Origin of the sequence: Aminivibrio sp. (assembly GCF_016756745.1) — a bacterium.
In the GTDB taxonomy this organism is placed as follows: Bacteria; Synergistota; Synergistia; order Synergistales; family Aminobacteriaceae; genus Aminivibrio.
Genome location: NZ_JAESIH010000039.1, coordinates 1 through 49530, shown reverse-complemented (window position 1 = coordinate 49530; position 49530 = coordinate 1). Strand labels below are relative to the sequence as shown.

The following is a 49530-nucleotide window of genomic DNA, read 5'->3' as shown; positions in this document are numbered from 1 at the left end:
TCGTCGAGCTTAGGGCAGCCCACGAGGCAGACCTTGTTCTCCCCGGCGAGGAAGGTCCGGTGGAAATCGGCGAAGGCAAAGGGGGTGCAGTCTGCGGCAATCACGAGTTCCGCCTTCCGGAGGTAGGGAGCCGTCTCCGGCACGAGCCGGATCTGGACGGGCCAGTTGGCGAGGGCGGACTTCAGCGCCGCGGAAGCGAAAGACGCCTGGGAAGCCGCGCAGGGCTCCGGTTCTTTTTTCCGGAGATCCCGGGCCATGGACCCGGGACAGCCGCAGGGCAGGGGATCGGCCGAAGCCTTCGTCTCCATGTGCTTCTTCACCGCTTCCTCGTCGTAGGGGGCAGCCTCTCTCTCCTCGAAGGTGATGGCCCCCCGGGGGCATCCGCCGATGCAGTCGCCGAGGCCGTCGCAGTAGGTTTCGCTGACCAGTTTCGCCTTGCCGCCGATGATCCGGATGGCCCCCTCGTGGCAGGCGTCGGCGCAGATGCCGCACCCGTCGCACTTGTCCTCGTCAATGGTGATGATTCTCCGCATTACCTTGGTCATCGGGTTTCTCCTCTCTCCAGATCCTTAAGGGTTGTATTTTTCAGGTACTCCACGAATTCATCCGTCATCTTTCCGAGAAGGGATCCGAAAATGCAGCTGCCGAAGGGGCATCTCTCGCTGTGAATCAGGCAGTAATCATGTTTCGGAACTCCTTCGATGGCGGTATAGATGCGGAAAAGGGAGATCTCTCCGGGATCACGGGCAAGCTGAAATCCGCCTCCCGGTCCCCGGACGGAAGTAACCAGCCCTTCCTTCGCCAGTTTCTGGAAGACCTTGGCCAGGTGGGACTCGGAAACGCTCACCGTCTCCGCCATTTCCTTCACGCTCATTCGCCTACCGGAAGCAAGGATGCCCATTCCGTGAAAGGCCAGGGATACCGCTTCCGACACAGCAACCACTCCGCTCATTTTCAGGCCCCTTTCTTAATTCATGAATTATGGTACCTTATTTCCTAAATATGTCAAGGGGGCAATGTTCCTCTAAATCCACAGTCAGAGGGAGTGTCGCCGGGCATACGGTAAATTTGCCCTCCCCGGGGGCAAAGAGATCTCGCTCCGCGCTCTTTGCGGATGAATCCCCTGGGAATGGCGCCTGAGGGGAGAGACACCGACACGAATATCGGTTTTACAGGCAGGCAACAGGCGGATGAAGGGAGCCGCGGGACTCGCCTGGGCAGTTGTCACGGACAACAATCTGCATCCCCCGGCCCAAGCGGTCCCCGGTGACACTCCCGCTGGGGTGCGGATTTAGGATGAGTTCGAAATTTTGTGACGGATCTTTTTTTATGATATATTTTGTCAAACCTTTTTTATGTGGCAAATATGGGGGTGAGAAAATGTGGCATGAATATATGGACAGGGGGGGAATGTGGATGTTTCCACTGTTCGGTATTTTGTTCGTTCTCCTCGTCATTTACCTGTTTTTCGGGCTGGGGGAATCCAAACGGCGGGTCTGCGGACTCAATCCCAGTTCCGAATCGGCGGTTGATATTCTGAACAAACGGTACGCCCGTGGAGAAATCACAAGAGAAGAGTTCGAAATGATGAAAAAAGATATTCTGGGATAAGGCGCTTCATTCGCCTGTCCTACCGTCAGTTTGCCGTTATCCTCATGCGGGGCTGCGGATTGTTTTGTATTGTTTTTTCCCGAACAGCTCCAGCGAACCTTTGCCGGATCCCGACCGCCAGTCGTCAATCTTCATGAGAGGCGTTTTGACCCATCACTGTTCCTGTTCGCCGGGGAAAATTTCCCCGGCGGAGTACAGGACGGCCCTGCCCGCAAGCAGGATTCTTTCGCCGCAGTCCCGGCAAAAGAGTGTTCCGCCCCTGTGTGATGCCTGCCTGGCGACCAGGTCCTGTTTCCCCAGTTTCCGGCTCCAGAGAGGGATAACATGACAGTGTCCCGATCCGCAGACAGGGTCCTCCTGCACGTTCAGTTTCGGGGCGAAGCTGCGGGTTACGCAGTCGTAGTCCTTACCCCGGGCGGTCAGGTGGAGAAGAAGACCGTCCAGTGCCGTAACCCTGGCCATATCCGGCGCTGCTTCCCGGACCTGCTGTTCGTCCTCCAGCACGCAGACCAGGTCTCTGGCCGCCCAAGCCTCCGTGGGGAGGAAGCCGACGGCTTCCTCCATGGCCCCCGTGACCGGTACCGGGGCCAGCGTATAGGCGGGAAAATCCAGTTCGAACAGGTCTCCCCTGCGGGTTACCGTCAGCCGGCCGCTCATGGTTTCAAAGAAGAATTTCCCGGCATCCGGTTCCTTGAACCTGGAGAGCGCGTAGGCCGTGGCCAGGGTCGCATGGCCGCACAGGTCGATTTCCCCTCCGGGGGTGAACCACCGCAGCCTGTAGGACTCCTCCTCTTTCACTGTAAAGGCGGTTTCGGACAGGTTGTTTTCCATGGCGATATTCTGCATCAGACCGTCCGGCGGCCAGCTGTCCATGACGCAGACCCCGGCCGGATTCCCTTCGAACACCTTTTCCGCAAACGCGTCTACCACGTAATATTTCATTTTTTTCTTCTCCTTTCTTCATTCGTCCAGGTCCACCAGTCCGTGACGCAGGGCGTAGCGGGTCAGGCAGGTGACGTTCTCGCAGCCCAGCTTGTCGAGGATGTTGCGGCGGTGGGTGTCCACGGTGCTCTTGCTGATGTTGAGCTTCCCGGCGATCTCCCGCGTTCCGGCGCCCTTCACAAGGAGGTGCAGTACCTCCCGCTCCCGTTCCGAGAGGGCAGGTTCGCTCGCTCCTTTCTGGTCTCCCTGCCGGACAAAGTCATTGGCCACGAGGGTGGCCACCTTGGGACTGAGCCATGTTTCCCCGCGGGCAATCACCCGCAGGGCAAAGAGAAATTCCTCAGGAGTGGCTTCTTTCAGGATGTATCCTGTCATGCCGCTTTTCAGGGCTTCGAAGACCATCTGCCTGTCGAGGTACATGGTGAGGGCCGCCATCCGAACGCCGGGCAGGGCCTCCGAAAAAATGCGGGCCGCCTCCACGCCGCTGGTTTCGGACATGGCGAGGTCGAGGACGATTACGTCGGGGCGCTTCTCGAGTGCCAGTGTCATGCCTTCCCGGCAGCTTCCGGCCACTCCCGCTACCTCGAAATCCTCTTCCCGGGAGAGAATGTCCTCCAGACCTGCAAGAAAGAGCCTGTGGTCGTCGATCATCAGCACCCGTATCTTCATCGCTCCGTTCCTCCTTCGAATGCCAGCGGTGCGACGATGGCCACGGTGGATCCCTTGCCCTTTTCGGAAAAAACCCGCACTTCACCGCCCACGGAGTGAAGCTTCTCCCGTATGCTGAAAAGCCCCATGCCGCCCCATTTTCCCCAGTGTTTCGGCGTGTTGGAGGAGAAGCCGACACCGTCGTCCTCAACGAGCAGGCGCACCCGCTTGTTGCCGCGCTGCACCCGGAGAATCACGTTCTTCGCTCCGGCGTGCTTGATTACGTTCAGCAGCAGCTCCTGGGCCATCTGGTACATGAGGATGCGGATTTCCATGGAAATGTTCGCTTGGGGACCGCATTCCCGGAAGTCGACGGAAATGCCGTGGGGTTTCAGCATTCGGTCGCCGAGAGAAGCGAGGGCCGCTTCCAGCCCGACTTCGTAGAGAAGCGGCGAGCTTATCTCCAGCGTCAGGGAACGGGTGTCGGAGAGGAGTCCTTCCACTTCCTCGATAGCCGGCGCGATGTCGTCGGGAGAATGCTTTTCGCTCAAGGCCCGCAGGCGGGAAAGCAGAGAGACGAGGGAATAGCCTACCCTGTCGTGGAGTTTTACGGCGATCTCCCGGCGGGTTCTTTCCTCCGCGAGAGAGAGTCCCGCCGCGAGGGTGCGCAGTTCCTGGCGGTACTCCGTGAGGAGGACTTCCTTTTCCAGCAGTGCCTCCTCCGCCCGCTTCCAGTCCGTCATGTCGAGGAAGATCACAGCGACGACAGAGCGGGTGGGGCTGAAGGCGATGGCGTGAAGGTACTTTCCCGTGTCGTAGCTCGGGCCTTCATAGCGGGCATAGATTCCTGTGGTGGCAACCTGGAGGATGATGTCCTGCCATTCCCGTTCCTTCTCCGACCATATCTCCCGGAAGGGGCGCCCGATCAGCTCCTCCCTGCGGATGTCCATCACCTGTTCGTATGCACTGTTGACATCGATGTACACCACATCCTGGAATTCCCCCCGCTCATCGTAGATTGCACGGTAGAGAGCCACGGGTTCCAGTATCTTTGCGAAAAGGGTGCCGAGGGCGTCGTAGGGTGTCTGGTCATGGTTCATCGGTTCCGCCTCCTTTGTCCTTTGCAGCGAAGGCTGCCTCCATGAGATTCTACACTTTGAGCCGGGAAAGAAACAACTTTGCCGAGAGGGTTCCCATGTCCCTCCCGGGCTCCGAAAGTCAGAAAAACCATACGGAGAGCGGAGAGGTCCGATGTCAGGGACAGAATCTCCTTCGTTTTTTTCATGAAATGTGCTAACGGACAATCATACTTTACACGATGCGGGCCGACCCTCCCTTCCCCTAGACTGACCAGTGGAGGAATACGTTATTCCATTCCGGGAGGGTGAGCCTATGAAACTGGAAATAGGAAAGTTTTTTGTGAAGGAGATGGTCTTCGGTTCGAAGACCGGCTACAGCAAGGGCGTGCTGACGATAAACAAGGAAGAGGCCCTTGCGGTGGTGAAGGAAGACAGCCACATCACCGAAGCTGATCTGTACATCGTCAATCCGGGTGACGAAGTCCGCATGGTACCGGTGAAGGAGGCTATCGAAATGCGCTGCAAGGTTTCCGGCGGCGTGATGTTCCCCGGCATGACCAATCCCGTGACGCCCGCAGGACAGGGGAGAACCCACGCCCTGAAGGACTGCTCCCTGATCGTGGTCGGGAAGCACTGGGGAAGCTTCCAGGACGGCCTGATCGACATGAGCGGCCCCTTCCGGAGGAACACGATCTATGGTTCTCTGAAGAACCTTGTTCTCGTGGGCGACACAGACGAAGAGTTCGAGCGGCATGAGCAGCAGAAGAAGAACCGCGCGCTCCGTTGGGCCGGACACCGCCTCGCCGAATACGTCGGCAAGTGTGTGGCCGCCCTCGAGCCGGAGGAGATCGAGACCTGGGAGCTCGAACCCGTCAACCGCAGGGAGAGTTCCGTGCAGGAACTTCCGTCGGTGGTCTATGTTCTCCAGCCCCAGACTCAGATGGAGGCCATGGGGTACAACACCCTGATCTATGGATGGGACGGCAACCACATGCTTCCCACTTTCATGCACCCCAACGAGCTGCTCGACGGGGCAGTGGTCTCCGGCAGCTTCATGCCCGCTTCGTCCAAGATGTCCACCTACGAGCACTGCAATAATCCTGTAGTGAAGCGCCTGATGAAGGAGCACGGCAAGACGCTGAACTTCCTCGGGATCGTCATGTCCAACCTCAATGTGGCCATGGACCAAAAGCAGCGTTCCGCCTATATGGTGGCCCAGATGGCGAAAAATCTCGGCGCCGACGGCGCGATCGTGGCTGAAGAAGGCTATGGCAATCCGGACGTGGACTACATCCAGACCATCGTCGAGCTGGAGAAAGCCGGCATCAAGACCGTAGGCATCTCCAACGAATGCACCGGGCGCGACGGCGCGTCCCAGCCCCTGGTGGCCCTCGACCCGGCGGCGAACGCCCTGGTTTCCACGGGGAACGTCTCCCAGTATTTCGAGCTGCCCCCTATGAAGACTGTCCTCGGCGACCTGGAATCCATGGCCCGCGACGGTCTCTCGGGCGGCTGGGAAGGGTGTGTACGCGCCGACGGCTCGCTTGTCATGGAGAACAACGGCATGTTCTGCTCGGACCACATCAGCGGCTTTTCCGTGAAGACCTGCATGGACTACTAAGAAGGGGGCGAAGGCATAATGCTCAAGGCGATTCACTACATCAACCAGTTCTTCGGGCAGGTGGGCGGCGAGGACATGGCCGACTACGAGCCTGAAATGCGCTCCGGAACCGTCGGGTGTACCCGGATTTTCAACAGCCTTGCGAAGAACGTGGAAGTGACCCACACCATCATCTGCGGCGACAACTTTATGGCGTCCCGCACGGACGAGGGCCTGGCCCGCATCCTGGCGATGCTCGAGGACAGGGAGTTCGATATCTTCATCGCCGGTCCCGCCTTTAACGCAGGCCGGTACGGGGCAGCCTGCGGCCAAGTCTGCAAGGCCGTGAAGGAGAAGTACGGTGTCCCCGTGCTCACCTCGATGAACGAGGAGAACCCCGGCGTCGAGATGTTCCACAAGGATATGTACATCTTCCGCGGCGGCAATCGGGCCACCTTTATGAAACAGGATATGGAGAAGCTCGCCGCCTTCGCCGACAAGATCGCCCGGGGGGAGAAGCTCCTTCCGGCGGCCCTGGAAGGCTACTTCCCCAGGGGAATCCGCCACGAGGTCTTCCTGGAGGACATCGGACAAGAGCCGGTCATGGCCGCCGACCGCGTGGTGAACATGATGATCGCCAAATTGAAGGGCGAGCCGTACCGGACCGAGCTGCCGATGCCCGCTCTTGACCGCGTTCCCGTCGCTCCGGCGGTGAAGGATCTGCGGAAGGTGCGCCTCGCGCTGGTTACCTCCGGCGGCATCGTCCCCCGCGAGAACCCCGACCGGATTCAGTCCTGCTCTGCCACCAAATGGGGCATGTACGACATTTCGGCTCTCGACAAGGGCTTCACCGCGCCCGAGTACAAAACTATCCACGCCGGGTATGACCCCGAACAGGCCGACAAGAACCCCAACGTCGTCGTTCCGCTCGACGCCATCCGAGCCTACCAGCGCGAGGGCAGGATCGGCGAAGTGGACGATTACTACTACACCACCGTAGGCACCGGCACCACTCAGGGCGAGGCCGCCCGCATGGGCCGGGAGATCGCCGCGACGCTCCGCGAACGGAACGTGGAAGCCGTTGTTCTCACCGCGACCTGAGGGACCTGCACTCGTTGCGGGTCAACGATCGCGAAAGAGATAGAGCGCAGCGGCATCCCCGTGGTTGTGATGTGCAACCTCACCAACATAGCGAAGACAGTCGGCGTCAACAGGATCGTTCCTACGGTCTCCGTCCCCTACCCCCTGGGCAATCCCCAGCTCCGCCCGGACGACGAATGGGCCCTCCGCTACCACAGGACGGGCGTGGCTCTTGACGCCCTCGAGACGGACGTCAGCGAGCAGACCATCTTTCCTGTGAAAATCTAGAACACCTCTCCGGGGGAGGATTCCCTCCCCCGGAGCCAAGTGAAGGAGGGACGAGTATGCAGTCTCAGAAGGATAATTCCGTGTTCTTCATCTCAATGGCAGTCACCGCAGCCACGGTTCTCTGGGGGATCTTCTCCCCTGCTGGTTTCGACGCTGCGGCCAAGGGGCTCTTCGGATTCCTCATCAAGTACTTCGGGTGGGGGTACATGCTCGCCATGAACATCTTCGTTCTCTTCCCGATCCTCCTCTGCATGAGCCGCTTCGGAAAGCTCCGCCTCGGCGAGCCGGGGTCAAAGCCGGAGTTCAGCAACATTTCCTGGTTCGCCATGCTCTTCTCGGCAGGCATGGGCGTCGGTCTCGTCTTCTACGGGGTAGGCGAGCCGGTCTTTCATTTCATGACGCCTCCATTCGGCGCAGCGGCAGGCAGCGCCAAGGCCGCCGAGGACGCCCTTCGGACTACTTTCTTCCACTGGGGGCTCCATCCATGGGCGGGATACGCCGTCATCGCCCTCTGCCTGGCCTATTTCCAGTATCGGAAGGGCGCTCCCGGACTGATGAGCAGCATGTTCCTGCCCGTCCTCGGGCAGAAGGGGAATTCAAGCGTGCTCGGCAAAACCATCGACATTCTCGCCATCTTCGCCACCATCGCCGGTCTCGCCACGTCCCTCGGCCTTGGGACTCTTCAGATCAACAGCGGCCTGAAGTATCTCTTCGGCATGCCCCAGAATGTCACCATCCAGCTTACGATCATCGCCGTCCTGGCCCTTGTCTATACCGGAACGGCGGTTACGGGCATCGAGCGGGGCATCAAGTTCATTTCCAACCTCAACCTCTTTCTCGCCTGCCTTCTGAGCGCGGCACTTTTCTTCATCGGGCCCACCATGGCCATTATCGAATCCCTGATGACGGGCGTAGGCGACTATCTCTCCAACGTGGTGAACCAGAGCTTCCACATGGCGCCTTACGGAGGGGAATACAAAGGGTGGCTCGGAGGATGGACCCTTTATTACTGGGCTTGGTGGATCGCCTGGGCGCCCTTTGTGGGCTCCTTCATCGCCCGCATCTCCCGGGGACGCACCATCAGGGAATTCGTTTCCGGCGTGCTGGTTGTCCCGGCCCTGGGCAGCTTTACGTGGTTCGCCATCTTCGGGACCTCCGGGTTGAACCTCGAACTCACCGGGGCGGCAAAAATCGCGGAGAAAGTGGCAGCGGACATTTCCGTGGGCGTTTTCGAGGTCTACAAATACTACCCCTTGGGCGGCATCATGTCCGTCATCATGGTGGTGCTGATCTCCACCTTCTTCATCACGTCCGCCAATTCGGGGACCTTCGTCCTCTCCATGTACTCCACCAAGGGCGAAATAAACCCGCCGAAGGTGCGCATGGGCATCTGGGGAGTCCTGATGGCGGCTCTGGCATTTGTGCTGCTGATGAGCGGCGGGCTGCAGTCTCTACAGATAGCCTCTATCGCCGCCGCCGCCCCCTTCGCGGTGATCATGGTGGTGGCATGCTGGTGCCTCTGGAAGGCCCTCGTGAAGGACGAAGCCACCTTTGCCGAACTTGCGGACTGACCACTGGAAGAAAACGTTCTTTGCGGCTGTCCTTCAGTAGGGCGCCCACGAGTGAATGGATATGGGCGATTATCCTGTAGAGACGGGCACCCCCGGAGCTTTGCCTGCCCGGGGGCGCCCGTCTACAGGAACCGGTCGTTTCAGGCGGGTACTGCCCGCTCTATGGGAGGAGGCCTTCCCGTGACTCCCTTTTTACATCATGCCGACTCAGACGACGGTACTTTTTTTCTTCCTGAATCCGCAGGTTCGTCCCCTCACGGAAGAAGAAAGACGCTCTAACGGGGAAGCGAACCGTTTTCTTTCCCCATCCGGGACCTATCTCTTCTCTTGTGGAACTAACCTGCGGATTCAGGGATACAAAAGCGTCGTTTTCAACGTCCACGGGTGCATTCCCGCCTTGAAGGGGCGTTTTCCTTCCTACGATCCTAAATCCGCAGGTTTTTCAGGCAGAGGGAGTGTCGCCGGGCACAGCGCCCGGGCCGAGAAACCGACACGGATGTCGGTTTCACAAGCAGGCAACCGGCGAACGCAGGGAGCCGTGTTGATCGCTTGGGCAGTTGTCAAGGACGACAATCTGCACCCCCCGCCCAAGCGAGCACTGGTGACACTCCCCGCTGAGGTGCGGATTTAGGACGATGTCCTCCGTTATGCGCATTTTCTTCAATGTATACGCCAGGCACGCCAATATCCCTTTACCCTTCGCTTTCTGCAGCCCGCAAAGGAGAAACCGTCCCAACTTCAACACTTCCTCGATGACCCCGAAGACCGGCTTCGGCCACGCTCTTCCGTTTCCCGTATTCCGCCCTTCCTTCGGGGTTACTTTGGAGTGGAGCCGCCAACCTCGGTATATTTCAATCCCGCCCTGGAGCAGGTCTGGTTTTACGCACTAATGGAGTCCCTCAACAACGTCGCAATACTGCCGATCATCCCGGCCGGCGCCGCGCGCTTCGCCATGGCGCTGAATCGCTTCCGTAAAACCCTCAGCCAAACGGTCTAACAGCGGCTACGTCAAGCCACCGGCCGCGAAAAAACAGATGGAGCAAAGGAGCATTTCCACCGCTTTTGTTCCGTCAGCCCAGCGCGACATCGAGAAACATCATCACCGCAAAACCCGCCATGGTCGCCATGGTTACCACATTGATATTCTCTTCCTTCCGCTGGGATTCTGGAATCAATTCTTCCACCACCACAAAAATCATTGCCCCGGCAGCGAAACAAAGGGCATAGGGCAGGATGTTCTGCATATGAAGAACAAAAAACGCCCCGAATACCCCGGCGGCGGGTTCAACAAAACCGGAAGCCTGCCCCATTAAAAAACTCTTTGTCCGTCCCATCCCTTCTCTCCGCAACGGCAATGAGACTGCGGCTCCTTCAGGAAAATTCTGAAGACCGATTCCAAGGGCCAACGCAATGGCGCCTCCGAGCGTAGCGGAAGAAATATTTGCCGCCACGGCCCCGAAAGCGACACCCACAGCAAGACCTTCCGGGATATTGTGCAACGTGATCGCAAGCACCAGCAGCGTGCTCCGCTGCCAGGAGGTCTTCAAACCTTCGCTCTGTTCAATCTTTAATCCCAGGTGAAGATGGGGCAGCAAACGGTCAACCAGCCTCATGAAAATTCCGCCGGCCATGAATCCGATCACGGCCGTCAGCCATGGGACGTGACCCATCTGTTCGGCCATTGCTATGCCGGGAGCAAGGAGAGACCAGAAACTTGCGGCGATCATGACGCCGGCGGCGAATCCAAGCATGGAATCCATGAGTTTAGGGTTGACCGTCTTCGTGAAGAAAACAAGCGCCGCCCCCGCCGCAGTTACGCCCCATGTGAAGAGAGTCGCCAGAAGAGCCTGCGGGACTGGACCATATTGCTGCAAGAAGTCGATCATATGTGCCTTTCACTCCCTTTCACCGATAATCCGATTGAGACGCATAATAAAAAATACGGATTTTCCGTATCCGTCTTTTTCCCGGAAGGCCTTTGAGAAAATCCGGATAATCCGATTTTATTTTACACCCCGCCCGGAGAAGAATCACCCTCGTTCCACAGGCCTAAGGAACCTCTGAATAATGTCGGGTAATGTGCTAAAAAAACAGATTCTATCGGGTCCCGTGAGGACAAAATATTCTTTTTTCAAAGCTTCCTTAGGTTGACAGGCCGGGAAGGGGTCTATATTATCCAATGGGTAGAAATACCCGATTGTTTTCACTCCTTTGAAGATGCAGATTACAATGCTGTTTACATCCCGGCGCTGAACAGGCCATGAAGGGAGCCACGAACAAAATGTCCTCTTCCGGTCCTCATTTCCGCCATCTCCGGTATTTCCTTCTATTGTTCCTCTGTCTTTGTGTCCTTGCGTTTTCAACCGCTCCGGCCCGGGCCGCAGTCTGGCATGTGAGGCCGTACGGCACTGGAGACGGGTCGGACTGGGAAAACGCGTCTCCCGATCTCGCGGCGGTTCTGAGGAACGCCCGGCCGGGAGACGAGATCCGGGCGGCGGAGGGAGTCTATGTCCCCGCTTTCGACAGGGACGGGGAAGCGGTAAACGGCGTGTCCCGGACCTTCGCCCTGAAGAATGGCGTGAAGCTCCTCGGCGGTTTTCCGGCTCAAGAAAGTCCATCGCTGCAGGACCGGGACCCCCGGGCATTCCCGACGGTCCTCACAGGGGACCTTTTCGGAGACGACCAGGCCGACACCGAAGGGAAAGCGGTCATCGTCGGGCTGAACGCCTACCACGTGGTGTATGCTTCCGGGGTGGACGAAACGGCGGTGCTCGACGGCTTTGTTATTTCGGGGGGCAGGGCGGACGGTCAGGGTGAAGATGCCATGGGGGGCGGGATGTACTGCACAAATGCCTCTCCGGTCATTGAAAACTGTGTTTTTCGGGGGAATGCCGCAAAGTCCGGCGGCGGGGGAATGTACAATTCCGCTTCCAGTCCGGAAGTTGAGAAATGTGCCTTTCTGGAAAATATCACTTCTTCGGGGAGCGGGGCGGGAATGTACAACGTTGCCTCCAGCCCGCAGGTGAGAGACTGTCTTTTCCGAAATAATTCCATCTCCGCCCCGTCCGGATCGGCAAACGGCGGAGGGATGGCAAACTTTGCGGCCTCCGAGCCGTCGGTGAAAAACTGTACCTTTATCGGAAACAGTGTCTACTCGGCGGACAGTTCCGGCTACGGCGGCGGTATGTACACAACGGCCTCCAGTAGCGTTGAGGCAGTCAACTGCACCTTCAGCGGCAATGAAGCGTCGGCGGCCGGGGTAGGAAAAGGCCACGGAGGGGCTCTCTACGTGAAGGGATCGGGTTCTTCTCTTGTGCTGCTGAACTCGACTCTTTCTGGAAACATCGCCAAGAATTCCGGAAGCGGGATGTATATTGACGACGGTTCCGTCACGGCGGCAAACTGCATTTTCTTCGGCAGCGATTCAGTGCAGGTCAGGAAACAGCCGGGAGGCTCCCTCGCACTCCTTTCCTGCCTTTACCGGGCCGGAAGCGTCACAGGGACGGGGATTGTCTCGGAGAATAGCCTTTTTGGCGATCCGCTCCTCGGGGAGCCTGCGGACAATGGCGGTTTCACCCCCACCATGGCTCCCGGGGAGGGGAGTCCCGCCCTTGATGGCGGAGTCGGACCCGGAGAGGTCAGCTTCAACGGAGGTGTCCTCGCCATTCCGGACAAGGACCAGCGTGGGATGGAACGACCAGGCGGAGAGGCTGTGGATATCGGGGCCTGCGAGATCCAGTGGTATTCCCTTTCGTCTTCCACCTCGGGAAACGGCGAAGGGAACGTTGCGGTTTCCCCCGAGGCTGCATCGTATTGTGAGGGAACGGAGGTCACTCTCTCAGCCCATCCGGCGGAAAGCTCCCTCTTCACCGGGTGGGGCGGGGATCTGGCGGGGACCGAAAGTCCGGCGACACTGGCCATGGTCGGCGACAGGACCGTGAGTGCCGCCTTTGCCCTCAAAAGCTTTACCATAACCACATCGGCGGGCCCGGGAGGACGTGTTTCTCCATCGACGGCAGTCCAATGGGGCGGTTCCGCCACGGTCACCGTCACCCCGGACAGCGGCTATGCCGTCTCCGGGCTGCTGGTGGACGGGGTGCCTGCAGAACCTGCTCTCTCCTTCACCTTTGAGGATGTAACGTCGGACCGGACCATTGCCGCATCCTTCGTGGCGCTGAACTCCGGCGGGCCTGGCGATCCCGAAGACCCCGGAGATCCCGGAGACCCCGGAGATCCCGGAGACCCCGGAGATCCCGAAGACCCTGGTGATCCCGGAGACCCCGGAAACCCTGGAAATCCCGAACAGCCGGGAGACCCTGATGAACCAGGGAAACCAAATGAACCGGAAGAGCCGAACGTACCTGAAGAACCCAATCCCGCCGGGAGAATCGTCATCCGAGACGAGAGTGCCGTTCTGGATGCCCTTCTATTCGGCATGATTGACGTTCCGCTGTCCGAAGGCACTGCCCCAGGCGATTTCTTCAGAGTTTCGTCGGCGGACATTTCGGCCGTCACCCTGCGCTCGTGCTCACCGGAAGAGTTAGGACCTGCCCGGCCCGGGGGGATGCTCTGCGCCGTTTCCTTTGAGATAGAGGCTTCGGTGCCTTCGGGGAAGACGGGGATTCTTCCCGCAGACCTGGAAATGGCGGTCCCGGAGGGAAGCCTCTCCGAAGAATGCCGCCTGGCCATTGCCGAGGGAGAGGAGACCATGAGCCTCGAGGAGGCGTTCCTGGAACATGTCTTCATGGTGAAGATCCTTCCTGAAGGAGGGTACGATTTCGGTCTCCTCGCGAAGGAAAACGGCTTCGGCGCCGATCCCCTGGATTTTTTCTCCGTGGTCCGGGACGATGGGATTTTCAGGGTGGTGGTGCGGCTTATTCTGGCCGACGGGTCTGCCGAGGGCGTGCCGTCCGTACAGGCCGTGTCGTGGGAAGGTGACAGCCGTTTCCTCATCTTCGACGGGCAACGGGACGGGAAATTCAGGGATCCTGTGGCGGCGGCTGAAAAGGAGGACGGCGGAGTGTCTTCGGCAGGCAGGCGAGGGTGTTCTGCCGAAGACGGCTCCGGTTGCGCCTTTCTTCTTCTCCTGCCCCTTCTGCTTCTGACCGGAGATAGATCCGGTTGTGCTCCTGTCCTGTACAATCGGAAGGAAGGCAGCAGGGTGATCCGCCGGGCCGGACCGTGAAGGGAGAGGGTCAGTCTTTGCCCTCTTCCCCCGTGTCAGGGGCGAGAGGTTCCCTCCCCAGGGGACGCAGGGCAAGAAGGCTTGCCGCCATGGCGCAGGCCACCACGGTGAACCCGGCGAAGTAGCCCGCTGAGGTGAACGTGCCCGGCGTTCCCCCCGGGAAATGGTCGATGATGATGCCCGTTCCCCACTGGAAGACAACCGCCGACAGCACCGCGGTCATGTTCATGGCGCCAAAGACGGCCCCCCGCTCTCCCGGGCGGGAAACGGCGGTAATGGCCGCCAGGGAGAACACCCCCCTCATCCCCGAGGTCATCCCCACGATGAAGGCCGCAAGGCCGCCCACCCACACCGCTCCTCCCCATCCCACCGCCGCGAGCAGCAGAAACCAGCTCAGCGCGTTAGCCGCGCTCACCTTCCGTATGATTCCCGGCAGTCCGGCGGGGGAGACCACCACGCCGCCGGTGGAGACGGGACCCAGCATCATCCCCACGCTGACCAGGGAACTCCAGAACCGGGCCGACCCAGGGGAGGCATTGAAGGCAGCGGCAAACCACGACACGCCCCACAGTCCCTGGAAGGTGAGCAGAGAGGCCGAGGAGATCGCCCAAAGGATCTGAATAGCCCGGATCCTGCGGTTTTTCATTATGAACAGAATGGCCTTCCCTATGCCGGGAAAGATAGAGAAAAGGCTCCTGGCTTCCTTTCCCGCAGCGGAAAGGCGGATGGGGTCGGCAGGGGCCTTGCGGACAAGGACCAGGGCCATGACGAGAGGGATGGCCGAGAGCAGGGCGAAGGTGCCCGTCATGCCGAAGGTGTCCACGGCAAAGCCCAGGGGAGCCACGGACACGATGGCCCCGAGGCTGGACAGTCCCATGTTGATGGCCGCGTAAAAGCAGTAGCGCTCGGGCGGGAAGGCGAAGGCCTGGAAGACGAGCACGGCGGAATACATGGGGGCGACACCGAATCCCGAGAGAAGCCGCCATGCCCCCAGGGTGAAGGGGGTCCTCACGAAGGTGAGCAGAAGGCATGAACCAGCCGTGAGGAGCAGCCCGGTGATAACCACCCTCACCGGGCCGTACCGGTCGTGGAGAATGCCCGAGACAGGCTGCAGAAAAGCGTAGGCGTAGAAGTGGAGGCTTGAGATGAAACCGATCATCGCCGCGCTCATGCCGAGCCGCTCGCCTTCCAGGGGCAGCACCACGGAGGCGGAAATGCGGAAGAAAATGGTCAGGAAGAACGAGCCCACCAGGAGGAGAAAGAGGGGGAAAGACGAATCGGAAACCAGGCCTCGGACGGTGCTTTTAGATAATGACACGGGAAATTTTCTCCTTTGCTCCAGTCAATTCAGTGAACAGCATAGCACAGGACGGGTCGGTTCAGAAGAGGGTGGAAAGGCCCTACATCCGCAGTTTTTCCAGGCAGAGGGTGTCACCCCATGCCCGGTGACGCTTCCCGCTGCCTGCGGATTTAGAAAGATCGGAAAAAAGACTATCCCCTCCGGGAGAGCGGAATGGTACTATTGATGCAAACCGAACCGAGGAGGAGAAAAATGAACACCCCGGCCTGGAAGACCTCTGCCTGCCCCTACGACTGCCCCGACGGATGCGCCATGCGCGGACGCTTCGACGGGAACGCCGTGACCCTGGAACCGAACCCCGCCCTTCCCTATTCCACCTTCCTCTGCGAGAAGGGGGTGCGGTGGGCGTCCCGGGCTACGAGTCCGGCCCGACTCTCTTCCCCCCTTGCCCGGAAGGGAGGAAATCTCGTTCCCGTCTCGTGGGAGGATGCCCTGGACCTCTGGGCGGGGAAGATCCGGGAGGGGGTGGAACGGCACGGCCCCCTGTCGGTGATGTACCTCTCCAGCGCCGGGTCCCTCTACTTCTCGAAAAAGCTGCTACCCCACGTCTTCGCCGCCCTCGGAGGATACACCGCGAAAAAGGGGAACCTCTGCTCGTCAGCGGGAAGCCTGGGCCTGAAGGAAACCTTCGGCGAAGTGCCCGTCGTCCGGCCCGAGGAGACGGCGGACCATTCCCGGGGGGTGCTGTTCTGGGGACGAAACGCCCTGGAAACCCACGCCCACGTGGCCCCAGTGCTGAAAGGGGTACGGGGCAGGGGCGGGGAAGTGGCGGTCCTCGAAATCCGGAGTACCCCCACTACCCGCTTCGCCGACCGGTGGTGGCGGCTTGATCCCGGCGGCGACTGGGCCCTGGCGGCCTGGATCTGCCGGAGGCTCATGGACGAGGGAAAATCGGCCCTCGGCCGGCAGGACCGCACCGCCAACTCTGCGGAGTTCACGGCGGCGGTAAAATCACTGGATTGCGGCGCCCTTCTCTCTGCGGCGGGATTGACCGCAGACGGGGCTGAGGATGTGTACTCCTGGCTTCTCCGTTATTCCCCCGTCACCCAGTACCCTGCTTTCGGAGCCCAGCGGTACCTCCACGGCGACGCCCAGTTCCGGTGGATCGGCGCCCTCGCTGTGCTCCTGGGGGCCTTCGCGGACAAGGGGGCGGGAGTCGCCTTCAGCAAGGATGAGATGATCCTTTTTCCGGAACGGCTCAAACCCGCTCCTTCCCGGACCAGGACCCTCTCCGTCTCGGGGTGGCCCCTGGAGCTTGACGGCCTCGAGCCGCCCGTGGAGGTTCTCGTGGTGTCCGCAGCCGACCCGCTGCGACAGAACCCAGCTTCGGACCTGGTCCGCAGGGCCTACGAAAAAATTCCCTTCACTGTCTGCGCCGATTTCATCCTCTCCGACACGGCGAAGGCCTCGGACCTGGTGCTGCCCATCACTATCTTCCTCGAGGAGGAGGGGGACTGGAAGGGCTCCTACTGGCACAGCTACCTCGTCCGCAGCGAACGGGTCCTTCCTCCCCGTCCCGGAACCCTGGACGAGACGGAAATCTATACCCGTCTTGCGGAAAAGCTCGGCCTTTCCTGCGACCTGGTTGCCATGAAGAAGGAAATGGACAGGGACCTCCTGGCATCGCCCCTGCTCGAATCCGTCGGCGATGGAGTATACCGCTGGAACGAGCCGCCCTATCGGCTGGACGGGGGACGAAAGGCCCTGCTGCCCACGGAGGTTCCCGTAATGTCCAGGGGACCGGAAGGATACCTCCGGCTGGTGACGGTCCACAGGAAGGAATACATCAATGGCCAGAGCTGGGATGCCCCCTGTGCGGGCGGTCTTCCCAGCCTCTCGCTGAACCCCGCCGACGCCCGGAGACAGGGAGTGAAGGACGGCGACAAAGTCCAGGCACGGAACGTCAGGGGAGGCAGCCTGGCCGTCCGGGTGGCGGAAGACCCTTCCCTGGGCGAGGGATACTGTATCCTTCCCCAGGGTACGAAGGGCGTGAACCTGCTCACCGATCCCCTGATCAGCCCGGGGTGGGGTGCGCCCTTCGCCGAGAGCTGGATCGAAATCGGGCAGGGGAAGGAGGAGCGCGCGGAAAAGGACATACCCCGGAAATGAAGAACAGGAAAGGAGCTGATCTCATGGGAAAACGAGCGATACCTCTCTATGCCCTTGTGGCTGTACTGGCCTTCTCGGCAGCTGCATGGGGAGCGGGTCCGGAGGACTTTTTCAAGGCCGGGATGAAGGCCGCCGGAGCGGGCGACTATGAACGGGCCGTCGTCGCGCTGCGCCGGGCGATTTCACTGAAGGAGGATTACCCGGAGGCCCATTTCAACCTTGGGGTTGCCCTGTCCGGCCTGAAGCGGTTCGGGGAGGCATACGTATCCTATAAGAGGACCACGGAGCTGAGACCGTCGTACGCCCCCGCCTGGAACGGCCTCGGCGTCGCCTGCAAGGAGCTGAAGCAGTTCGACGAAGCCGAGGCGGCCTTCCGGAAAGCCGCTGAAACAGACGGGAAATACTGGGTGCCCCACTACAACCTCGGAGATCTTTATGCCGTCCTCGGAAAAAACGACCGTGCAATCGAATCCCTGAAGCGGGCTGCGGATTTGTCCCCCCGTTCGGTGGAACCCTTGCTGAAGCTCGGTGTGGTCTACGCCTCGCTGAAGCAGTACGGGGACGCTCTCCCCCTGTTCGAGCGGGCCCGGGAGATCCGGCAGGACATTCCAGAAATTCATTATTCAGAAGGCATCTGCCACGTTGGGCTTCAGGACCAGGAAAAGGCCGCCGCGGCCTTCCGGCGGGCCGTGAAGCTCCGCCCGGTCTACCCGCTGGCGTGGTACAACCTGGGGGTGTCCCTTTTCAGCCTGAACCGGCAGGAGGAGGCGGCGGAGGCCTTCGAAAAGGCGGTGGAACAGGCTCCCGAATATCCCTATGCCCACAGCAACCTGGCCAGGGTCTATCTTGGACTGAACAGGGTACCGGAGGCCAAAAAAGCTGCCCTGGAGGCGGTCCGCCTGGCGCCGGAATTCGCCATGGCCCATTTGAACCTGGGTTTCTGCCTTATCGGCGAGAAGAAATATTCCGAGGCCGAAAAATCCTTCTCCGAAGCCCTTCGGCTGGCCCCCGGGTACGCCGACGCCCACTACGGGAGGGGAGTCGCTTTTGCGGGAATGGGAAAGAAGGACAGCCTGCGCAGGGAAACGGAAATCCTGAGAAAAATCGACCCCGAAAAGGCGGACCGGCTGGAGGCCGTCGCTTCGGGGATACAGTAGCACAAAAAGGAGGCCGTAATGAAAAAGAGACACTTCGCGACCCTGCTGTGCGCTGCGGCGCTTCTGCTTTTTCCGGCCTGTGCCGGGGCGCTTCCGGAACAGCCTTCTCCCGACCCCGTTCAGGCGGCCAACGACTTTATCATGGGACTCACCGGAAGTTCCCCGGCGGCCTTGGGGTACGCCGCCGACGCCTCGGATCTCGTCTCCATAGGAAAGCTGGTCCTTGAGGGCAAGCATGGAGAAGCCATGAACAAAGTGGGGGAGTTCACCGCCGGCAAAATGCTCGGGGCATCCGCCCCGATAGTGGGACAGTTCGTCGCTCTCGGGAAGATCGGGAAGATGGCGGGCGACGCGGCGGCGAACTGGGTGGGGCAGAAGAACTTCGAACGGATCTACAACCGGATGCTGGAAGTGGTCGGCCCCGTGGACAAATGGCCGAAGGACCGGGCCCAGGCGAAAAGGGATGAATTCTTCCAGGCCGTTATGGCTGCGGAATACCGGTATCTCGAGACCTACCTCATCAAGAACGGATTTGCCGCCGACAGGGCCGAGGCGGAGGACGTGGCGGTGGACATGATCCTCGCCAAGGGAAGGTTCGAGAGCCTCTGCGACGCCTACGGCCTGGAGGGAAAGGACAGGACCATGGCGGTCCTCGAACGGGAAATCCGGATCGAGGCCGAGGTGGCCGCCGAGATAGCCCGGGACAAGGAAATTGCACGGGTGGCTCGCCTCGAAGAGGAGCGGAAGGCGAAGGAAAAGGACCAGGCGGAAAAAAAGGAAGAGAAGCCTGCGGAAGAGAAAACGTCTGCAGCTCTTCCCGCTCCCGACATGCCGGAGGATTACCCCCAGCAGATAGATCCGGCGAGCCGGAAGCCTGTGGAGCCTCCCAAGCCGGCGGTACAGCCGCCAGAGCCCAAACCCCAGCCCGCACCAGCTCCCCTGAAACACGAGCCGACCGCTCCCGAGGTTCCGGTCCGCTGGACGGTGACCCCCCGGCTGATGGACAAAGAGAGCACTTCTTTTGATATTACCGTGACGAACGTCTCCGGGAAAGCCATTCCCGGCTTTTCGGTGTCCCTCGCCCCGCTGAATCAATCCCTGGACGGAGGCGTGGGGTGGGGAAGCCCACCCTCGCCGGGAACCCTCGCACCGGGTGCCTCCGTGTCGGTGACCGCCTTCGCCATGGGCGACGCGAAAGGCATAGCGGTGTCTTTTTCAGGAGGAGGCGCGTCTCTCGGTTCCCTTACCGCACTGTCGGTACACAGCACGGAGAAAGTCGCCGACGGAACGTACAGGGGAGCCGTGACCAACATCGGGAACGGAACGATCACCCTTACCGTTTCCGGACAGTCAGCCCGGGCCGTCATCTCCGGGCAGTACACGGCAAACGGACAGAACGTGAAAATTTCGGCCGGCGGAAGCGGGACCTATGACCCCCGGAAGGGGACCCTTTCTATGAATTGGGCGGGAACTGCCGCAGGATACATGTTGGACGAAGGAGAGAAGTACGACATAAACGAAAGAGTGTCCGGTAATCTCAGCGGATCATTCCACAAGGGGGCTTTTTCAGGAAAATGGTGGGGAGGCAGCAAGTTCGTCATCCTCAGCGGAGAGTGGTCAGCCCGGTAAGTCCGGGGAAGGGGAAGAAATGCGCATGAGGTTTCCGGCGTACCGTGCCGCCGGGTATGTCTGCCTGGAAAGTGGGGGCTATGTCTTCGCCGGCGAGATCGCGATATTCGGCAGGTCCCTCGGGGGCCGTGGCGGCGCAGACAGCGAAGCGATTCCGGCCTGCGGACCTGATTCTCGAACCCACCTTCACCTCCCTCGCCGACGCGGGAAGGCACCACTACTTTTTCCTTCCGGTGAGGCTCATGGTGGAGGACGCCTTCAACATCCCCGGCAGGATGAAGAATATCTCCTCCCCCCGGTGCTCGCGGCCGCAAGCCCGGATGACGAAATCGTCCAGGGGGGAGCATGAAACCATCCTCTTCGAGGCCGCCCGGAAACCGAAGTCGTTCCTGCCCCTGAAGGGCGACCACGACTGGGGTTTCATCGACACCGGCCGGGCGTGCATCGACGGGCAGGATTGTTTTTTCTCCTCACTTTTCGGTGACTGGAAGGTAAAAAATGAAGTAGAATAGTATGCGATTCCCACCGGAGCAAGGAGATGGATTTTCGTGGACTTTTTTGATTCCCTGTTGAAGAACCACCTGTTTCTCATGAGTCTCACCGTGACCCTCGGCATTTTCGTGGGGAAAATCTCCGTCCGGGGCATCAACCTCGGCATCTCCGGTGCCCTGTTCGTGGGGCTCTTTTTGGGGGCGTGGGGGTACACCGTTCCAAACGACTATTTCACCTGGAACCTCATGTTCTTCGTAGTGGCCGTGGGGCTCCTCGCCGCCGAGGACACCGCCCGGGTGGTGAAGCGCTACGGCTTCAGGTTCATCCTCCTCTCCGTGGCGGTGACCGGCATGGGCGCCCTGGCGACGCTGCTCATGGGCATCCTTTTCGCCGGCGAGGCATCCCCCCACATGATCGCCGGAACCTACACCGGCGCCCTGACCAGCTCTCCCGGTCTCGGAGCCGCCCTGGAGGCCACGGGGGGGAACCCCGACGTCACCGTAGGCTATTCCGTGGCCTATCCCTTCGGTGTCATGGCGGTTGTGCTCTTCGTCCAGCTCATCCCGGCCATCTTTGGGATCGACGTGGCGAAGGAGAAAGAAAAGCTCGCCGCTGAAAAGAAGACCGTTTCTCCCGCTGTGGAGGACAGGCGGCCCGAATCCCCCTCCTTTTCCCTGCTCTCCTTCGTTTTCTGCATCCTCGGGGGAACGGTTCTCGGCAGGGTCTCCGTCCCCCTGGGCGGCCTTGGATCCGTCGCCCTCGGCACCACGGGGGGAGCGCTCATCTTTGCCCTCGGGGCGGGGAGCTTCGAGCGCATCGGCCCCTTCCCCATGAGAATGGACAAGAAGGTTCTCTCAGCCATCCGCAGCATCTCCCTCGGGTTCTTTCTCGCCATCGTGGGCCTGAACGCCGGGGGCGGAGTGGTGAAGGCCTTCCTGGAGCACGGGGTCCTTCTCATGGCGGTGGGCGTCTGCGCGGCCCTCGCGGCAGAAATGACGGGGTTTTTCCTGGGGCACTACCTCTGGAAGATCAACTGGATCATTCTCGCCGGGGCGATATGCGGAGCCATGACCAGCACGCCCGGCCTCGGGGCGGCCATCGACGCCACGGGCACCGAAGAGGTGAGCGCCGGCTACGGCGGCGCCTACCCCGTGGCCATCGTCTGCATGGTGCTCTTTACCACCATGCTTCATTCCTTCTTCCATTGAGTTCTTACATGAACGGCCTCTCACCGGCCTGCCCGGAGAGGGGCCGTTTTTTGCGGCTGTTTTGTCAGGACCCCGCCGAAGCCTCGTTGTTGTAGGGGAAGAAATCGTCCCACAGGGCGTCCAGAGTCTCAAGGGTTTTCCGGATGGAGGGGACGGAATACCGTCCGTCCTTCTGCTCGAGAATTCCCTTCTCCTCCAGTTTCCGGACGGCGTCCTTCACCTCGAAGTCCATGACGATGCCGAACTTTTCCTGCATCCATTCCTCGATGCGGTCGTCCAGTTCCTCCATGGTAAAGGGCTGCCCCGACGCATTCCGCTCCGCCAGGAGGAAGTAGTACGCCAGGATGGTTTCCTTGCACTCTTCTTCCTCGGCCTCGTTCACCAGGAAGTCGAATACCCCGGCGTTGTTGTCCAGGTTGTGGAAGTACAGGGTCTTCATGAGCCGGGCCTGGTGCTTTTCCTTGGTGTTCTTGTACGTGGCGAATACCTTGAAGGCGATCATGCCGACAACCGAGAAGGCGGCCAGGATGGGGAAGAGCTTGTCCCGGAAATCGCTCCAGTTGATCGTCCGGCCCAGGAGCAGGGCCATAAGGACCGTGCCCACCACCACCAGAGCCGGAATGACCCTGTTCACCACGCTGAAGAGACCGCCGATGAGGGGAAGGAGTATGAGTCCCTTGTCCACGAGGGTCATGCGGATAGTCACGTCCGGGAAGAGGGTCTCCAGGGTGGAGACGGGAACGTTCTTGAAAACCTTCAGGAAAATCGTGGGCACTTTGGAGCCCCTTTCCGACGGGGGGCTCTGCCGGCCCCCCAGAGCGGCTTCGCCGAGAAGGCGGCGATTCTTCTCCCGGCCCGTTTCTCCAGCCGTCTCCGTATAGTAGTCGTAAAAGGCCTCCACGTCCTCCCCGCTTTTCAGTCTTATGAGGATGAGAAGCCGCTGGAGCATCTCCTCCGTTTCGGGCTCAGGTTTCTTCTTTCTGAACCTGTTCCACCACGCCGTCGGGTCGGGGGATTTGACCACGCTCTTTCTGCCCCGTCGGTAGATGAGGATCTTCTCGTACTTCTCCCTGTTGACTTCGATGTTCAGTCCCTTGGGAGCGGCTTCCGTCATGATTTCGTTCAGTTCGTCCAGGGAAAGCTCCCTGTAGTTCGCCGCCTCGAGAAGCCGTTCGAGGGCATCCACCATGGAGTCGAACCGGGCGGAGTAATCTTCGTCCGGCCCGCAAAGCTTCAGGGTGTCCGCGTCGGGATTGAAAGGGTGGTAGGCGTCCTTGGCCTGCATCAGGGTTCCGTGAAACTCGTAGTGGTAAATGGCCTGCAGCAGCCCGGCGACCCTGCGGAATTTTTCGCTCTTCTCATCCGAAAGGGTCTTTTCGCTGCACAGTGCCTCCACGATATCAGCGGTGCGCAGAGGTATGAATTTTTCCAAAGCGTTGTTCTCCACCATCTTCAGCCCTCCCTTTCAACAGGACGCCTTTCCGAAGCGGTTCTGTCTCCGGGAAGGGAAATAAAAGTCCGCCGGAAGAAAAAGTATTTTCCAAAAAATCGCCTTTAGAGTATATCACGGGAAGAAAATGACCTGGGACGGAATTCTCCGGGGTCCGTCATTTTTCCGTGCCCGGCTTCTGGGAGAGGAGAAATTTCGCGTTCCGCTCCGGGTCACCCACGATGCCCAGGTAGTCGCCCGCCTCCAGGCGGAACGACCCTTCCGGGCCTGTAATCACATGACCGTCCCGCCCCACCGCCACCACGGACACGCCGAAGACCTGCCTGATGCCCGATTCGGCCAGGGTTTTCCCCGCCAGGGGCGTTCCCTCGTGAAGAAAGACCCACTCCATGTTCATGAGGCCGGCGGCGTCCCGCAGCCTGGTGGAAGCCTCGTATTCCGGCAATGCGGTGTAGAGGGGCCCGTAGAGTGCCCGGCGAATGGCATTCAGTTCGTTCCAGACCGCCGTCGCAGGAAAATCCAGGTACAGAAGAACCTGGCGGGCCATTTCCAGGCCTGCCTCCACCTCGGGCCGGATGATTTCCCTGACGGCGTTTTCTTCCAGGAAGGGGATGTGCTCATCGCTCACCGAAAGGGCAAGGATCTTTCCCTCCCTGGTCCGCCGGCGCAGGGCCCGGATGATATCCATGGCGTCAGGAGGATCCTGGGCGGTGACCACACAGAGGCGGGCAGCCTCGGGGGATGCCGCCTCCAGAACGACGTCCTGGGCGGGATTGCCGAGGATCATGGTGAGCCCGGCGGCCTTTCCTTTCAGGAAGCTCTCATGGAGGGGCTCCACGATCACGTGGGCTATCCCCAGGCCCGTCAGGATTTCCGCCATCCGGCGGGCGAAGGTTCCTCCCCCGGCGAGGACCACGTGATCCTTGAGTCCTGCTTCGGGGAGGTTCACCGAGCGAACGGCGGAGGGCTTCCCGAGCTTCAGCGTGAAGGAATAGATAGGGGCGGTCAGGCCTGAGATCAGCGGCCCGAGGATCATGGAGACGATCACGGTGTTCAGCGTGAGGGCGTACATTTCCCGGCCGACGGCCCCCGAGTCGAGAGCCTCCTGGAGCACTATGAAGGCGATTTCGGACACGGGTATCATGCCGAAGAACACCGCCAGGGGAATGACCCTGCCGTAGCCGAAGATCCTGGTCACCGCCGCCAGGATGAGCCCCTTCCCGAAGACGGTCGCGGCAAACAGCCCGAGGACCGTGCCGAACCTTGAGGCGAGGAAGAAGGGATCGAGAAGCATGCCGATGGTGACGAAAAAGAGGAGCCCGAAAATGTCCCTCACGGGAATAAGGTCGCTGAGAGCCCTTCTGCCGTAGTCCGATTCGCTCAGCACGAGACCCGCCATGAAGGCCCCGAAGGCGAAGGACAGGTCGAACAGGTAGGTCAGGTAGCCGATGCCGAGGCCGATAGCGGTGACCGTGAGCAGGAAGAGCTCCCGGGACTCCCATTTCGCCACCGCCTTCAGCACCAGGGGGATATACCGGGCCCCGATGTAGAACATGGCGGCCACGAAAAGCACGACCTTCACCACCGGGAGCAGGATGCCCGAAGCGGAAAAGCCCGTGGAATCGAGGTTCGAAAGAAGCACCATGAGAGGGATGACGAGAATGTCCTGGACGATGGACATACCGAGCATCACCCGGCTCGAAAGGGTTCCGAGCTGTCCCCTGGACGCGAGGGTCTTCAGGATGACCGCAGTACTTGAAGAGACGACGGCTGCGGAAAACCAGAGGGACGGAACGGTCCCCCACCCCATGAACCGCCCGATGCCCCAGCCAAGGGCCACTGTGAAGACTATCTGGATTCCCGTCCCGCCCAGGGCCACCGCTCTGATGGGAAGGATGCTCCTGAGAGAAAACTCGAGGCCGAGGGAAAAAAGAAGAAGGGCCACGCCTATCTCGGCAAGGTTCTCAACCTGGTCCACATCGCTCAGCGTGATCCCCCCTGTATAGGGGCCGACCACGATTCCGGCGAGGATATATCCGAGGATGAGCGGCTGGTTCAGCCTCCTGGCGGCAAGACCGCCGAGAAGGCCGGCGAGGACGACGATGATGAGGTCTGCGGCAATGCCCATAAACTCAACCCTTTCCTGACGATGGCTTATTTTCACATGTTCCGGCGGAAAGTGCAAAATCGGCCCTCCCACCGGGGAAGACGGCAACAAAAAGACACAAAAGTCCTTGACAATTAAATTGATTACCATATAATAAAAATTAAAATGACTGTAGTCAATGCTTAGGTTATAGACTGAAGAATTCCATGTTTTTCTGTCTGCGTTGTCTTTTTCAGGGTATCTTGAAAGGAGGAAGTTCCATGGCTGAAGAAAAAGTATCATGTGCCGTTCCCGCGTCCACCGTTGAAGGACCAAGTTTCGAAACCGCGCCTGCCGCGGAGGTAAAGAAGGAGGTTGTTCGAATGGGTGTCACCGTCGACATGAAGGCGCCGGACTTTACAGCTCCGGCGTATTACAAGGGCAAGTTCACCACCGTGAAACTCTCCGATTTCGCAGGGAAATGGGTTGTTCTCTGCTTCTATCCCGGTGATTTCACCTTCGTCTGAGCCTCCGAAGTGTCGGCGGTCGCCGACCGTTATGCGGAATTTCAGGCTCTCGGGGTTGAAGTCATCTCTATGAGCGTTGACAGCCAGTTCGTCCACAAGGTGTGGAACGACACGGAACTCTCGAAGATGGTGGACGGCGGTGTGCCCTTCCACATGGCCTCCGACGGCGGCGGCGCCATCGGGACCGTCTACGGCGTTTACAGCCCCGCCCAGGGCGTGGATTTCCGGGGCCGTTTTATCATCGACCCGGACGGCGTCATCCAGGCCATGGAAGTGCTTACTCCTCCCGTTGGCAGGAATGTGGACGAAACCCTCCGCCAGGTCCAGGCCTTCCAGCTCGTCCGGGAAACGAGCGGCAAGGAAGTCACCCCCTCCGGCTGGACTCCCGGCGGCAAGGTGCTGAACCCCGGCCCGGATCTTGTGGCCAACGTCTGGAAAGCGTGGAACCCCAAGGACGTCTACGGAAAGAAATAGCCGTTCCGTCATAAAGAAAGACGAAAGCCGCCCCGGAAACGGGGCGGCTTTCTCATGGCCTGCCTTCGGTACGTTTTACAGGTTCTTCGGCTTGAGATGGGCAAGGAAGTGCTTCAGCCCCTTCACCGGGGGCTCGTAGGTGACCTCCAGGCCGTAGCGGATGGTATCGCGGCGCCTGTAGACGTTGACGACGGTCTCCGCCACGTACTCCATGTGGCTGTTGGTGTAGGTTCGGCGGTTGATGGCCAGTCGGTAGAGCTCCAGCTTCGGGAAGGTGCGCTCTCCCGTCTTCTCGTCCACGTTCTCGAAGGCCAGGGCGCCGAGGCCGATGCCCCGGACGGCCCCTTCCCGGTAGATCTCGACGGAGAGCACGTCGGCCGGGTAGGCCCCTTGGGGGATGTGGGGAAGGAAGGCCCCGGCATCGATGAAGACGGCATGGCCGCCGATGGGCTGGATGCAGGGCACTCCGCCCTCGGAGAGCAGTTCGCCGAGATAGCGGACCTGGGCGATGCGGTGGGTGAGGTGCTGTTCGTTCACCATTTCCCGGAGTCCCACGGCCAGGGCTTCGAGATCCCGGCCGGCGAGGCCGCCGTAGGTGGCGAACCCCTCGAAGAGGATGACCCGCGGGACGACCCGGTAGTACATTTCCTCCGTGCGGCACGCCACGAGGCCGCCGATGTTCACCAGGGGGTCCTTCTTGCAGGACACGGTGATGGCGTCGGCGGTGTCCATGGTGGCCTTCAGTATTTCCGCTACGGTCATGTCCCGGCATCCTTCCTCCCGGTTCTTGATGAACCATGCGTTCTCCGCCATGCGGGCGGCGTCGAGGATCAGGGGAATGCCGTGTTTTTTGGCCACGGCGGACACGTCCCGGAGGTTTTTCAGGCTCACGGGCTGGCCTCCACCGGAGTTGTTGGTGATAGTGACCATGATGAAGGGCACCCGCCCCTCGTTGTCTGCGAGGGCCTTTTCAAGCTTGGCGATATCCACGTTGCCCTTGAAGGGGTGCGGATTTTCCCGGTCGAAAGCTTCGTCGATGACGCAGTCCACGGAGGAGGCCTTCGCATTGAAGATGTGCCCCCTGGTGGTGTCGAAGGGCATGTTGAAGGGGATCACGTCCCCTTCCTTCAGGAGGGAACCGAAGACCACGTTCTCGGCGGCCCGGCCCTGGTGGACGGGAATGGTGTAGTCGAATCCCAGTACATCCTTCACTGCCTTCTTCAGGCTATAGAAGCTGTCCGCTCCGGCGTAGGCCTCGTCGCCCATCATGATGGCGGCCCACTGCTGCTTACTCATGGCGCCGGTGCCCGAATCGGTGAGAAGGTCGATGTACACGTCCGCGGACCTCAGGCCGAACATGTTGAAATGTCCTGCTTCCAGCGCCCGTTCCCTTTCCTGCTGATCGGGGACGTGGACGGGCTCCACCATCTTGATGCGGAAGGGCTCGGGGGGAACTCTGGTGACCATGGGGCACACTCCTCCTTTCGGTATTGGGGGAAAAGGTCAGGATTCTTCCAATATTCTATCGCACTTTCCGCCCTTTGTGCCATTTTTTTATCAGGAATCGTGAAAAATTTTTCTTATGGGGTGATCTGTGATATAAAGGCCCAGGTTTCGGAAGCCGGAAGCCCATGCCGGGGGGAAGACGATTGCTCCCCGGCGCATGACGGAGGAGGAAGGGGATGACGACAGTGAAGCCGGAATCGTTTGATGACCAGAAGGAGCTCTGGGAGCGGTCCTATGCGGGGGACAGGGAATTTTTCGGCCCGGAGGAGAGCATCCCGGCCCGTTGGGCGGCGGAGGCCTTCCGGAAGGACGGCGCGGAGCGGATCCTCGACCTGGGGTGCGGCCAGGGAAGGGATACCCTCTTTTTCGCCCGTCGGGGATTTTTCGTGACGGCGGCGGACTATTCCGCCGCGGCCCTGAAAACTCTTTCTGAGGAAGCTGCGGCCCGGGGAACGGCCTCGCGGATTTGCACCGCGGAGGCGGATGTGCGGAAACCTCTCCCCTTCGGGGACGGCTCCTTCGACGGATGCTATTCCCACATGCTGTTCTGCATGGCCCTGACGCTGAAGGAGCTGCTGTTTCTCTCCTCGGAAATCCGGAGGGTTCTCGTCCCTCGGGGACTGAACATCTACACGGTGAGGCACAAGGGAGATGTCCACTGGAAAAAGGGCACCGGCAGAGGGGAGGATATCCGGGAGCTTGACGGGTACGCCGTCCGTTTTTTTGACCGGCAGACAGTGGCCCTGCTCGCCACCGGTTTTTCCCTGGAGGAAGTTGAGGAATTCGAGGAAGGGGACCTGCCCCGGAAGCTGTTCTACGTGGTGGAGCGGAGGCTGGAGATCCCTGTTCAGGGGCCGGTCGCCTGAAAAACAGGCCGAAAAACCGATGCAAGGCGTCCCTTTTGCTGTATAATGGCTGATTATGTCTTTACCCGGAGGATCTGCATGCGACTTGTACTGTACAACATCCGCTACGGCACCGGAACGGGATGGGGCTATCATTTTCCCTTCCCCTTTTCCGGCTGTCTCCGGAAGACCGAGGGAAGGTTCCGACGGATTTCCGATTTTATCTCGAAGCTGAAGCCTGATCTCGTGGGGCTCGTGGAGACCGACTCGGGCTCCTACCGGCAGAACGGGGAGTGCCAGGCCGAACTCATGGCGGCCCGGCTGAACGCCGATTCCGTCTTTGCCTGCAAGTACCACCACGAATCCATAATCTCCAGGGCACCCCTGTTGAAGTCCCAGGGGAACGCCGTGGTGACAATCCTGCCCATTCTCTCGTCCCGGGAGCACTACCTGAGCCGGGGCGTCAAGCGGACGCTCCTCGAGGTAGAATTCCGGGATTTCACCCTGTTCCTGACCCATCTCTCCCTGGGCTACGGCGCGCGGAAAATCCAGATCGGCGAGGTGGCCGACCGGTGCCGCCAGGCGAAGAAGCCCGTCATCCTCGCCGGGGACGGCAACATGTACGCCGGGGAGAAAGAGCTCCGGCCCCTCTTCAGAAAGGGGCTGTTCCGGAACGCCAATGACGGGAATATTCCAACCTACCCCAGCAGACTGCCCTCCCTGGCCCTCGATTTCGTGCTGTACAGCGAAGGCATTGAGATGAAGAGCTTCCGGGTGCCCCGGGTCAGATATTCCGACCACCTGCCCCTGGTCTGCGACTTCACCGCGGAGAGGCAGGACCGGGAGGCGCTGGCCTCATGACGGCTGGAGTGTCCTTTTACTCCTTTTACGAACTTTCCTCCATCGCCATCCGTATTATCACGCTCTGCTACATCCCCCAGCGCCACAGCCCCAACACGGCCATGTCGTGGCTTCTCGCCATCTACTTCTGGCCGTGGCCGGGCTTTCTTCTCTATGCGGCATTCGGCTCGACGGCGCTTCCCCGGGAGAGGATCAAGCGGCACGAGGTCCTGCTCCGCACCCTCGCCGCCGACAAGGCCACCTTCCGCAGAATTCTCGATGACGAATCCCACTGGCTGCCCGAAGAGCTTGTCCGGTTCGGGGCTCTGGGGAAAAAACTGGGGGACATGTACATCACCACGGGCAACTCGTTCCTGCTCATCGACAGGGAAGAGGACTTCCTGAAAAGTCTCTGCGCCGACATCGACGAAGCGAGGGAATCGGTGCACCTGCTGTACTATATCTTCGCCCTGGATTCCATGACGGAGCGCCTCTTCGCCTCCCTTGAAGGAGCGTCGGCCAGGGGGGTGGAGTGCAGGCTCCTTGTGGACGCCCTGGGGGCGAAGGCCTTCCTGAAGAAGGACGCTTCCCGCCTCCGGTCCGCCGGTGTGCGGGTGGAGAAGGCCCTTCCCCAGGGGTTGTTCCGCAGGACGGCCACAACGGCCCGGTACGACCTGAGGAACCACCGGAAGATCGCCGTAATCGACGGCCGCATCGGCTACACGGGATCCCACAACGTCACGGAGCCCTCCTACGGCGGCAAGGCGGGAGGAAGGCTGTGGAAGGATCTCACCCTCCGCCTCACCGGGCCGGTGGTCCTCCAGCTCCAGGGTGTCTTCTTGGAGGACTGGTACGTGGAAACCCGGGAACTCCTTCCCACGGAACGGGTCTTCCCAAGGCCTGAACGGACGGGGCAGGCGATCGTCCAGGCGGTGCCCAGCGGTCCGTCCTACCCGTGGCAGAACTACCAGCGCCTCGTGGTGGCTGCTCTCCACGGGGCGAAAAAACGGGTGGTCATCACGACCCCCTATCTCATCCCCGACGACGAGCTGATCCACGCCCTGGAAACCGCCTCCCTCGGCGACGTGAGAATCCAGCTCGTCATCCCGGAGCGGAGCGACCAGTTCGTCGTCGGTAGTGCTGCCAAGGCCTATTTTGACGTGCTCCTGGACATGGGCGTGGAAATCTACCTCTTCCAGGAAAACATTCTCCACTCAAAGACCATGACCGTGGACCACAGCCTCGCCTTCATGGGGACGAGCAATTTCGACATCCGCTCCTTCGCCCTCAACTTCGAGCTGAACCTCGTGCTCTACGGAACGGAGGAGACATCGGCCATCCGGATGGCCCAGGAACGTTACATCGCGGAATCGCGGCGTCTTACCGCGGAAGAATGGAGCAACCGTCCCCGGGCCCTGCGGGTGGTTCACGGGGTGACCAAGCTCTTCAGCCCCCTTCTCTAGGAAGAGGCGGACAGGGCGAGGATCCCCAAAAAACGTTTTTTTCCAGACGGACAACCTCGCCGGGACCTTCGAGGAACACTCCCTGAGGACGGTGGAGGGCAGCAAAACAGTCTTCGGCGCGCCTCCATGGTGAGCAGCGGGCTGTTTTCCGTCATCAGCTCCGGCGATAGCGGGGGGGGTCGGAGCGCTTCTGGGAAACCCTGCGGCTCCTGCGCTACCGGAAGGTCGGCCCCTGAGGAAAGAACGGCAAGCGGAAACGAAGCCCGGAATGCCCCCGGAGACGGGGGTGCTGGGCGCAAGAGGAGGGATCCATCCTGACAGGAAACAGTTCCCGAGAGAGGAAAATCGGCCTTGCCCTTGGCAGCGGCGCAGCCAGGGGCATGGCCCACATAGGCGTTTTGCGCGCCTTCGAGGAAGCGGGGATCCGTCCCTCCATGGTGGCCGGCACGAGCATCGGGGCCCTGGTGGGCGGCATATATGCCGCCGGTAAGCTTGAGGAACTGACGGAGATCGCCCTCGGCCTCGACTGGAAAAAAGCCGCCGGATACTTCCTGGAGGTCTCCTTCCCCCGCTCGGGGCTTATCGAGGGCACGAAGGTGACGGACTTCCTTACGGAAATCGTGGGCTCCCTGGATATGGACGTCCTTCCGGTGCGGTTCGCCTCCGCAGCGACGGACGTGATGACCGGGAAGGAAGTGGTCATCGTTGACGGAGACCTCGTCTCCGCCATACGGGCCAGCATCTCCGTTCCCGGGATATTCACCCCTGCACGGCGGAACGGGAGCTTCCTGGTGGACGGCGGGCTGGTGGATCCGGTGCCGGTCAGCGTCTGCCGGGCTTTGGGGGCGGATGTGGTCATCGCGGTGGACCTGAACAACGGCCGGGTGAAGGAAGACCAGCAGGACGGGCTCCCGGAGGGAGTGCTCCCCGAAGGCAGACCGGGGCGGAACGGAATAGTCGCTGGGGAAATTTTCGCCTGGCTCGAGAGGAAAACGAAGGGATTCGATGCCGGTTTTCTCGGGCCGGTGAAGGAATGGATGTCCCGGGATCCTACGCCGGGAATTTTCGACGTGCTCGGCAGTTCGCTTCGCATCATGGAAGAGCAGATCGCGTTAGCCCGGCTCGAAATCGACCGGCCGGACCTGCTGATCCGTCCGTCGGTGGGGAATGTCCGCTTTCTCGAGTTTTACCTCGCCGAAGAGATGATCGCCGAGGGCTACCGTTCGGCGAAAGAGGCCCTTGCCGGGGGGACTCTCCCGGAGCATGGAAGGGGCGGTGCTTCCGGGCACTGAAGCTGCGGCGGAAGAGAAGGGACGGAACAGGCAAAAGGGAAAGGGACGACCATGGCGGCAAAACCGAAAGGTCCCTGGTTCCAGCGGTTCCTGATCAACTTTTTCTCAGTTGTTTTGGCCGTGCTCGTCTTCTGGGTCCCGGGATGTTTACGGAGGATATCGAGTCCGTAAGGGGACCCCTTTACAGGGACATTAAAGCACAGCACCCGGATCAGGGCCTGGTGGAAAAATCAAGGAAACCCGCCGAACCTAAATCCGCAGGCGCATACTACACTCTCTTCTTCCCTTCTGCCTGCACTTCGGTGCGGAGAAAGAAAGGAGCGCGAAGCTGAAAAGGGCGAAGACTAACCCTATGAACGCTAATCCTCCAGGGTCATCACTTTTTCCAGGAGGGGACTCCCGGCAAGGTCGGAAGGGAAGAGCACGTTCCCGTAGAAGGGGACGGGGGTAAAGTACGAAGACATCCCCTCACCGAACAGGTCGATGCCGGCCTTTTCGCAGGCCTTCCAGATGAGTTCGGTGCAGTAGAGCGCCTCTTCGTCGTGTTTGTCGAAACTGCCGTCGAAGGACCTTTTCTCGAGAAAAAATTCCAAGGCTTCACCGCTGGCCCGTCCGGCATCCTTCTTTTTTCCTTTCAGCCGGTAGACCGCCGCTCTTTCTATCTCGAAGGGCGAAAGAAATTCAGCGAGGGGCTCCATCTCCACCCAGTCCGATTCAGGGGAGGCATGGACAACATACGGAACGCCTCCCGACCATCTCACCATGCCGCTGTGGAAATAATCGGCGGGGCTTTTGAAGAAGAAGAGAAGGGCCTTGCTCCTCCAGGACTTGCCGTTCACGAAGATGATATCGCCGTTCTGAAACTGTTCCGGCGAGAATTTGAAGGGTTGGGGCGCCGGAAGGGAAAACACACCTCTCTCGTAGCGCAGGGTCATCCCCTCCGCGGCCTTCGGCGGAACCGGCGTCGAAAGGGTCAGAACCCCGTTGTCCGCCCGGAGGATCCATCGGGCTGCGGGAAGGGGAAAGTTCCGCAAATCGAGCAGGGGGTTCAGCCCGGCGATCTCCTTCCTGAAGGCGTCCGTCCGGTCGTGACCGTTGACCCTGATCCCGGGCTTTTCCAGCACGATCTCGCTGCCGTCCTCCACGGCAAGGGGTGACGCCATTTCAACCCGGAAGCGGCCCTGTTCCGTTCCGTAGAGTCCCAGCACCCTGACGGACCCAGGGGTGAATTGAATGGAAATGCTGCCCCTGCTGGCCGGAAAGGTCCCGAGGGCGGCGTTGATATCCTTGTCGAGAAACGCCACTTCCGCATTTGTCCGGAGAACCCCGTTCACCCTGAGGGAATGGCGCCGGCCGTTACGCCACTCGTGGGGAGCATTCAATTCGAGGAAGAAAAATTCGGCGGCGATTTTTTCCACCCGGAGTCCTCCAAAACACGCCCCCCGGATGACAAAGGATGCGTGCCGGATACGGCCATCGCCGTCCGGCGGTTCATCCATGCGGAGTTCGAGCGAATCGGGGTTCGTTACGGAAAGGAGAAAGTCAAAGAGAGCGTCTCCGCTGCCTGGAGCATGGGAAGGAAGGAAAATGTCGTTGCCGGCGGCGGCTGACGAGAGAAGCAGAACAAGGAAAAGGTGCAGAAGGAACCTTCTTTTCATGGGCTTTCCTCCGCTGGAATTCCGCCCGGCGTTCAATAGCGAATGACGTCGCTTTCGGGCCGGGATACAGGAATACCCGGAAGAAGTATACCGTATTTGCCTTTGGCAGTCCATCGCCGCCAGAGCCCCCTAATCCGCAGGCAGAGGAAGAGGGCTTCTGTTTCCCGGATCGTTCCGTCCGGCGCCAGGGAGAGGCGGGCTCAGGAATTGTCAGCGAGGCCGAAGAGGCTGTCCCCTTCTTCCACCTTTCCGGCCATGGATATCAGGATATCGGCTACTGCCGGGTCGAGAATCGTCCCCCGGAACTTTTCGAAATGCGTCAGGACTTCCTTCCGGGTCATGCCGGAGCCACCGGACAAAGAGATGGAGCTGACGGCGATTCCGGTAAAGAGGGACAGGCCGGCTAAGACAAGAATAAAGGTGTTCTTCCGGTGTCATGACGGGCATTCCTCATGCCGCAGACAGGGGAGTCAAATGAAAGGGGAACTGATTCCATTATCCGTTTCTCCTTTCGGATCTCAGGTACCAGATGGACTGATCCAAAGGGACCAGGAAAACAGAGATAAAAAGATTTCCTGTTATAGTTCATGTCCCCTTTCTTACGCTGCTTTTCGTCATATTGTTTACGGGAAAGAGGGCGAAGACTAATATCTTCGCCCTCTCCGGATGCTGTTGTATTCCCGAACGGCCGTTTTACTTCTGCAGCTTTTCGACCATGTCCAGGTTCTGCTGCATCCTCCAGCCGGAAAGTTCGTTCCGGAGCTCCACGCTTTTTTTGTACAGTTCCTCGATCTTAGTCCTGTCGATGGGCCTTTTGCTCATTTCGTTCCGCATCTCGAGAGAGAGTTTCGCCATTTCGGTCTGCTTGTCCCGGATCTCCTGGGGAATTTCCACCGAGGTCCACATGCCCATACGGTCGCTGTTGCCGAAATTCCCCCTCCAGCCCATCATCTGCCGATCGGCTGCTGGGCAATTGTTCCCGAAATTTCCCCTGCCTCCCATCATCCGGCTGTTCCCCATGGGGCCCGCCATCCCGGGGTTTATACTTCCCTGTCCGGGGGCTTCCCGGCACCAGGCCTGGGCGTTCTGCCAGTTCATCATGCCCTGTCCGCCTGCCTGCCTGCCACCCCATCCTCCCCAGGCAAGAGCGCTGCCGACCGTAAGAAGCACTGTAGCACCCACAACCACCGCTATCGTTCCATACATTTTCTTCATCGTTCAATCCCGCCTTTCAGCTTGTGATGAACAAAGGATACTCTCCCCGGCTGAAGGCCGCATGGTCGGATCTGCCGGTTTCACTATTGTAAGAAATGACAATTCCGCTCCAGGGCGTCATGCTACAATCTGCCCATAGGAACACAGCGAAAGCGCTGTCGGGAAGGAGGAAGGAACATGATACGGATACTGCTTGCCGACGACCACCCCCTCACCCGGTCGGGACTCGCGGCCTGGCTGGAAAAGGAGGAAGGGGTGGAGCTGGCGGGAATCGCCTCCGACGGGGAGTCCGCCTGGCAGTCCATCCTTGATCTTCAGCCGGACCTTGCCCTGCTGGATATCGAGATGCCCGGAGCCGGAGGAATAGACATCGCGGCCAGGATACGAAAAAACGGCCTGAAGACCGCTGTGCTGATGCTCACGGCCTACAGCGCCCACCAGTATGTCATGGCCTCTCTCCGTGCAGGAGCGAAGGGGTTCATCCTCAAGTCCGCCCCCCTGGAGGAACTGCGGAAGGCGGTCTTCGACACGGCCCGGGGGGGTTTTTATCTCGACCCCTCCGTATCCCTTGTCGGCAATGACGAGCCTGCCGAAGAACTCTCGGCCCGGGAGAGGGAAGTGCTTATCCTTGCCGGGCAGGGGCTGCCCGCTTCCGAAGTGGCGTCGATCCTCTCCATAACCGAGCGGACGGTGGCGGCCCACCTGACCTCCATTTACGGAAAGCTCGGCGCACGGAACAAGACGGAAGCTATCCTCCTGGCACTGAAGAAGGGGATCGTGCTGCTGGACGAACTCAGGTTTTTGAACGGAGAGAGGGGGTAACGGGTTGAGAAAGAACCTGCTCGTCGTACTCATGCTTCTCGTCACCATCCTCACCGCGGCGGGATTCCTCCTCTCCCTTCACGCCTTCCGTGCCCAGGAGGAGGCCATGGACTCCATGATGCGTTCCTATGTTCTGGATCTTGCGGAGAACTTCGCCGGCGGAACGGCAATGGGAAGAGGCATGTCCCAAAGGCACAGGCCCATGGGCCAGATGCATTTCCGCATGCTCTCCACCGATCCCGCGCTGAGGGACGGCGGAGCGGGGGGTGTCCTTTTGATAGGGCCGGACGGACGGGTCGCCGCGGCGTCGCCCGGAGCGGGGAGGCTCCTTTTTCTCCGGAACGGGGCCGGCCTCTCCGAAGAGCCAAGGAAAGTCCGGGGCGAGGATGGCAATGACTACTACGTGGCAAAGAGGGGACTGGAAGACGGCAGCTACATTCTCGCGGCGGTGTCGAGGACCGTGCTGCTCGCTCCCCTGGCTGAAATATGGAGATTCTGGATTCTCACCACCATGGCCACCTCCGCCGCGATTTTTCTGGGCATGATTCTCCTCTGGAGGTACCTGGCCGTGCCGCTCCGGAGGCTGTCGGAAAAAATCCGGGGAATGCGGTGGGGGAAAGACCATCTTCCGGAGCTCTACAGCGGTCCCCTGTATGAACTTGAATCTCTGTCAGCCGTCATCGGTACCCTCGCGGAAGAGGCGATAGCCAAGGAGGAGCTGAAGCGGCAGTATGTGACCGACCTGGTGAAGGTAGAGGAGGAGACCCGGAGACATCTGGCCAGGGAGCTCCACGACGGGCCCCTCCAGTCGTCCGTGGCGGCCATAAAGCGCATCCAGCTTGCGAAGGAGAGCCTTCCGCCCGACGCGGAAGAATTGCTCCGTCATCTGGATTCTGCCGAAGGAGTCGTTCAGGTCTCGGCAAAGGAGATCCGGGACTACTGCGACGAGCTCTCCCCCTCCTGGATCAGGCTGGGGCTTGCCAGCGCCATGCAGGAGAACGCCGACCGGCTATCCCGCGCCTACGAGGGCCTGGTAATCGACGTGGAGGTGGACGAGGATCTTGACGTTCTTTCCGAAGAAAACTGTCTGGCCCTGGTCCGGATCTTCCAGGAGGCGGTTTCCAACTCGGCCCGCCACGGCAGGGCCCGGTCCGTCAGGGCGCTGCTGAAAAAAGAAGGGGATGCCGTTCATTTCACCATGGAAGACGACGGTGACGGATTCGAGGCGGCTCGGTTTTCCGGCACAGAATACGAAGAGCTCCGCACCACGGGGCACAGGGGCCTTGCCAACATGAACGAGCGCGTCAGGCTGCTGGGCGGAGCCATGAAGCTGGATTCCTCTCCCGGGGGGGGCTGCAGGATCGATATAGTCTTCCCGTTTTCGCCCCGGGGGATTTTTTCGATCCCGGCGTGAGGTCGCGGGACGCCGGGCATACTTTCAGGGAGGGTGATTGAAATGCTGTCAGTTGTGAAAGCGGACATAACGACCCTTATGGTGGACGCTGTCGTCAACGCCGCCAACAATTCCCTGCTCGGCGGCGGGGGAGTGGACGGGGCCATCCACCGCGCAGCGGGACCGGAGCTTCTGGAGGAGTGCAGAAAGCTCGGCGGGTGCGCCACAGGAGACGCTAAAATCACAAAAGGATATCGGCTCCCGGCGAAGTATGTCATACACACCGTGGGACCGGTGTGGCGCGGAGGCGACCGGGGCGAGGCAGAACTTCTCGCATCGTGCTACAGGCGTTCGCTGGAACTGGCATCAGGGGCGGGGGTGAAGTCCATCGCTTTTCCCTCCATCAGCACCGGCGTCTACGGCTACCCGGTGGAACAGGCCGCCCGGATCGCCGTGTCCACCGTGCGGGATGAAATCGTCAAATACCCGGGGATCGAAGAAGTTCTTTTCTGCTGCTTCTCCGAAAGGGACCGAACGATCTACGAAAAACTGCTGGCGTAAATTTTTGCTATTTTGGAGGCGTGATGATGAAAAGACCGGTCCTGATACTCGGCGATCCCCTTCTGCGGCGGAAATGCGCCGCCGTGGAGGATTTTTCCGATTCCCTGCTGAAAGAGGAGATGGAGGATCTCAAGGAGGCCCTGGAGCTCTTCCGGAAGGAGCACGGCTTCGGCAGGGGCATCGCTGCTCCCCAGATCGGCATTTCGAAGCGGCTCATCGCCCTGAACCTGGGGAAGGGTCCCTTCGTGATAGCCAACCCGGAGATCATTTCAAGAAGCCCGGAAACCTTCACACTCTGGGATGACTGCATGTCCTTCCCGGACCTGATGGTGCGGGTGCGGCGGCACCGGTCCGTCAGCATACGGTACCGGGACGAAAAGGGCGCCCTGCAGGAATGGACGAACATAGGTCAGGCAGAATCGGAGCTGCTGCAGCACGAAATGGACCACCTGGACGGCGTGCTTGCCGTTGACAGGGCCATCGGGACGGGAGATATTGTCTACACGGCGGAGTACCGGAAGCACCGAGAGTTCTACGACGGCCAATGCGACTATTCCATTGTCCCCACCATAGAGAGCTGAGTCCTCTCTTCGGAGGTTTCTATTCTGACCCGCGAAAGGAAAGAGCTGAGGAACGAGCACAGAGGCATTGAGGTCATGCCGGACATCCTGGACGGTGCGGCAGAGAAGCTGAGAGACGGAGAGCCTGCGGATTTAGGCCATCTCGACGGGATGACGGAATTCCTCTCCGTCTTTGCCGACACGTGCCATCACGGCAAGGAGGAGGAATTTCTCTTTCCGGGTCTCGAGGCCGCGGGCATCCCAAACGATGGAGGTCCCATCGGCGTAATGCTCAGCGAACACCGGAAAGGGCTGGAGTGCATCGCCGGCATGAAGCGGGGCATCGAGGCCATGAAGGCCGGCGACAGGGAAGGAATCACCCTGTTTGCGGAGAATGCAGGCGAATATACGGCCCTGCTCCGGCAGCACATCCAGAAGGAGGACAATGTCCTCCTCGTCATGGCCGAACAACGCCTCGACGCCGCGAAGGACGAAGAACTCTTCCGGGAGTTTGAAAAACTCGAAGAGGAGCGGATCGGCAAGGGAAAGCACGAAGAATTCCACGCCCTTCTGGACCGCCTGCGGGAGACCTACACCGGCTGAAGCCGGACGGGAGATACCGGGGAAAACCGGAGCTCTTCTTCGGGCAAAGAGTTCTCCTATTCTGAAATGACAATACACTTCCCCTTGCTCCGATGACGGCAGGTGCTTCCGGCTGAAATCAGGGGAAGTGCAGTGATGGATGTTCATCTGAAGACGGACGAGGTCGAGGAACTGAAAAGTCTCACGGTGGGGCGGACGGGGTGCGTCACGGACTACGCCAGGGAGATGTTTTTGGAAGGCATGTCTTATCACAATGCGCCAGGCCGGCGGGTACCTGCACCCGGAGGAAAAGTGACGGCTGTGCCGGAAAAACGGAAGTCCCGGGGCGTTTGGAAACGCCCCGGGACTTTTTTAGTATCTTTGCCGCCGGTTCAAACCGGCATCTTTGCCCTGGAGGGACAGGCCGGCGGCCCTTTATCCCCGGATGCATACCGAGTCCAGGTCCCTCGGGAAATGGTTCAGCGCTTCGCCTGTTCCGTCGGCCCTGACCGCCACGATGTTTTCGATCCTGACCCCGAACTTGCCCGGCAGGTAGATGCCCGGCTCCACGCTGAAGACGTTCCCCGGTTCCAGCGGCTTGTCGTTGCCCTCGATCATGTAGGGTGATTCGTGGACCGCCAGGCCTATCCCGTGACCGACCCGGTTGAAGAAGTACTCGCCGTACCCCGCATCGATGATGACCTGCCGCGCCGCCCTGTCCACGTCCTGTCCCGTGGCGCCGGGCTTCACGGCTGCTTCTCCCGCCGCCTGGGCCTGCCTGACGATCTCGTACACTTTCTTCTGCTCCTCGGTGGGTGTGCCCGTGAAGAAGGTCCGGGTGGTGTCGGAACAGTAGGATTTGTACCGTCCGCCGAGGTCGATGATGATCACGTCGTTTTCTTCGATGACCCTTTGGTCGCCGCCGTAATGGGGCATGGAGCCGTTGGGGCCTCCGGCCACGATGGGAGCGAAGGAAATTTCGTTGGAACCTGCTTCCTCGAAAAACTCGGGAATCTTTTTCGCGATCTGCCGTTCCGTCATGCCCGGCCGGATGAAATCCCGCAGCTTGCCGACTACCTCGTCCACAATGCGGGACGCCTCCCGCATGACGGCCAGCTCATCCTCGTCCTTGCGGGAGCGGAGAGGATCGAGGATGCCTGCCCCATTGCACATCTGGAGGTCCATGGCATCCCGGACGGCGAGCATGTCCACTGCCCTGACGCCGTCATTGAAGGCGATCTTCCCCCCGACGATGCCCAGGTGTTCGCAGCCCCGTCTGAACGCGCCGGTAAAGCCCTCGTGGTCGTTCCATTCGGCATAGAAGGGGACGTCGCCGAAGGCGTTGACCATTTCCTCCCTGTAGAGCAGCGGTGTCATGGCGAAGCAGCGGCCATCCTTCGACACCATCAGCCCCCTGACCCTCTCGTCGGGGTGGGTGTCCAGCCCGCCGATGTACTCCAGGTCCGCTGAAGGGCCGAGGTAAACGGCGTCGAGCCCCAGCTTCTTCAATTCCGCTGCCAGCAGTTCCACTCTTTTCCGATTGATCATTTATTTCCCCCCGTAGTGGTGTTTTTTTGCGGCGCACACCAATCCTTTCCCGCGGCAGGAACTGTCCGGGGAACGGCTGCTGTTTCATGCGGGATGTATTTTTTTCCGCCCCCATCATAATACTTCTTTTGTTCATAATCCACAGAGAGCCCATGCCCGAGGAGGAAAAGAGCGCGGCAGACATATGCCAAATTATAGATCGGCCTATATTGCATACCATAAATTATGCCCAAACCTTTCATATTTCGACACACATATAAACTGTGGTATATTTTTGGTGCGGTTCCATTAGGATTGACTTAAAAATCTGTCAGGAATATTATTGCACCGGCACCATTTTTTCCGCCGGAGCCGCAGGTCAATTTTTTTAATCGAAGGGGAGGGAATTAAATGAAGAAGGTTTTTGGTGTTCTGCTGGTTGCCGCCATGGTCTTCAGTCTTGCCGCACCGGTCCTTGCCGGTCCCGGGAAGGTCGCGATCGTGACCAACACCGTATCGCAGAACGAGGAAGAGTACCGCTCCGCCCAGGAGATGGTCGCAAAGTACGGCGACAGGATCGTCCACGTGACGTGGCCCGACAATTTCATGGCGGAGCAGGAGCAGATGGTCAGCGTCGTCGCCAAGCTCGCCTACGACCAGGATGTGAAGGCACTGGTCATCAACCAGGCCGTACCCGGAACGAACGCGGCGGTGGACAAGCTGCTCGAGACGCGGGACGATGTCTTTATCGTCTACAGCACTCCCCAGGAGAATCCTCCCGATGTGGCGTCCAGAGCCCAGCTCATCCTGCAGCCCGACGAACTGGCCATGGGCAACGCCATTCCGGTCCAGGCGAAGAAGCTCGGTGCGAAGGTCTTTGTTCACTATTCATTCCCCCGCCACATGTCCCAGGTGCTTCTTTCCTCCCGCAGGGAGCTCATGAAGAAGAAGTGTGCCGAGATCGGCCTCGAGTTCGTTGACGCCACGGCTCCGGACCCCACCGGCGACTCCGGCCTTCCCGGCGCCCAGCAGTTCATCCTCGAGGACGTGCCGAAGATGGTGGCGAAATACGGCAAGGATACGGCGTTCTTCTCCACGAACTGCGCCATGCAGATCCCCCTTATCAAGGCCGTCGTCGATACAGGCGCCATCTATCCCCAGCCCTGCTGCCCGTCGCCCTACCACGGGTTCCCCACGGCTCTCGGCATCGAGTCCGACAGCTCCAAGCCCGGTGACCTCCAGCACGTTATCGATGAGACCCGGCGGATCCTGAAGGAAAAGGGCATGTCAGGCAGGCTTTCCACGTGGCCGGTGCCCGTCGCTATGATGTCCACCGTGGCCTCCACGGAGTATGCCTTCAAGGTCATGGCAGGCGAGGTTCCCTTCGACAAGATCGACATAAAGGTCCTGGAGCAGTGCATGGCCGATTACGCCAAGGTCACAGTTTCCGCGACCCCCTACGTTGACGAAGCGGGCAAGAAGTACGACAACTACCTGTTCGTCCTGATGGACTTCCTGACCTACTAGGGCAAAAGAGGCTGTACGAGGTTGATTTTTTGAACAAAAAACGGCATCACGAGCGGTGTCCGGGGACGAATGGATCCTTCAGCGAAGCAGGGGTTTTCGGCGAACAGCTTCAGTGCCGGGAAACCCCTGCCGGGGTTGAATCCGTTCGCCCCCGCTTATTTTTGCAGCCTTCATCCCGATTTTTGATGTACAGGGGGTAATGCGTTGAGCGACAGCCTTCTCCAGTTCAGGAACATATCCAAGAGCTACTACGGAAACAGCGTTCTGACGAACATCAGTTTCGACGTAAAAAAAGGGGAAATTCACGCCCTCATCGGAGAGAACGGCGCCGGAAAGTCCACCCTGATGAACATCCTCTTCGGCATGCCCGTCATCACGAGCACCGGCGGCTATGAGGGCGATGTCCTGATAGACGGAGAGAAAATCAGCTTCAAGTCGCCCCACCAGGCCATGTACGCCGGGATAGGCATGGTCCACCAGGAGTTCATGCTCATCCCGGGCTACTCGATCACTGAAAACATCAAGATCAACAGGGAAATCACCACCCCGAACCCCGTCTCCCGGATCTTCGGGAAACGGCTTGAAACCCTCGATATGGCGTCCATGAACGCCGACGCCCGCAAGGCCCTGGACAGCCTCGACATGGGAATTGACGAATACATCCTGGTGGCGGGGCTCCCCGTAGGGCACATGCAGTTCGTGGAAATAGCCCGGGAGATCGACAAAAAGGGCATCAAGATCCTCGTCTTCGACGAGCCCACCGCGGTGCTCACCGAGACGGAGGCCCGGAATCTTCTCGCGGCCGTCAAACGCCTGGCCGCGAAAGGCATCGGCATTGTCTTTATCAGTCACAGGCTCGACGAAATCATCAATGTTGCCGACAGGGTCACCATCCTCCGGGACGGAGAACTCGTCGCCACCAAGAATATCGAAGACACGAGCGCCGTGGAGATCGCCGCCCTGATGATCGGGCGCAAGGTGGCCATCGACCGGGTTCAGTCCAAGGGGCGGAAGGTTTCCGACGAGGTTATCCTCCGTATACGGAACCTGCATGTGGGCATGCCGGGAGAGATGGTCCGGGGCATCGACCTCGATATCCGGAAGGGAGAAATCGTCGGTATCGGAGGTCTTGCCGGGCAGGGAAAGCTCGGCATAGCCAACGGCATCATGGGAACCTATCCGGCCAGGGGTGAGGTGGTTTTCAACGGCAAGCCCATGACCTTGGGCGATCCCCATGCCGCCATCGCCTCGGGCATCGGTTTCGTCAGCGAGGACAGAAAGGGCGTCGGCCTCCTGCTGAACGAGTCAATTGAACTGAACATCGCCTTCACCGCAATGCAGGTGGGGAACCGGTTCCTCAAGAAGGCGGGCCCCTTCCGCTTCCAGGACGACGCCGGGATTCGAAAACATGCCCTGAATATGATCAAAGACCTCGACATCCGCTGCGAATCCCCCCTGCAGCACGCGGGCAGCCTGAGCGGCGGCAACCAGCAGAAAGTCTGCGTTGCCCGGGCTCTCACCCAGGATCCCGTGTTTCTTTTCGTCTCGGAGCCCACGCGGGGTATCGACATAGGAGCAAAGAAGCTGATCCTCGACCTGCTTCTTAAACTCAACGAGGAGAAGGGAATGACCATCGTCATGACCTCGTCCGAACTGGCGGAGCTGCGGAGCATCTGCGACAGGATCGTCATCGTCTGCGAGGGCAAAGTGGAAGGCGTGCTGCCTCCGGATGCTTCCGATGCGGACTTCGGCCTGATGATGTCCGGCAGCAGGGGCCTGAAAGCGGAAGAAACACCCGAAAGGAGTGCCCATCATGGCTGAGATGAACGGGAACGGCAACAACCATCTGCGGACTTCCGGGAGCCTGTTTGGGGATATCGGCCTCCCAACGGTGATCATCGCCGTCTTCTGGGTACTCACTCTGGTTGCCGGCCATTTCGTGGGGATCTCCATGTCCACCCTCGTCAGCGACACCATCAAGCGGGCCGGGATGAACGGCATCCTCGTCCTCGCCATGGTGCCGGCCATCCAGTCGGGCACGGGACCGAACTTCGCCCTTCCCATCGGGATCGTCTGCGGGCTCCTGGGGCTCGTCACGTCCATTGAAATGGACATGACGGGGATGGCGTGGCTCCTGACATCCTTCGCCCTCGCGATTCCCCTGGCGGCCGCGGTGGGCTACGGCTACGGCAAGCTGATGAACGCCGTCAAGGGCTCGGAGATGACCATCGCCACCTATACCGGCTTCTCCATCGTGGCCCTGATGTGCCTGGCGTGGCTCATGATCCCTTTCCGCAACCCGAAAATGGGCTGGTTCATCGGCAGGGGTCTTCGGGAGACCATCCAGCTCGACGCTGTTGGCGGAGCCCAGATCCTCAACAAATTTCTCCTGTTCACCGTCGGTGACGTGATCGTTCCCACGGGACTTCTTCTCACCTTCGCCTTCTTCGCCTTCCTCGTCCGGCTCTTCTTCAGGTCGAAGCTCGGAATCGCCATTTCCGCCGGGGGAATCAACCCGAAATTCGCCCAGGCTGCGGGCCTGAACATCGACCGGAACCGGATCCTGGCAAACGTGGTTTCCACCATTCTCGGTGCCATAGGCATCATCGTCTACTCCCAGAGCTACGGGTACGCCCAGCTCTACACGGCGCCCCTGATGATGGCCTTCCCCGCCGTGGCGGCAATCCTCATCGGAGGAGCCACGGCCTCCCGGGCGAAGGTTTCTCACGTTGTCATCGGCGTCGTCCTCTTTCAGGGACTCCTCACCACGGCCCTTCCGGTGGCCAACGAAATCTTCGTCGGCACTGACCTGTCGGAAATCATGCGGATGATCATCCAGAACGGAATCATACTTTATGCCCTGACCCAGGTAAAAAGAGGTGTGCAGTAATGGACGGACTCAACAGGAACTCGAACGGCGCCGGCTCCTGGATTCTTGAAAACCTGGTGACCATCATCTTCGTGGCCTTTACCCTTTTCGGCTTCATGGTCTCCAGTGGGGTATCCGTGGGCTACTTTTTCTCAGAGCTTTCCAGCAGGGTCTTCCGAAACTCCTTCCTCGTCCTCTCTCTTATCATCCCGGTCCTTGCGGGCCTCGGCCTCAACTTCGGCATCGTCATCGGCGCCATGTCCGGCCAGGTGGCCATCGCCATAGCCCGATACTTCGAAATGGGGGGCATATCGGGCCTTCTGTTCTGCTTCGCCACGGCCATGGTGGTTGCGGCTCTCTGCGGTTACTTCACCGGGAGACTCTACAACAAAACCCGGGGGCAGGAGATGATCGCCAGCCTCATTGTCGGATTCTTCGCCAACGGCATCTACCAGTTCCTCTTTCTCTTCGTCGTCGGCGTGATCATTGCCGTTCCCGCAACCCACCCCATGATCAAGCCTGACGGAGTCGGCATACGGATGACCGTGGACCTTGTCCCGGTCAAGCAGGGCGGCCTTAAATACGCCCTGGACAACATCTACCAGGTCCCCTTCGTCCACGCGATCCTTGCGGTGGCCATTGGACTGTTCCTGCTGATTGTGGTCCGTTACTGGCTCAACATACGGAAAGGCCGCTCGTACCTGAACAGCCGGTCGTCTCTCATCGTCAACGGGGGCCTGTGCCTCGCCCTTGCGGGGGTGGCGATCCACGCCATGGTGACGAAATCCGAGCTCATGATGGTCCGCAAGGTTCCCGTGGTGACTGGGCTTCTGATCATCGGCCTCTGCGTTTTCACGGTGCTCATCATGAAGACCAAGCTGGGCCAGGATTTCCGGTCGGTGGGGCAGAGTCAGCACACGGCGGAAGTTTCGGGGATCAACGTGGACAGGACGAGGATCATCGCCACCATGATCTCCACCGTGCTCGCCTCCTGGGGGCAGATCATCTACCTGCAGAACATGGGCACCCTGAACACCTACAACGCCCACACCCAGATCGGCATGTTCTCCGTGGCGGCCCTTCTCGTGGGCGGCGCCTCCACCTCGAAGGCCGGCATAACCCACGCCATCTTCGGGACCATCCTCTTCAACGCCATGTTCATCATGTCGCCGGAGATCGGCCAGTCCCTCTTCGGCCAGGCCCTACTGGGCGAATACTTCAGGACCTTCATGGTCTACGGCGTCATCGGCGTGGCCCTCGGCATCCACGTCTGGAAGGCCAACAAGAAGAGCCGGATCGTGGTAGAATAGCCCACTCTGCACCATAGGGAAACAGCTCCCCCCGCCTTTTCTTGCCGAAAAAGGCGGGGGGCGTTTTTTGTACCGTTCATTTTACTGATTTCTGCCGGATATTTACGCAGGGAAACCGCCGGGAAGGACGAAAAGGCCCGCATCCTGAATGTTTCTGAAGCCCGACGCCGGTGGCGGTGCGGATACCTCGTCTTTACGCTCTTTGCCGCACTCCGGGACAAGCGGCACCTTCCTGATGCTGCCCCTGTGCGTGGCGGCGATTATTGCGGATTTTCCCCGCCCTTCAAAACCATTTCCTTCGTTTGAAAAAGAAAAGCAGGCTGAAGGCTACCATGAGCATGACAGCCCAGGCCAGGTAGTAGCCGAAGGGCCATTTCAGCTCGGGCATGTGTTCGAAGTTCATGCCGTACACTCCGGCGATGAACGTCATGGGGATGAAGATCGTGGAAATGATGGTGAGCACTTTCATGATTTCGTTCATGCGGTTGCTGACGCTGGACAAATAGGTGTCGTGAATGCCGCCCAGAATGTCCCGAAACGTCTCCACCATGTCGATGACCTGGATGATGTGGTCGTACAGATCCCGCAGAAAGACCCTGGTTTCCGGCCGGATCAGGACAGTTTCACTCTTTTCCAGTGCGCCGACCTCTTCGCGAAGCGGCCATACGGCCTTGCGGAAACTCAGAATTTCCAGTTTCAGATGGTGCACATCCTGAATATCCCCCGGTTCTGGGTGGGCCAGGATACGGTCGTCCATGTTCTCGATCCGGTCCCCGATACGCTCCAGGGCCAGAAAATAATTATCCACGGCAGCGTCCATGAGAGCATAGGCCAGAAAATCCGCTTTCATCGAACGGATTCTGCCCTTTGCGTTCCTGATCCGCTCCCGCACAGAGTCAAACACGTCTCCTTCGTGCTCCTGAAAGGAAATGACATAGTTCTCTCCAAAAATCAGGCTGACGTGTTCAATTTCGAGCCTGTCTGCTCCTTCATCGTAGACCATCATTTTCAGAACGGCATAGACATAGTTCGGGAATTCTTCAACTTTCGGCCGCTGGGAGGTGTTGACGATATCTTCCAGCGTCAGCGGGTGAATGTCGAAGTGTTTCCCCAGCGACTCTATCAGCGCGACGTTATGGATGCCGTTGACATTGATCCACGTCACCCCGGGGGCTGCGGAGCAGTCCCGGCATTGATCCGGAGAGACATCGCCCATTTCACTGAGCGTCGATACATCATACCGGATGATGTCGATGCGGGCATTCTCCACCTGTTGTTCTCCTATGAAAATCATGGTGCCGGGCGACATGCCTGCCTTGGATCCATATCCGGCGTGTTTCCTTCGTTCGCTTCTTTTCGAGGACATTTTTTCTCTTTTCACCTCTTCTTTTTAATCGGTCCACTGACGGAGACAAACCGGTTTTCGTCCCCCCGTTCGGACCGGCTGTTTCGGGAGAGTGAAACAGCGTTCGGTGGTACTCCTGGGGCTATGATACGTTTCAGGCGGCCAGTAATCAATTTTTTTTCGAAAACCGCTCCTACCGTCAGGGCAGAAAACCATTGAAACGATGGATCGGGCAAAGAAGAAGTGCGGCTGCCCGCAGCTTTTTTCACCTCTCGCCTTTTTTGCCTTCCGTGCAAGGTCCAAAATGCCCGTGACGGCGGTACCATGTTTCAGCTCTGCCAAAAGGAGGGAATCACGCCATGAAACCAAGAATCAACATGATCACTCTCGGTGTTCGGGATCTCGAGTGAGCGGTAAAATTCTACGGGAAGGGACTTGGCTTCTCCCGGATGGAAATGCCGCCGAAAGTTGCCTTTTCATCATCCACGGCGCGTGGCCGAGCCTGTACCCTCGGGAGGCGTTGGCTGAAGACGCCCAGGTTTCACCTGAGGGCAGCGGTTTTGAAGCCTTCACCCTGGCCCGCAACGTTCAGTCCGAGGCGCAAGTGGACGAAGGCATGGCACAGGCTGTCCGGTCCGGCGCAACGGTGGCGAAGCAGCCGGAAAAGGTGTTCCTGGGCTCTACAGCGGATATTTCAAGGACCCGGGGGCCATTTTACACCCCCCATTTCCGGATCCGCCCCAGTGATGACCAGACGTAAAAAAAGGAATTGCTGTTTTGAATGAAAGGAGGCCCGTTATGGCTATTCTGAATCCTGTCTTCATCGGACATGGTTCCCCGGAAAATGCGATTGCGGATAACAGGTATTCCCGATTCCTCAGCGCCTATGCGAAAAAAATCCCGAAGCCTGAGGCCGTTGTCGTCATTTCAGCCCACTGGCAGACCAGGGGGACGTTCATTACGAGCGGCGGAAACCCCCAGCAGATTTATGATTTCTGGGGCTTTCCGGACGAGCTGTACAGGCTCGAATATGCGCCCGACGGTTCCCCTGAAATCGCAGCCATGATCGCAAACGCAGGGCTGGGGGTATCAGAAGACCCGGAGCGCGGGATTGACCATGCCGCATGGGCGGTGATCAGGCATATGTATCCGGAGAAAGACGTTCCCGTGCTGGAGATGAGCCTCGACGTCAACAAAACTGAAGAAGAGCATTATGAAATGGGGAAGAGGCTGGCGAAACTCGGTCGGAACGGGATATTGTTCATGGGAAGCGGGAATATGGTTCATAATTTACGAAACATCAGCTTTGACCAAAACCAGAAGCCGTTCCCATGGGCGATGAAAGCCGACCTCTGGCTGAAGGAAGCGATAGAGAGCCATGAGATTGAGAAGCTCATTTATTACAGGGAGAAAATGCCCGACTACAGAATGTCCATTCCGACGGACGAACATTTCCTCCCGCTGCTCTATATCATGGGAATGAGGGCAGAGGGGCAAAGAGCCGGGACAATATTCGAAGAGATACAGAACGGCAGTATTTCCATGAGATGCATAGAGATCGGATGACAGACGCCGGATGCGAGAAAATCCGGGGATACCTTGGGACCCGTAAGGAATTAACCTGAACCGTCTTAACAAAGGTACCCCCGATGTATACGATAACTTCTGGGTGATGTAATTTAACGTTGCGATTGAATCCGCCGCTCCGGATAGGCGACA

The 49530-nt window shown here is 59.7% G+C and carries 42 protein-coding genes; 26 read left to right on the top strand and 16 right to left on the bottom strand.

Annotation, left to right across the window (positions count from 1 at the left end; all coding sequences use genetic code 11):
- Nucleotides 1-545: ATP-binding protein (locus JMJ95_RS04965; protein WP_290683251.1), on the bottom strand; the 545-nt coding region annotated here is incomplete at its 3' end.
- Nucleotides 542-952 carry an Rrf2 family transcriptional regulator gene (locus tag JMJ95_RS04960; RefSeq protein WP_290683249.1) on the bottom strand — a complete coding sequence of 137 codons (411 nt, stop codon included), beginning with the start codon at nucleotides 950-952 and terminating at the stop codon, nucleotides 542-544. The genes JMJ95_RS04965 and JMJ95_RS04960, both read right to left, overlap by 4 nt.
- Before the next feature lie 428 nt (nucleotides 953-1380).
- Between JMJ95_RS04960 and JMJ95_RS04955 the strand changes: the two genes are divergently transcribed.
- Nucleotides 1381-1611, top strand: coding sequence for an SHOCT domain-containing protein (locus JMJ95_RS04955; RefSeq protein ID WP_290683247.1), 231 nt, complete (start codon nucleotides 1381-1383; stop codon nucleotides 1609-1611).
- A 153-nt stretch (nucleotides 1612-1764) separates the two neighbouring features.
- On the opposite strand, the gene JMJ95_RS04950 is transcribed toward JMJ95_RS04955, so the two are convergent.
- Genes JMJ95_RS04950 through JMJ95_RS04940 form a run of 3 tightly spaced genes read right to left on the bottom strand, consistent with a single transcriptional unit; the run spans nucleotide 1765 to nucleotide 4301 of the window.
- A complete protein-coding gene (locus JMJ95_RS04950; protein ID WP_290683245.1) occupies nucleotides 1765-2553 on the bottom strand; it encodes a PhzF family phenazine biosynthesis protein in 789 nt (262 codons plus the stop codon).
- An 18-nt stretch (nucleotides 2554-2571) separates the two neighbouring features.
- Nucleotides 2572-3222: a response regulator transcription factor gene (locus tag JMJ95_RS04945; RefSeq protein WP_290683243.1), complete on the bottom strand. Its 651-nt coding sequence runs from the start codon at nucleotides 3220-3222 to the stop codon at nucleotides 2572-2574.
- Nucleotides 3219-4301 carry an ATP-binding protein gene (locus JMJ95_RS04940; RefSeq protein ID WP_290683241.1) on the bottom strand — a complete coding sequence of 361 codons (1083 nt, stop codon included), beginning with the start codon at nucleotides 4299-4301 and terminating at the stop codon, nucleotides 3219-3221. The genes JMJ95_RS04945 and JMJ95_RS04940 overlap by 4 nt, the downstream gene beginning before the upstream one ends.
- Nucleotides 4302-4593: 292 nt before the next feature.
- On the opposite strand from JMJ95_RS04940, the gene JMJ95_RS04935 reads away from it, so the two are divergent.
- Genes JMJ95_RS04935 through JMJ95_RS04925 form a run of 3 tightly spaced genes read left to right on the top strand, consistent with a single transcriptional unit; the run spans nucleotide 4594 to nucleotide 8819 of the window.
- Entirely contained in the window at nucleotides 4594-5901 is a 1308-nt protein-coding gene (locus JMJ95_RS04935) for a glycine/sarcosine/betaine reductase component B subunit (protein WP_290683239.1), read from the top strand.
- An 18-nt stretch (nucleotides 5902-5919) separates the two neighbouring features.
- Complete coding sequence (locus JMJ95_RS04930; RefSeq protein ID WP_290683237.1) at nucleotides 5920-7248, top strand: glycine/betaine/sarcosine/D-proline family reductase selenoprotein B; 1329 nt, start codon at nucleotides 5920-5922, stop codon at nucleotides 7246-7248.
- A gap of 56 nt (nucleotides 7249-7304) precedes the next feature.
- On the top strand, nucleotides 7305-8819 hold the full coding sequence (locus tag JMJ95_RS04925) for a BCCT family transporter (RefSeq protein ID WP_290683235.1): 1515 nt from the start codon (nucleotides 7305-7307) through the stop codon (nucleotides 8817-8819).
- A 160-nt stretch (nucleotides 8820-8979) separates the two neighbouring features.
- On the opposite strand, the gene JMJ95_RS04920 is transcribed toward JMJ95_RS04925, so the two are convergent.
- Entirely contained in the window at nucleotides 8980-9201 is a 222-nt protein-coding gene (locus tag JMJ95_RS04920) for a hypothetical protein (protein WP_290683233.1), read from the bottom strand.
- A gap of 688 nt (nucleotides 9202-9889) precedes the next feature.
- Complete coding sequence (locus tag JMJ95_RS04915) at nucleotides 9890-10705, bottom strand: ZIP family metal transporter (RefSeq protein WP_290683231.1); 816 nt, start codon at nucleotides 10703-10705, stop codon at nucleotides 9890-9892.
- A 506-nt stretch (nucleotides 10706-11211) separates the two neighbouring features.
- Here JMJ95_RS04915 and JMJ95_RS04910 point away from each other — a divergent pair.
- A complete protein-coding gene (locus JMJ95_RS04910; protein WP_290683229.1) occupies nucleotides 11212-14004 on the top strand; it encodes a choice-of-anchor Q domain-containing protein in 2793 nt (930 codons plus the stop codon).
- 10 nt (nucleotides 14005-14014) lie between these two features.
- Here the strand turns inward: JMJ95_RS04910 and JMJ95_RS04905 are convergent, their stop codons facing one another.
- Complete coding sequence (locus tag JMJ95_RS04905) at nucleotides 14015-15322, bottom strand: MFS transporter (RefSeq protein ID WP_290683227.1); 1308 nt, start codon at nucleotides 15320-15322, stop codon at nucleotides 14015-14017.
- A 234-nt stretch (nucleotides 15323-15556) separates the two neighbouring features.
- On the opposite strand from JMJ95_RS04905, the gene JMJ95_RS04900 reads away from it, so the two are divergent.
- From JMJ95_RS04900 to JMJ95_RS04880, 5 genes are all read left to right on the top strand, one after another.
- Nucleotides 15557-17473, top strand: coding sequence for a molybdopterin-dependent oxidoreductase (locus tag JMJ95_RS04900; RefSeq protein WP_290683225.1), 1917 nt, complete (start codon nucleotides 15557-15559; stop codon nucleotides 17471-17473).
- A gap of 23 nt (nucleotides 17474-17496) precedes the next feature.
- Entirely contained in the window at nucleotides 17497-18630 is a 1134-nt protein-coding gene (locus JMJ95_RS04895) for a tetratricopeptide repeat protein (protein ID WP_290683223.1), read from the top strand.
- Between the two features lie 18 nt (nucleotides 18631-18648).
- Nucleotides 18649-20259: a hypothetical protein gene (locus JMJ95_RS04890; protein ID WP_290683221.1), complete on the top strand. Its 1611-nt coding sequence runs from the start codon at nucleotides 18649-18651 to the stop codon at nucleotides 20257-20259.
- A gap of 128 nt (nucleotides 20260-20387) precedes the next feature.
- Nucleotides 20388-20771, top strand: a complete 384-nt coding sequence (locus JMJ95_RS04885) for a hypothetical protein (protein ID WP_290683220.1) — start codon at nucleotides 20388-20390, stop codon at nucleotides 20769-20771.
- 36 nt (nucleotides 20772-20807) lie between these two features.
- A complete protein-coding gene (locus JMJ95_RS04880) occupies nucleotides 20808-21959 on the top strand; it encodes a YidE/YbjL duplication (protein WP_290683218.1) in 1152 nt (383 codons plus the stop codon).
- 64 nt (nucleotides 21960-22023) lie between these two features.
- Here JMJ95_RS04880 and JMJ95_RS04875 read toward each other — a convergent pair whose 3' ends face one another.
- A complete protein-coding gene (locus tag JMJ95_RS04875; RefSeq protein ID WP_290683216.1) occupies nucleotides 22024-23409 on the bottom strand; it encodes a DUF3754 domain-containing protein in 1386 nt (461 codons plus the stop codon).
- A gap of 157 nt (nucleotides 23410-23566) precedes the next feature.
- Nucleotides 23567-25537, bottom strand: coding sequence for a cation:proton antiporter (locus JMJ95_RS04870; protein ID WP_290683214.1), 1971 nt, complete (start codon nucleotides 25535-25537; stop codon nucleotides 23567-23569).
- A 239-nt stretch (nucleotides 25538-25776) separates the two neighbouring features.
- On the opposite strand from JMJ95_RS04870, the gene prxU reads away from it, so the two are divergent.
- Nucleotides 25777-26496: a thioredoxin-dependent peroxiredoxin gene (gene prxU / locus JMJ95_RS04865; protein WP_290683212.1), complete on the top strand. Its 720-nt coding sequence runs from the start codon at nucleotides 25777-25779 to the stop codon at nucleotides 26494-26496.
- Between the two features lie 75 nt (nucleotides 26497-26571).
- Here prxU and JMJ95_RS04860 read toward each other — a convergent pair whose 3' ends face one another.
- Nucleotides 26572-27963 (bottom strand): tryptophanase, encoded by a 1392-nt coding sequence (locus tag JMJ95_RS04860; protein ID WP_290683210.1) that lies wholly within the window; start codon nucleotides 27961-27963, stop codon nucleotides 26572-26574.
- Nucleotides 27964-28178: 215 nt separating this feature from the next.
- Between JMJ95_RS04860 and JMJ95_RS04855 the strand changes: the two genes are divergently transcribed.
- The 4 genes from JMJ95_RS04855 (at nucleotide 28179) to JMJ95_RS04840 (ending at nucleotide 32442) form a co-directional block, all read left to right on the top strand.
- Complete coding sequence (locus tag JMJ95_RS04855) at nucleotides 28179-28868, top strand: class I SAM-dependent methyltransferase (protein ID WP_290683209.1); 690 nt, start codon at nucleotides 28179-28181, stop codon at nucleotides 28866-28868.
- Nucleotides 28869-28946: 78 nt separating this feature from the next.
- Nucleotides 28947-29708 (top strand): endonuclease/exonuclease/phosphatase family protein, encoded by a 762-nt coding sequence (locus JMJ95_RS04850; protein WP_290683207.1) that lies wholly within the window; start codon nucleotides 28947-28949, stop codon nucleotides 29706-29708.
- The gene (gene cls, locus JMJ95_RS04845; protein WP_290683205.1) at nucleotides 29705-31150 is read left to right on the top strand and encodes a cardiolipin synthase; all 1446 of its coding nucleotides are present in this window, start codon (nucleotides 29705-29707) and stop codon (nucleotides 31148-31150) included. The genes JMJ95_RS04850 and cls overlap by 4 nt, the downstream gene beginning before the upstream one ends.
- Nucleotides 31151-31461: 311 nt before the next feature.
- Complete coding sequence (locus tag JMJ95_RS04840; protein WP_367153756.1) at nucleotides 31462-32442, top strand: patatin-like phospholipase family protein; 981 nt, start codon at nucleotides 31462-31464, stop codon at nucleotides 32440-32442.
- 359 nt (nucleotides 32443-32801) lie between these two features.
- On the opposite strand, the gene JMJ95_RS04835 is transcribed toward JMJ95_RS04840, so the two are convergent.
- From JMJ95_RS04835 to JMJ95_RS04825, 3 genes are all read right to left on the bottom strand, one after another.
- Nucleotides 32802-34100, bottom strand: coding sequence for a YiiX/YebB-like N1pC/P60 family cysteine hydrolase (locus JMJ95_RS04835; RefSeq protein WP_290683203.1), 1299 nt, complete (start codon nucleotides 34098-34100; stop codon nucleotides 32802-32804).
- Nucleotides 34101-34300: 200 nt separating this feature from the next.
- Nucleotides 34301-34441, bottom strand: a complete 141-nt coding sequence (locus JMJ95_RS04830; protein WP_290683201.1) for a hypothetical protein — start codon at nucleotides 34439-34441, stop codon at nucleotides 34301-34303.
- A gap of 352 nt (nucleotides 34442-34793) precedes the next feature.
- Entirely contained in the window at nucleotides 34794-35315 is a 522-nt protein-coding gene (locus tag JMJ95_RS04825) for a hypothetical protein (RefSeq protein WP_290683199.1), read from the bottom strand.
- A 177-nt stretch (nucleotides 35316-35492) separates the two neighbouring features.
- Between JMJ95_RS04825 and JMJ95_RS04820 the strand changes: the two genes are divergently transcribed.
- From JMJ95_RS04820 to JMJ95_RS04800, 5 genes are read left to right on the top strand one after another with little or no spacing between them, the layout of a single operon-like run.
- Entirely contained in the window at nucleotides 35493-36137 is a 645-nt protein-coding gene (locus JMJ95_RS04820) for a response regulator transcription factor (protein WP_290683197.1), read from the top strand.
- A 4-nt stretch (nucleotides 36138-36141) separates the two neighbouring features.
- Entirely contained in the window at nucleotides 36142-37551 is a 1410-nt protein-coding gene (locus tag JMJ95_RS04815; RefSeq protein ID WP_290683195.1) for an ATP-binding protein, read from the top strand.
- Nucleotides 37552-37593: 42 nt separating this feature from the next.
- On the top strand, nucleotides 37594-38091 hold the full coding sequence (locus JMJ95_RS04810) for an O-acetyl-ADP-ribose deacetylase (protein WP_290683193.1): 498 nt from the start codon (nucleotides 37594-37596) through the stop codon (nucleotides 38089-38091).
- A 26-nt stretch (nucleotides 38092-38117) separates the two neighbouring features.
- The gene (locus JMJ95_RS04805) at nucleotides 38118-38672 is read left to right on the top strand and encodes a peptide deformylase (RefSeq protein WP_290683191.1); all 555 of its coding nucleotides are present in this window, start codon (nucleotides 38118-38120) and stop codon (nucleotides 38670-38672) included.
- Between the two features lie 21 nt (nucleotides 38673-38693).
- Nucleotides 38694-39254, top strand: coding sequence for a hemerythrin domain-containing protein (locus tag JMJ95_RS04800; protein WP_367153755.1), 561 nt, complete (start codon nucleotides 38694-38696; stop codon nucleotides 39252-39254).
- Nucleotides 39255-39668: 414 nt separating this feature from the next.
- Here the strand turns inward: JMJ95_RS04800 and JMJ95_RS04795 are convergent, their stop codons facing one another.
- On the bottom strand, nucleotides 39669-40781 hold the full coding sequence (locus tag JMJ95_RS04795) for a Xaa-Pro peptidase family protein (protein WP_290683189.1): 1113 nt from the start codon (nucleotides 40779-40781) through the stop codon (nucleotides 39669-39671).
- Between the two features lie 390 nt (nucleotides 40782-41171).
- On the opposite strand from JMJ95_RS04795, the gene JMJ95_RS04790 reads away from it, so the two are divergent.
- The 4 genes from JMJ95_RS04790 to JMJ95_RS04775 all read left to right on the top strand — a co-directional run bounded on the left by JMJ95_RS04790 (nucleotide 41172) and on the right by JMJ95_RS04775 (nucleotide 46466).
- Complete coding sequence (locus JMJ95_RS04790) at nucleotides 41172-42287, top strand: DUF3798 domain-containing protein (protein ID WP_290683187.1); 1116 nt, start codon at nucleotides 41172-41174, stop codon at nucleotides 42285-42287.
- 204 nt (nucleotides 42288-42491) lie between these two features.
- Nucleotides 42492-44108: a sugar ABC transporter ATP-binding protein gene (locus tag JMJ95_RS04785; protein WP_290683185.1), complete on the top strand. Its 1617-nt coding sequence runs from the start codon at nucleotides 42492-42494 to the stop codon at nucleotides 44106-44108.
- Entirely contained in the window at nucleotides 44101-45177 is a 1077-nt protein-coding gene (locus JMJ95_RS04780) for an ABC transporter permease (RefSeq protein ID WP_367153754.1), read from the top strand. The genes JMJ95_RS04785 and JMJ95_RS04780 overlap by 8 nt, the downstream gene beginning before the upstream one ends.
- Entirely contained in the window at nucleotides 45177-46466 is a 1290-nt protein-coding gene (locus JMJ95_RS04775; RefSeq protein WP_290683183.1) for an ABC transporter permease, read from the top strand. The genes JMJ95_RS04780 and JMJ95_RS04775 overlap by 1 nt, the downstream gene beginning before the upstream one ends.
- A gap of 283 nt (nucleotides 46467-46749) precedes the next feature.
- On the opposite strand, the gene corA is transcribed toward JMJ95_RS04775, so the two are convergent.
- Nucleotides 46750-47832, bottom strand: coding sequence for a magnesium/cobalt transporter CorA (gene corA, locus JMJ95_RS04770; RefSeq protein WP_290683181.1), 1083 nt, complete (start codon nucleotides 47830-47832; stop codon nucleotides 46750-46752).
- 499 nt (nucleotides 47833-48331) lie between these two features.
- Between corA and JMJ95_RS04765 the strand changes: the two genes are divergently transcribed.
- Both JMJ95_RS04765 and ygiD read left to right on the top strand, forming a co-directional pair.
- Nucleotides 48332-48571 carry a hypothetical protein gene (locus JMJ95_RS04765; RefSeq protein ID WP_290683179.1) on the top strand — a complete coding sequence of 80 codons (240 nt, stop codon included), beginning with the start codon at nucleotides 48332-48334 and terminating at the stop codon, nucleotides 48569-48571.
- A 38-nt stretch (nucleotides 48572-48609) separates the two neighbouring features.
- Nucleotides 48610-49377, top strand: coding sequence for a 4,5-DOPA dioxygenase extradiol (gene ygiD / locus JMJ95_RS04760; RefSeq protein WP_290683177.1), 768 nt, complete (start codon nucleotides 48610-48612; stop codon nucleotides 49375-49377).
- Nucleotides 49378-49530 lie beyond the last annotated feature (153 nt).

Bases quoted from the DNA above. Each gene is read 5' to 3' on its own strand.
- JMJ95_RS04960 (WP_290683249.1), bottom strand. From the start codon at position 952: ATGAGCGGAGTGGTTGCTGTGTCGGAAGCGGTATCCCTGGCCTTTCAC.
- JMJ95_RS04955 (WP_290683247.1), top strand. From the start codon at position 1,381: ATGTGGCATGAATATATGGACAGGGGGGGAATGTGGATGTTTCCACTG.
- JMJ95_RS04950 (WP_290683245.1), bottom strand. From the start codon at position 2,553: ATGAAATATTACGTGGTAGACGCGTTTGCGGAAAAGGTGTTCGAAGGG.
- JMJ95_RS04945 (WP_290683243.1), bottom strand. From the start codon at position 3,222: ATGAAGATACGGGTGCTGATGATCGACGACCACAGGCTCTTTCTTGCA.
- JMJ95_RS04940 (WP_290683241.1), bottom strand. From the start codon at position 4,301: ATGAACCATGACCAGACACCCTACGACGCCCTCGGCACCCTTTTCGCA.
- JMJ95_RS04935 (WP_290683239.1), top strand. From the start codon at position 4,594: ATGAAACTGGAAATAGGAAAGTTTTTTGTGAAGGAGATGGTCTTCGGT.
- JMJ95_RS04925 (WP_290683235.1), top strand. From the start codon at position 7,305: ATGCAGTCTCAGAAGGATAATTCCGTGTTCTTCATCTCAATGGCAGTC.
- JMJ95_RS04915 (WP_290683231.1), bottom strand. From the start codon at position 10,705: ATGATCGACTTCTTGCAGCAATATGGTCCAGTCCCGCAGGCTCTTCTG.
- JMJ95_RS04900 (WP_290683225.1), top strand. From the start codon at position 15,557: ATGAACACCCCGGCCTGGAAGACCTCTGCCTGCCCCTACGACTGCCCC.
- JMJ95_RS04895 (WP_290683223.1), top strand. From the start codon at position 17,497: ATGGGAAAACGAGCGATACCTCTCTATGCCCTTGTGGCTGTACTGGCC.
- JMJ95_RS04890 (WP_290683221.1), top strand. From the start codon at position 18,649: ATGAAAAAGAGACACTTCGCGACCCTGCTGTGCGCTGCGGCGCTTCTG.
- JMJ95_RS04875 (WP_290683216.1), bottom strand. From the start codon at position 23,409: ATGGTGGAGAACAACGCTTTGGAAAAATTCATACCTCTGCGCACCGCT.
- JMJ95_RS04870 (WP_290683214.1), bottom strand. From the start codon at position 25,537: ATGGGCATTGCCGCAGACCTCATCATCGTCGTCCTCGCCGGCCTTCTC.
- JMJ95_RS04860 (WP_290683210.1), bottom strand. From the start codon at position 27,963: ATGGTCACCAGAGTTCCCCCCGAGCCCTTCCGCATCAAGATGGTGGAG.
- JMJ95_RS04855 (WP_290683209.1), top strand. From the start codon at position 28,179: ATGACGACAGTGAAGCCGGAATCGTTTGATGACCAGAAGGAGCTCTGG.
- JMJ95_RS04850 (WP_290683207.1), top strand. From the start codon at position 28,947: ATGCGACTTGTACTGTACAACATCCGCTACGGCACCGGAACGGGATGG.
- cls (WP_290683205.1), top strand. From the start codon at position 29,705: ATGACGGCTGGAGTGTCCTTTTACTCCTTTTACGAACTTTCCTCCATC.
- JMJ95_RS04835 (WP_290683203.1), bottom strand. From the start codon at position 34,100: ATGAAAAGAAGGTTCCTTCTGCACCTTTTCCTTGTTCTGCTTCTCTCG.
- JMJ95_RS04830 (WP_290683201.1), bottom strand. From the start codon at position 34,441: ATGACCCGGAAGGAAGTCCTGACGCATTTCGAAAAGTTCCGGGGGACG.
- JMJ95_RS04825 (WP_290683199.1), bottom strand. From the start codon at position 35,315: ATGAAGAAAATGTATGGAACGATAGCGGTGGTTGTGGGTGCTACAGTG.
- JMJ95_RS04820 (WP_290683197.1), top strand. From the start codon at position 35,493: ATGATACGGATACTGCTTGCCGACGACCACCCCCTCACCCGGTCGGGA.
- JMJ95_RS04810 (WP_290683193.1), top strand. From the start codon at position 37,594: ATGCTGTCAGTTGTGAAAGCGGACATAACGACCCTTATGGTGGACGCT.
- JMJ95_RS04805 (WP_290683191.1), top strand. From the start codon at position 38,118: ATGAAAAGACCGGTCCTGATACTCGGCGATCCCCTTCTGCGGCGGAAA.
- JMJ95_RS04795 (WP_290683189.1), bottom strand. From the start codon at position 40,781: ATGATCAATCGGAAAAGAGTGGAACTGCTGGCAGCGGAATTGAAGAAG.
- JMJ95_RS04790 (WP_290683187.1), top strand. From the start codon at position 41,172: ATGAAGAAGGTTTTTGGTGTTCTGCTGGTTGCCGCCATGGTCTTCAGT.
- JMJ95_RS04780 (WP_367153754.1), top strand. From the start codon at position 44,101: ATGGCTGAGATGAACGGGAACGGCAACAACCATCTGCGGACTTCCGGG.
- JMJ95_RS04775 (WP_290683183.1), top strand. From the start codon at position 45,177: ATGGACGGACTCAACAGGAACTCGAACGGCGCCGGCTCCTGGATTCTT.
- corA (WP_290683181.1), bottom strand. From the start codon at position 47,832: ATGTCCTCGAAAAGAAGCGAACGAAGGAAACACGCCGGATATGGATCC.
- ygiD (WP_290683177.1), top strand. From the start codon at position 48,610: ATGGCTATTCTGAATCCTGTCTTCATCGGACATGGTTCCCCGGAAAAT.